Here is a 57,671-nt window from a genome sequence, read left to right as displayed (position 1 = left end):
CGGTGCCCCGGGGCAATCCGAAGGGCGTGACCGGCCTGGCCGCCCTGACCAGCCCGGGTGTGAAGGTGGCGCTCTGCGCGCGTCAGGTGCCGTGCGGCGCGGCGGCCCGTAGCGCTCTGGACGCGGCCGGGATCGCGCTCACGCCGGTCACCCTGGAGCAGGACGTCAAGGGCGCGCTCGCCAAGGTGAAGCTCGGCGAGGTGGACGCGGCGCTGGTCTACCGCACGGATGTGCGGGCGGCGAGCGCCGAGCTGACCGGCGTGGAGTTTCCCGAGTCGGCGCGGGCGGTCAACGACTACCCGATCGTCGCGCTGAAGGACGCGCCGAATCCGGCCGGCGCACGGGCCTTCGTCGCGTACGTCCGTTCGGCGCCCGCGCAGGCGATCCTGGCCGAGGCGGGGTTCCAGGCTCCGTGAGCCAGGTCCGCGACGACAACGCGTCCCGCGCGCAGCCGGCCACGCCCCGACGGCGGGGGCGGGTGCCGGCGGCGCTGCTGATCCCCGCCGGGCTGGGGCTGTTGTTCCTCGTCCTACCGTTGGCCGGGCTGGTGATCCGGGCACCGTGGGCGACCCTGCCGGGCCGGCTCACCGAACCGGGCGCGCTGACCGCTCTGCGGCTGTCGGTGCAGACCGCCACCCTGGCCACCGTGCTCTGCCTGCTGCTCGGGGTGCCGCTCGCCTGGGTGCTCGCCCGGGTCGAGTTCCCCGGCCGTCGGCTGGTACGCGCACTGGTCACCGTGCCGTTGGTGCTTCCGCCGGTGGTCGGTGGGGTGGCGTTGTTGCTGGTCTTCGGACGGCGTGGGCTGCTCGGCGGCTGGCTCGACGCCACGTTCGGCATCACCCTGCCGTTCACCACCGCGGGTGTCGTGCTGGCCGAATCGTTCGTCGCCATGCCGTTCCTGGTCATCGCGGTGGAGGGCGCGTTGCGCGCCGCCGACCACCGTTACGAGGAGGCCGCCGCGACGCTGGGCGCCAGCCGGTGGGTCACCTTCACCCACGTCACGTTGCCGCTGGTGGCGCCGGGCCTGGCCGCCGGGGCGGTGCTCTGCTGGGCGCGGGCGCTCGGCGAGTTCGGCGCCACCATCACGTTCGCCGGCAACTACCCCGGCCGGACGCAGACCATGCCGCTCGCCGTCTACCTGGCGTTGGAGACCGACCTGGAGTCCGCGATCGTGCTGAGCCTGGTGCTGCTCGTCGTGTCGGTGGGCATCCTGGTCGCGCTGCGGGACCGCTGGATGACCGGCGCATGAGCGGTCGGCTCCTGGACGCCCGGCTCGTCGTCGACCGGGGCGCCTTCCGGCTCGACGTGCCGCTGCGGGTCACGCCGGGCGAGGTGGTCGCGCTGCTCGGCCCGAACGGTGCCGGCAAGACCACCGCGTTACGCGCGCTGGCCGGGTTGCAGCCCCTCACCGACGGGCATGTCACCCTCGACGGTGTCGAGCTGGACCGCCCGGCCACCGGGGGCTGGGTGCCCACCGAACGCCGTCCTATCGGGGTGGTCTTCCAGGACTACCTGCTCTTTCCGCATCTCAGCGCGTTGGACAACGTGGCCTTCGGGCCGCGCCGGCACGGCGTCGACCGGCGGGCCGCCCGTGCCACCGCCCGGGACTGGCTCGCCCGCGTGGGGCTCGACGCGCAGGCGCAGCGTCGCCCCCGGCAGCTCTCCGGGGGGCAGGCGCAGCGGGTGGCGCTGGCCCGCGCGCTGGCCGTGGCGCCGTCCCTGCTGCTGCTGGACGAGCCACTCGCCGCGCTGGACGCCCGCACCCGGCTGGACACCCGCGCGGAGCTGCACCGGCACCTGTCCGCCCACCCGGGAGCGACGGTGCTGGTCACCCACGACCCGCTGGACGCGCTGGCCCTGGCCGACCGGCTGGTCATCGTCGAGGGCGGCCGGGTGGTCCAGGAGGGCGACGGGCCGAGCGTCACCGCCCGCCCGCGCACCGACTACGTGGCCCGGCTGGTCGGGTTGAACCTCTACCGGGGACGCGCCGACGGCCACGGGGTGCGGGTCGCGCCGGAGCTGACCCTGACCGTCGCCGACCGGTTGGACGGCGAGGCGTTCGTGGCGTTCCGCCCGGCCGCGGTGGCTCTGCACCCCAACCGGCCGGAGGGCAGCCCACGCAACACCTGGGCGGGCACCGTTGCTGGCGTCCAGCGCCACGGCGACAACGTGCGGGTGCAGGTCGACGGCCCGGTCGGGGTGGCCGCCGACGTCACGCCGGCCGCCGCCGCGCAACTGCGGCTGATCCCCGGCCAGCGGGTCTGGGTGGCGGTCAAGGCGACCGAGACGCACGGCTATCCGGCCACCGGCTGATCCCGGCCCGCTGGCCCGCGCGCGCCCGGCCTGCTGGCCCGCGCGCGCCCGGCCCGCTCCGGCGCGGACGGGAGTCAGCCGGCGAGCAGGTCCGCGTGTGCGGCGCGCAGCCGGGCCAGCGCCGGGTCGCTGCCGGGGACGACCCGGCGATCCAGCTCGGCCCAGACCTCGGCCAAGGCCGCGCGGACCGCGCCCAGCTCGGCGGCGTGCCGCTGACCGCTGCGCCGGTGTTGCTCGTCGAGGCGACGGGCCCAGCCGGCGGTGACCGTGGCGAGTCGGTCGGCGTCGGCGCGGGCCTGCGCGCCGCTGCGGGCGGCCGCGGCGGGGACGATCGCGGCAATCGGGCGGGGATCGCCGTCGCGGGTGACGACGGTGACCGCGTCGGTCAGCTCGGCCAGCGCGACGAGCTGGCTGAACCGGGTGCGCGCCTCACGCAGCGGCACGGAACGCGGCGGGTCGGAATGCGGGGTGAGCGCAGGGACGGCCATGGATGCATGGTGCCGCCCGGGTACGACACTATCCGCCGTCGTCAGTGGACGGTGAGTGGCGTGGCGAGCCACTCGTCGGCCAGCACCGACCAGACCTCCAGGTCGATCCGACCGTGCGGACCGGGGCTGACCTGGCGCAGCGTGCCGTCGAGGCGCAGGCCGAGACGGCTGGCGAGGGCCTTGCTGCGGGTGTTGTCGGCGCTGGTACGCCACTCCACCCGCTGGATGCCGCGCTCGCGCACCGCCCAGTCGACGATCCGGCGGACCGCCGGCGCGACCATGCCTCTGCCCTGCGCCGCCGGCTCCACCCAGCAACCAACCTCGCAGCCGCCCCGAATCACGTCGAACGACACGAACATGACCCCACCGACGAGCGTGCCCCGCCACCACAGCCCCCAGATGCCGCCGCTGTCGCCGGCCCAACGATCGGCGTACCGCTGCAGCACCGCCCGCGCCGAGGGCAGGTCGGTGGCGACGAAGGACGGCGACACCCAGGGCTGGATGTGCTCGCGGGCCCGATCGAGGTGGGCGAGGAACTCCTCGGCGCGCCACGGCTCCAGCGGGCGCAGCTCGACGTCTTCGGTCAGCGGCAGGGCGAACACCGGGCCTCCACGAAAGGTGCGCTTCCAACGACGGGTAGCAGGCTCGCACAGGTGCGGTGCCGGGGGTCGCGCCGGGGCACGACCGGATCAAATGATCATGTGGGTCCAGTAGCTGAGCCAGAGCACGAACAACACGCCCTGCACCACGGCGAGTGTCGCGGTCAACCACACGTCGACGCTGGCACGGCGGGTCCAGCGGGCCAGCACCAGCGCCACCGGGAAGGCGGCGAGCAGATAGCGCAGCAGGCTCTTGTACACCGGCGGCCCCATCGACAGCGGCACCAGCACCATGAGTACGCCGTACACCAGGTAGGCCACCTCCCGGCGACGGAATCCGGCGACCAGCACGGCCAGGACGGCCACGGCGAACCACACCCGGGCGGCGTCACGCGGCTCCCCGGCCAACCCGTTGAGCAGCACCGGGATCGGGTTCTGCACCCTGATCCCCCATCCGGTCTGCTGGGCGTGCTGGTAGGCGAACCAGTCCCCGCCGCGCCACCGGCAGTACGCCATGAAGGTGAACCACCCGGCGGGCAACAGCAGCAACGGCCACCCGATCCGTAGGTAGCCGAGCAGGGCGCGCGGGCCGAGCCGCCAGTCGTGCTGGCGGAGCAGCACCAGGGCCAACGGCAGCGCCACAAGCAGGCCGACGGAACGGCTCATCGCCAGGAAGTAGCCGAACACGCCGACGAGCAGCCACTGGCGCCGTTCGGCGTGGTAGAAGGCGGCCAGCGCGAGGCAGACGAAGAGCGACTCGGTCAGCGCGGCCTGGAACAGGAACGCGGTCGGCAGCAGCACCAGGTACCGGGTGAACCGGCGGGCCGCGTCCACGTCGCCGAGCAGCAGCTCCGCCAGCCGGTAGCCGTACCAGAGCGCCAGCAGGAACGCGACGTTGCTGATCAGCAACAGGGCGAGAGCGGTGTCGCCGCCGAGCAGCACGCCGACCGGCCGGGCCAGAAAGGGGTACAGCAGGGGAAAGCCGAAATCCCCCCACGGCCCGGTCAGGGGCAGGGTGCTCAGCCGCAGATAGAGCAGCGAGTCCCAGGCGAACCAGAACGAGATCCACCGGTGCCCGGTGATGTCCCGCTGTTGCGCCCACATCAACGCCTCGTCCGGCGGCGGCGCCCCGGGGACGCCGTCCCAGGCGTGCAGGACCAGGAGGCCGAGCAGCGTGAGCAGCAGCTTCGCGCCGACGAACAGGCCGATGACGTACGGCCAGGGCGCCGGCACGTGACGGGCCAGGCGCGCCGCGCCGCGCCCGGCCACGACCGCACGGGCGGCCAGCGCCGCCGGGCCGCTCCGCCACCGCCGCATCCGCTCCGCTTCCCCTGCTCCCCGGCCGCGCGGGGTGCCGCTCTTGTCGTGGTACGCCTCCGCGCGCCCCCGTCGAAGCGAGGACCGCCAACCACCAAGTGTGACATTCTGCGCAGAACGGGTAGACGCCGCACCTCGACCATGGCGGTGAGCAGGAAGCGGAGCGGCAGCATGAGTGAGCAGCACGGCACGGTGATCATCGGTGCGGGGCCGGCGGGGCTCACGGCGGCGTACGAGCTGCTCCGGCACGGGCGGTCGGTCCAGGTGTTCGAGGCCGACGAGGTGGTCGGCGGGATCAGTCGGACCGTGGAACGCGACGGGTGGCGGTTCGACATCGGAGGGCACCGGTTCTTCACGAAGGTGCCCCGGGTGGAGGCGTTCTGGCACGAGATCCTGCCGGACGAGGACTTCCTGACCCGACCCCGGATGAGCCGGATCTTCTACCGGGGCGCCCTGTTCAACTACCCGCTCAGCGCGGTGAACGCGCTGCGTAACCTGGGGCTGGCGGAGGCCGCCCGCTGCCTCGGCTCGTACGCCCGCGCCCGGTTGCGGCCACCCCGGGACCAGTCGCACTTCGAGGGCTGGGTGTCGGCCCGCTTCGGCTGGCGGCTGTACTCGATCTTCTTCAAGACGTACACCGAGAAGGTCTGGGGTATGCCCGCGGACCGGTTGCAGGCCGACTGGGCGGCGCAGCGGATCAAGAACCTGTCGCTGGCCAAGGCGATCCGCAACGCGCTGCTGCCCCGGCGTCGACGCACCGACGTGACCAGCCTGATCGAACAGTTCCAGTACCCGAAGTACGGGCCGGGGATGATGTGGGAGCGCTGCGCCGAGCAGGTCCGCGAGCGCGGCGGGCAGCTGTCCACCGGCAGCTGGGTCACCGCCGTGCACCGCGACCCGACCCGTCGGCGGGCGATCAGCGTGACGGTCAACGGCGCGGGCGGGCAGCGTACCGAGGCGGCCGACCACGTGATCTCGTCCATGCCGATCTCCGAGCTGGTGGCCGCACTGCACCCGCCGGCACCGCCGGAGGTGCTGGCCTGCGCGGCCGACCTGCGCTATCGCGACTTCCTGACGGTCGCCCTGGTGGTGCCGGCGGAGTTCTCGTTCCCGGACAACTGGATCTACGTGCACGATCCGGGGGTGCGGGTGGGCCGGATCCAGAACTTCGGCTCCTGGTCGCCGTACCTCGTCAAGGACGGCCGCACCTGCCTCGGCCTGGAGTACTTCGTGTTCGAGGACGACGAGATGTGGCGTACCCCGGATGCCGACCTGGTGGCCCTCGCCACCGCGGAGCTGGAGCGGTTGGGGTTGGTCCGACCGGGCGTGGTGGAGGCCGGCTACGTCGTGCGCATGCCCAAGGCCTACCCGGTGTACGACGAGCGCTACCAGCACAACGTGGACGTGATCCGGGCCTGGCTGACCGAGGCGGTGCCGAACGTGCACCCGGTGGGTCGAAACGGCATGCACCGCTACAACAACCAGGACCACTCGATGCTGACCGCGATGCTCACCGCCGAGAACATCGCCACCGGCAGTACGCATGACGTCTGGTCGGTCAACGTGGAGCGGGACTACCACGAGGAATCATCGGGCGGCGACGGCGGGCGGGGCACGGGCCGGGACGCGCCGGTGCTGCCCAGCCGGATCATCGCGGCGCCGGTCACCGTGCCGGGCGACCGAGCCGCTGTCGCAGTTCCCCCGTCTCACGCATGAAACCGAGCACGATCTCGCGGAACGAGTCGACGGACAGGTCGACGGCGGACTGGAACTTGGCGTAGGCCAGGTCGATGTCGGATCGCTCGCGATCCTTGTCCCAACCGATCGGGTTCGGCGTCTGGGACTGCTGGCACGCGGCGAGCAGGGCTCGGCCCTGCTGGAAGTTCACCGACGGCACGTTCCAGACGGTCCCGGCCATGATCCGCACCCCGTCCAACAGGACGAGCGCGGCCCGGAGCCGGTCGAGATCCTCGCTCGGCGCCAGCGTGTGCGAGCGGACGAACATCGCGCCGAGTGCGACGAGCAGGCCCACGTCAGTGAAGTCGTGCAGGAACCTGTCGACCAGCGGCGCGGTCTCCGGGCCGACGGCGGTCGCGATCTCGGCGCGGATGGTGCGCATGTCGGTCGCCAGCCGCGAGAAGCTGCCGACCCGGGCGATCGTGTGGGCCAGGCTGCCGTAGCCCTCGGACAGGGTGCCGTGCAGCTCCAGACGGGCCAGGGCGCAGACGATCGACGCGGAGAAGTCCGTAGACTCGTGGATCTCCGCCCGGGCCGCCGCCGCCACGAGTTCCTCCCGGTCGCACTCCCCCACCGCGTATGCCTGCGACAACGACTCGCACGCGCCCACGGCGGCCCGCAGGCGCAACAGCGGATCGCCCAGCGCGACACCGAAGGCGTCGGAGTAGGCCGCCGCCGCCGTGATGAAGTGCCGTCGGTGCCGGTGGTGGGCCGCCAGCAGGTGTGCCATGCGCGGGTCGGCCGGGAAGGTCTGCCGCCCGCGGGCCAGGATGCCGTCGACGGTACGGAAGTCGATGGGAGTACGCGCCACGATGGCGAGGGCCGTCTGGAGCTGCAGCTCGTTGTGCGCCTCCCGCTCGACCGCCTCCACCGAGTCGCCGCATCGTCTGGCCAGCGCGCCGAGTCTCTTCCGGCGCGTCTCACCGAGCTGTTCGAGCACGGCCAGCTTGTGCGGCACCGGGCGGTTCAACCAGCGCTCGTCAGCCATCCGCGCCTGCCTCAGCAGTGAGCCCGCGATCGACCACTCCGTACGGACCAACTGGTACTCGATCTCCACTATCAGCGGCGTGACCTGCGGGTGATCTCTCCGCCACCTGCGGTAGGCGCGTTTGATCGGTGCGAGCTGACTCTCGGCGGAACGGTGCGCGGGCAGGTCGGAGTCGACGGCGTTGTCGCCCTCCCGGGTCACCTTGAGCGTCGGGTCGGCGACGAGCAGGCTCAGGAACGCCTCGGCGGTCGGCGCGTTCTCCACGGTCCAGGTCAGCAGGTCCCGGGCGAGCTGCAGTCGGCCGGGTTCTCCGGTGCGCCGGGCCCGCTCCAGCCGGTGCAGCCGCCGCTGCTGCCGCGCGATGGACAGCAGCGGGCGGCTGTCGCCCACCAGCGCGAGCGACTTGAGTAGCTCCACGTGCAGCGTCAGCGCACGCAGCGCCCTCGTGAGGAAGACCTCGGTGAGCGACGGGTCGCCACTGAAGTCGCTGGCGCGGCCGATCAACGAGACGTACATCGTCCAGCTGCCCGGATCGGCCAGGAACGACCGGTCGTCCTCCAGGTGGGACAGGCACCACTCTCCGACCGCGCGGAGGCCGTCCGGGGAGGGCAGCGGTCGAACGGTGATCGCGCGGAGCGCGTCGTGCAGCACGATCCGCACATCGGCCCGGCCGGACAGCTGCTCGTCGACGACGACGGCGCTCATCCATGCGCCGACCGCGACGCCGAGGGCGTCATCCGTGCCGGCCCCCAGCCACCACGCCAGCACGAGCACCTGGGCGTCCTGCACCTGCTCCAGGTGGCTGCCCGTGTCGACGATGCGCTCGACCGTGCGCACCCCGCCGATCTCGGTGAACGTGCGGCCGGCGGCGGCCACGTCGCCCCCGTGGATCTGGCTGCGCCACAGCCGCAGGCGAACCCGCACCGACGGTCCGCGTTCGTTCCCCCGGCCTTCGAGTTCGACGATCTGCCGATAGAGCGACTCCACCCACTCGGGTCGTCTCGCCCGGCCGGACACGCGATGCGCGATGTCCTGCACCGCGAGGCCCTGTTCGGCGCTCAGCGCGTTCACCTCGAAGGCGAACGGGGCGGTGCCCGGCCATTCGTCGAGTCGGATCGCGTCGCCGCTGAACGCGCCGGCAGCCAGATCCCGGCGCGTCGCCGCAGGCGCGCGGATGCCGAGTGGGTCGTCGGCGGAGGTCAGGACCTGCTGTTCGAGGTCCTGGCCGGAGTCGGCGGTGGTCACGGTCGGCTCGTCCGGGGGCGCCGGGCCCGGGTCGAGGATCGGCAGATCGAATCGTTCGGACAGGGCGATGACGACGTCAACCGCATCGTCGCCGTCGCCCTGTCGGCAGGCCGCCAGGATCTCCCCGGGGAGAAGGCACCCCGGGTCGACGAGTTCCAACGCGTTCTCGGCCTCGTCCCGTGCCACTCGGCCGAGGGTGGCGCGGGTGATCAGCGCCGCCGCGTCCGCACGACCGATCGGCCCCACCTGGATCGAGGTGGCGAGTCCGACACAGGAGAGTTCACCGCCGAGATCGCGTCCGACGAGGACGACGGCGGCGTTCATCTGTTCGGCGGCGTTCATCAGCGCCGCGAGATCCGCGTCGGCGGCGGCGTCGACGACCTGGTGCTGGAGGTCGATGACGAGCCGGCCCCCGCGCAGGTCACGCATGATCGTCCAGCAGGCCAACGCCAGCGTCTCCGCGTCGGAGCGGCTCCCGAACGGGTCCTGTGGGATGTGCACGCCGAGCACCGGGAGGACGATTCCCACCACGGGGTGCTGCGCGGGGACCGGTGGGGCCAACGCCGCGTCGACGTACGCCGTGTCGCCGGCGGGGATGTGCGCCAGGCGCACCCAGACGCCGGTCAGCGCCGACTTGCCGGCCAGCGCGTCTCCGACGACGAGCCGGTGGCGGGGTCCGTCGCGCGAATCCAGCGCGGCGATCTCCTCCTCCCGGCCGATGAGTTCGACCAGGTCCGAGGGCGCGTCGCCGCGGATCAGACTGCGCGGCGGCCAGGTGCGTCCACTGGCGGCGTGCCTGATCTGCATCCGGCGGTCGTCGGTGTCCAGGCCCAGCGCGGAGCGGAGCGCAACGATCTCCGTACCCAGCAGGGCGTGCCCGCCCAGATCCGTCTGCCGCCCGCGCGTGACGCGGACCATGCCGACGAGCCGGCCGCCCTCGCGGTCGAGCACCGGTGCGCCGCTGTATCCCCGCTGGATCTGCCCCGACCGGAGCTTGAGCCAGGCGACCCCGTCGTCCTCGACGAGCCCCTCGTTGACGACCAGCGTCGTCTCCGCGCGCCGGTCGACGCAGCTGACGACCACATACTCCGCGCCGAGAGCGGGGCGCCGGGGCTCCGGGACGAACCAGAACTCGTCCGCGTCCTCGACGGTCAGGAGGCAGAGGTCACGCTGCTTGTCCCAGACGAGGACGGTCGCCGGTTCCTCCACGGCGTCGGCGGAGCGGCCAATGCGGCGGATCTTCACCGGCCCGGTCCGGTCCAGTCCGTGGGTGGCCGTGGCGATCGCCCGCGGTCCGATCATGAATCCGGTCTGTGTCACGGATCCTTGGCGAACGCCGACCAGCCCCGCCCACAGATGCCGGCCGGCCTCGACGTCAGCCATCTCAGCCGGCGAGGTCCTTCCAGGCCAACTTCAACTCCACCGCTCCCTCGGCCTTTCCATCGACGAGGAGCGCCACCGCCTTGCCGTTGGTGATCGAGAAGCCGACCCGCATGGTGACCTCGATGTCCGTCGGGGCGGCCTTGCGGGCGTGCTCGACCAGTTCCTCGGCCACCTTCGCCACCTGTTGCGCCACGTCGCTGAGCTTGATTCTGAGCGACTGAAAGGAGACCTCCTCCTCGGCATCGATCTCCATCGCCAGCGCGGCGAAGGTCGACTTGTCCTTCAACTCAAGCGCTATCAGGTCGCTCTGCATGAGGCCGTTCTCCCGGGTGAGGTGCCGATCGTCCACTTCGCGGTGATCGTGCCATCGGTGCAGTGTGGACACCCTGGGCCGGTCGGCCCCTTCGGTCTCACACTCCTGGGGGGTTTCCGAACCCTAGCGCTGCTCAGCCATCGGATTGCCGGCCGACCTAGGTCACTATCGGATCATCGACACTCAGCGGACGCCGCCACCGGACTGAGCCTCGGCCTGCCGAACACGAGCGATCACCTGCGCCGGCCCGCCGACACGAAGCAGCTCCAGAACGCCCGGCCAATCGGTCTGGCCGTACGGGCTGACGATGCGGCCGACGCCGTTACTGAGCAGCGCGACGGCGCTCAGGCCGGCGAGAGGGCGGCTGCCGGTCAGCGCCTGCCGCGCCGCGCGTGGGTCATCCTTGGCGATCCAGTAGCCGCCCGGCTGGTTGCGGCGGGCACGGAGCACGCTGACACACGAAGCCCGCACCCGCTCGTACTCCGGCGTCCCCGGAGCAACGCCGTCCCGCGGCACCGAGCATTCGCGCCGGGCGGTCACCTCGGGCTCCGTCGAGCAGTACGACTGCGCCGGGAACCGCACCGACGAAATCCTCATTCGGTCGGGCGGCTCCACCGGCGCTCGTCGCCAGGGTGACGTGCACTCGTGGGCTCCTTGCCTCTGGACTCTCGTCGGCTTCTGGGACTCTTGTCGCCGTTTCATGGGTGGAGCCGCTCCCGGTCCAACGGCGGAGAGCGGTATGCCTCAGAGGTATATCTATGACTCAGAGGTATATCGGACTCAGAGGTATATCGCTCGACGACTCACCTCGGGTCGGCAAGCCGCCGGCCATTAACTTCGCAGAGAAGTGGGTCACGTTCGGGGTCGGCTGGTGATGCCGTCCAGGACGGTGGCCAGGTTGTGGTTGAAGGTCTCCTCGGCGTCGAGGTGGGCGCCGTCGATGACGAGCCGGGCCACGGTGGGGTACCTGCCGGTTTTCAACATGCGCGTGAGGTAGGGGCCGAGGCTGGCCTGCCAGGCGGCCTCATCGGTGCCGGTGGAACGGGCGGTGCGTCGCTCGGTCACCTCTCGCCGGACCGCCCCGATGATGAAGGCGTTGAGAGCACCCACGGCTCGCTGTAGATCGTCGATGTCACGCACGCCGGGGGCCGCGCTGAGCGCCGCCGCGGTCGCTTCGCCCACGGCGAGCGCGTGCGGCCCCAGGTGTGGCCGTCCGCCGAGCACGTCGGAGAACCACTCGTGGTCGAGGGCGGCCGCACGGGTCGCGTGGGCGATGGCCAGCACCGTGGCGCGCCATTCGGAACGCTGGCCCACCTCGGCGATCCGGGCATAGACGACGTCGACCATCAGGTCGAGTAGTTCGGACTTGTTGATCACGTAGTCGTAGAGCCGCATCGGACCGACACCGAGCTCTTTGGCGATCTTGCGCAAGGACAGCCCGTCGAGCCCGTGCGCGTCGGCAAGTCGGATGGCCGTAGCGGCGATCTTGTCGCGGCTCAACGGCACCGGCACTGCCCTCGGCTGAGGTTCGGGTCGTTCCCACACGGGGAGTGACTCACTACCGTACGGCGTATTCACAAATACAGTGTACGGTAGCGCCGTGACAACGCGAATTGCGATCGCCGGTGGCGGCCTCGGCGGGCTGACGCTGGCACGGATCCTGCACCGGCACGGCATCGACGCGGTGGTGTACGACCGGGAGGCAAACCGGTCCGCGCGCCTGCAGGGCGGCTCGCTCGATCTGCACCCGGAATCCGGGCAACGAGCCCTGGACGAGGCGGGTCTCGGCGGCCGGTTCCGATCGGCGGCCCGGCCCGAGGGCGAGGAGCATCGCATCCTCGACCCGACCGGACGCACCCTGGTGCACCACGTGCCGCGACCTGGCTCATTCTCCGGACGTCCCGAGATCGACCGGGGCGCACTACGTGATCTCCTGCTCGACTCCCTTCCCGGCGACACGGTCGTCTGGCGGCACCGGCTTGTCGCGGCGGAACGGCGACTCGACGCCGGTTGGGAGCTGACGTTCCACGACGGCCAGCGAGCCGGCTGTGACATCCTCATCGGCGCGGACGGCGCGCGGTCGGTGGTCCGGTCGCTGCTGACCGACGTCGAGATGTCCTATGTGTCGACGGTCGTGGAGTTGAACGTCGAAGACGTCGACCGGCGTCATCCCGATCTCGCCGAATTGGTCGGCCCCGGGAACCTGTGGTGTGTCGGCGTGAACCAGATCCTGTCGGCGCAACGTCTGGGCGACGGCAGCCTCCGGGTCGGGATCTCGCTGCGCGCCGAGGGCCAGCCCCTCGACACGTACCGCAGCAAGCCAGCCCTGCTGGACATCTTCGCTGGCTGGGCTCCCCGTGTCACCGCACTCATCGAAGCCGCCGACAGCCCGCCGACGCCGCGCCTGATCGAGGCGATGCCCACCGGTACGCGCTGGGCCAGCCGGCCGGGCGTCACCCTCATCGGCGACGCCGCGCACCTCATGCCACCGGTCGGCGAGGGCGCCAACCAGGCCATGCTCGACGCCGCCGAACTCGCCGGCCACCTCGCCGCCAACCCCACCGACGCGAACACGGCGATCCGGGCGTACGAGGAGTCGATGTTCGCCAGGATCCACCCGATCGCCGACATGTCCGCACGAGTCCAGGCGATGATGCTGTCCCCCACCGCGGCGGAAGACATCGTTCGCTTCTTCACCAGGGCAGAGGACCCGGCACGCGAAGACTGACATCCGGCGCGGGCAGTGCCTGGTTCAGGGCTTGCCCGTGCCGGAACGATCCCCGGCCCGCACCACCGGTCAGGGCTTGCGGGCCACCGCGCCGTAGATGGAGGCGTCGGCCAGGGGCGGACGCCGCTCGGGCGGCAGCTGCGGCCGCCACTCGGTGACCGGCACGATGCCCGGTTGCGCCAACTCCAGGCCGCTGAAGAAGCGGGCGAATTCGGCCCGGTCGCGGGCTACGGCGTCCTGCTTCATCCGGCCGGAGGCGAACTCGGCCTCCATCCGGGTGACGATCTCGGCGGGGATGTGGTCGGTGGTGAAGTGGGTCAGCGCCAGCCAACTGCCCGACGGCAGCGCGTCGAGCAGGCGGGTGACCTGCTCGTGCGGGCGGTCGTCGTCGGTGAGGAAGTGCGTCACGGCGATCAGCACCAGCGCCACCGGCTGGGACAGGTCCAGTGTGGTGTGCAACTGGGGGTCGGCGAGGATCTTCTCCGGGTCGCGGAGGTCGGCGTCCAGGTAGGCGGTGGCCCCGGCCGGGTCGCTGGTCAGCAGCGCTCGGGCGTGGACCAGCACCATCGGGTCGTTGTCGACGTAGACGACCCGGGATTCGGGGGCGACGGACTGGGCCACCTCGTGGGTGTTGTCGGCGCTCGGGATGCCGGTGCCGATGTCGAGGAACTGCCGGACGCCGGCCTCCTCGGCGAGGAACCGGACGGCCCGGCCGAGGAAGGCCCGGTTCTCCCGGGCGAGCGTGCGCACCCCCGGGTAGACGGCGGCGATCTGGTCGCCGGACTCCCGGTCGACGGCGAAGTTGTCCTTGCCGCCGAGCCAGTAGTTGTAACGGCGAGCCGGATGCACGGTGGTGGTGTCGATCCGGTCGGCACCCCGGCCCTCGGGCAATTCCGACGTGGACGGCACCGTCACGAGACCTCCCCAGGTCGACGGGACACGGCGCATCCGCAGCGTCACGGGACGTGTCCAGGAGACATCCTAAGCCGTACCCGTGAGCCCGTGGGGGCCGGCGACGCGCGGACGCCGCAGGGGCGGGAAACCGCTTACCAGCGGGCTATTGACGCTCGTCACTGGCTGTCAGTACCGTGGTGCGGGCAGCGAGAAAGCGCTTTCCGCCCCTCACCGTCCGACAGGGAGCGCCCCCATGCCCCGACATCTCCGCGTGTTCTGCCTGATCCTGCTCGCCATCGCCACCGTGGTGAGCACCACCACCGCCCTGCCCGCCGAGGCCGCCCCGCGCTTCCGGGTGCTGGTCTTCTCGAAGATCACCAACTTCTACCACGACTCGATCCCGGCCGGCATCGCCGCGATCCAGCAGCTCGGCGCCGCCCACAACTTCGAGGTCGTCGCCACCACCGACGCGGCGGCGTTCACCGAAGCCAACCTCGCCACCTTCGACGTCCTGGTCTTCAACAACACCAACTCGCTGCCGACCTCGGGCGATCTGCTCAACGCCAGCCAACGGGCGGCGTTGCAGACGTTCATCCGCAACGGCGGCGGTTGGGCCGGCCTGCACGCCGCCTCCGCCAGCGAGCGCGACTGGCCGTGGTACGAGGGCCTGGTCGGCACGATCTTCGACTACCATCCCGACTTCTCGTCCACCGGCGGCACCTTCCCCGGCCGGGTCAAGGTGCTCGACCGGGCGCACCCCTCCACCCGTAACCTGCCGGAGCTGTGGGAGCAGAGCGAGGAGTGGTACAACTGGCGGACCAACCCGACCGGCAACGTGCACACCCTCGCGCAGATCAAGGTTCGCGACGGCATCAACGGGCTGGACGAGGGCGTCGACCACGCGTACTCCTGGTGTCAGCGCTACGACGGCGGCCGGTCCTGGTTCACCGCCGGTGGGCACGCCAGCGCCCAGTTCAGCACGCCGACGTTCCTCGAGCACCTGCGCTACGGCATCGAGTGGGCGGCCGGCGCGGTCGCCGGCGACTGCTCGGCCACCGAGACCAGCAACTTCGAACGGGTGGGGCTGGTCACCGAGAACCTGGCCGACCCGTTCGAGCTGGCCGTCGCCCCGGACCGGAAGGTCTACTACATCCAGCGCACCGGCGCGCTGAAGGTGGTCAACTCCGACACCCTCCAGGTCACCACCCTGCTGGACTTCGCGTACACCCCGGCGATGACCGACCAGTCCGACGGGCTGCTCGGGATGACCCTGGACCGCAACTTCGCCAGCAACGGCTGGATCTACCTGCTCTGGTCGGACAAGACCCTCAAACAACTCAACCTGTCCCGGTTCACGGTCGCCAACAACAGCGTCGCGCTCTCCTCGGAGAAACGCCTACTGGCCATTCCCACCTACCGGGGTGAGGGCAGGGCCAACTCGCACATGGGTGGGTCCCTCGCGATGGACGCGGCCGGGCGGCTGTACGCGGCGATCGGTGACAACACCGACCCGTTCGCCTCCAGCGGCTACACCCCGGTCGACGAGCGCGCCGGCCGCGCCGCCTGGGACGCCCAGGGCACCGCCGGCAACACCAACGACCTGCGCGGAAAGATCCTGCGGATCACCCCACAATCCGACGGTACGTACACCGTGCCGAGCGGCAACCTCTTCCCCGCCGGCACCGCGAAGACCCGGCCGGAGATCTACGCGATGGGCATGCGCAACCCGTTCCGGATCACCATCGAGCCGCAGACCAACGCGGTGCTGGTGGCCGACTACGGCCCCGACGCCCGCGCCGCCGATCCCAACCGGGGTCCGGAGGGGACCGTCGAGTTCAACCGGATCACCGCGCCCGGCAACTTCGGCTGGCCGTACTGCGTGGGCAACAACATCCCGTTCAACGACTACAACTTCGCCACCAACACCTCCGGGGCGAAGTTCAACTGCGCCGCACCGGTCAACAACTCGCCGAACAACACCGGCCTGACCACGCTGCCGGCGGCGAAGTCGGCGCTGGTCTGGTACGCCTACTCCGCCTCCACGCAGTTCCCGGAGCTGGGCACCGGTGGCGGCGGGCCGATGAGCGGTCCGGTCTACGACTACGACCCGGCCAACACCCGCACGACGAAGTTCCCGGAGTACTTCGAGGGCAAGTGGATCACCTACGAGTTGACCCGCAGGTGGTTCAAGACGCTCTCGATCCACAAGACGGCGCAGACCTTCAGTAACGCGCGCTTCGGCCCGACCGCCGTCGGTGACCTCCAGTCGATCAACGGGATCTTCGACAACATGAGCTGGATCCAACCCTTCGAGGCGGAGTTCGGCCCGGACGGCTCGCTCTACGTCATCGACTTCGGCGAGGGCACCGGCAGCGGTCGCGGCGGCAGCAACGCCGGCGCCGGCATCTACCGGATCGACTACGTGGCCAACGGTCGGCCACCGACCGCGAAGATGACCGCCACCCCGGACAGCGGACGCACACCGCTCACGGTGACGTTCTCCTCGGCGGGATCGACCACCGGTGACGGGTCGGCGCTCAGCTACGCCTGGGACTTCACCAACGACGGCAGCACCGACTCCACCGCCGCCAACCCGAGCTTCACCTACTCGGCGGCCGGCAAGCACACCGCCCGGCTGACCGTACGCAACAGCGGCAACGGGCTGACCGCCAGCGCGGTCACCGACGTGGTGGTCGGCAACACCCGACCCACGGTGACCATCACCGTGCCCGACGGCGGGTTCTTCGACTTCGGCGACAAGATCCCGTACACGGTGACGGTCACCGACCCGGAGGACGCCACCATCGACTGCGCCAAGGTGACGGTGCAGACGCAGCTCGGCCACGACCAGCACGCCCACCCGTTGGACGTCTACACCGGCTGCTCGGGGCTGCTCGCTACCGAGGCGGACGCCGGTGACGGCCACGGACCGGGGCAGAACCTCTACACCCTGATCACCGCGCAGTACACCGACGGCGGCGCGGCCGGCGGCGTACCGGCTCTGACCGGTTCGACCCGCGTGCAGTTGCAGCCCAAGAGCAAGGAGGCCGAGCACTTCAGCGCCCAGTCCGGCGTCACGGTCAACGACCGGGCCACCGCCCGCGCCGGCAAGCGGCTCGGCGAGGTCGACCACAACGACTGGGTGGCGTTCGGACCGGCGGACCTGCGCAACGTCGGCTCGGTGACGCTCGGGGTGACCAACGGCGGCCTCGGCGGCACCATCGAGCTGCGGACCGGCTCGCCCACCGGCACGCTGATCGGCACGGCCACCATCGGTTCGACCGGCGGGTGGGACAACCTGGTCTCGCCCACCGTCACGCTGACCAACAAGCCGACCGGCACCACCACCCTGTACGCGAAGTTCGTCAACCCCGCCCAGGTCGGAGGCACCCCGGACCTGCTCGCACTGGACTGGCTGCGGTTCAACGGCGCAGGGGTCAAGCAGGAGCCGGGCGGAACGCTGTCCCTGGCCGCCAACCCGACCGGCGGCGCCGCGCCACTGACCACCACGCTCACCGCCACGGCGACGGCGCCGTCCGGGCAGAGCATCACCGACTACGCGTGGGACTTCGGCGACAACAGCGCCGTCACGCACGGGGCGACACTGCGGTCGACCGCCCACAGCTACTCCCGCAAGGGGACCTTCACCGCCCGGGTGACGGTCACCTACACCGGCGGGGAGACCCGCTCGCTCAACCTGACCATCACGGTCACCTGACCGTCGGCGCGGTGGCGGGTGGGTTTTCGCCCGCCCGTCACCGCCCGGCCGCCCGAGGCGTCAGTGGCCCGGGGGCGTGGGGCGGTGCACGTCGGCACCGCCCCACGCCCGGCTGAACGGTTACTGCCAGGAACTCTGTTGGGTGTAGACGAGGTTGCCGGGGATGACCGAGCCGTTGGTGCTCAACTCGGTGTAGGCCCAGAAGTCGCCGTCGGGCAGCGGCTTGTCCGGCTTCAGCGTGAAGCCGACCGTCGAGCCGCGCTGCACCGTACCGGGAAGCGTCAGCGTCGCATCCGCGTACGTGGCGTTGCGACCGATGATCGCGTGGCCCAGTTCGAAGTCGACGACCGGGCCGCCGGGGAACTGCGCGAACACGTACGCGGTGTAGCGCCCCGGCTCGGGCAGGAACTTGTACGCCTGCTCGGCGCTGGTCCAGAACCTGTCACTGCTGTAGATGAGGGTGTCGCCCTTGTACAGGTACAGATCGAGGTTCGTATTCGGATCGGCGGTGCTGGTCTCGACCACGATGCCGGCGGTGTTCGCCGGCACGGTGAAGTCGACCTTCTTCACGCCGGTGGCGCTCGGGTCGAACACACCGCCGTAGACGCCGGCCGGCATCGAGTACGACGTACGCCGCATCGGGGTGTAGCCGGTGCTGCGGGCGGCGAGCGGCCCGGTGAAGCCCGGCTGGACCGAGCCGAAGGCACCGTTCGCCATCCGGCCGAACTCCTCGCCGTCGTCACCGTACGGTCGGGGCGTGATGCCCCACGGACGGGCGGCGACCGGGATCCGGGCGCTGTGGACCTTGCCGCGCCAGGTGATCGACCCGGTCACGAACCGGTCCCAGGGCGCGCTGCCCCGACGCAGCGTGATGGTCACCGTGGCGGACGCGCCGGGTGCCAGCGTCACCGAGGCGGGCGACACGTTGACCTTCATGCCGGCCAGGCCGGACAGCGACGACCGGTAGGTTTCCCGGGCCTTGCCCACGTTGGTCAGGGTGCGGGTGAGGGTCACCGGGCGCGTTCCGTCGTACTCGCGCAACGAGATCGCCGGCAGGTTGAGGGCCTTGCCGTCGGGCTCGGCCGTCTCGCTGAACTCGATCAGGTCCGCCGCCGTCGGCGCGATGACCAGCCCCGGATCCTTGGCACCGGCCAGGTTGACGAAGCCGCTGCCCTGGTCCAGCGGGCTGGTGGTGCCGACGGTGTCGGTGGCCGTGGTCCGCAGCGCCGAGGCGACCGTGCCCGGTGACCACTGCGGGTGCGTGGCGCGCAGGACCGCCGCCGCTCCGGCCACGTAGGGCGAGGCCATCGAGGTGCCCGAGTAGGCGTCGTACTGTCGCCCGAAGTTGCCCGCCGGCGAGACCGCGGCGATGATGTCCGAACCCGGCGCCACCAGGTCCGGCTTGAGGATGCCGGTGGCCACCTTGTCCGGCCCGGTGGAGGAGAAGTCCGCCACGCTCGGCACGCCCGGGACGCTGGAGCCGTCACCGCCGGTACGCAACGACACGGTCGCGTCGGTGGGGTGGCGCATCAGGTAGTTGAACAACGTCCCGGCCTGCTTCTCGGTCGGCAGGTAGACCACCGGGAAGTTGGAGATGGAGTTGATCCGGTAGTTGCCGACCGGGTCGAAAACCACCATGCCAGCCCCGCCCTTGGCCTTGATCTCGTTGGCGGAGCCGAACAGGTCGGACAGCGCGCAGGCCACCACCCTGCCCTTGATCTTGGCCGGGTCGAGGCTGCCCGGTTCGCAGTAGACCGCGCCCAGGTCGGCCGAGCCAGCCTGGTCGCCGAAGACCATCGGCCGTGCGGCGCCACCGGGCAGCGCGTCCAGCGAGCCGCCGACCAGCTTCGTGCCGTCGCCCAGCTTGACGGTCGCCTCGTCGAGGTTCGTCACCGCCGCACCGACCGTGGTCACCCAGGGCGCCGCGTTGCTGATCGCCCCGCTCACGATGCCGGTGTTGCCCGCCGAGGCCGCCACGAACACCCCGGCCAGCGTGGCGTTGAGGAAGGCGACGCCGATGGGCGTGTTCGCCTCCCAGTCGCCGAGATCGGACCCGATCGAGAAGTTCAGGACCTGCACGCCGTCGGCGACGGCCGCGTCGATGCCGGCGATGATGTCGGCGTCGAAGCCCATGCCGCCCCAGAGCACCTTGTAGACGGCGATCTGGGCGTCCGGCGCCACCCCGGAGACGGGACCGAAGCGCCGACCGTCGATGGTGACGTCCGAGATCGGCAGGCCGGCGGCCGTGGACGCGGTGTGCGTGCCGTGCCCGGCCATGTCGCGGGGGGACAGGACCTCACCCTCGGGCACCGAGCCACCGCCGGCGAGCCAGGTGTCGGCGAAGTACCGGGCACCGACGATCTTGCCGTTGCAGTGCTCGGCCGCGAAGGCCACCCCGGTCTGGCAGGTACCGTGCCAGCTCGCGGGGGCGGGCATCGTCTTGGCGAACGACGCGCTCTCCGGCCAGATGCCGGTGTCCAGGACGCCGATCACCATGCCCGCGCCGGTAGCGGGGCCGGGCGTGACCGGCCGGCCGGCGGGGCCGGTCGCCGTCGACGGGTCCACCCCGGTCGGGGTGGCGGGCGTCGGGGTCGCTGCGGTCGTCGTGGTCGCGGGGGGCGGCGTCGAGGGGGTGCCGAGCGCCCGGGACGCGGTGACGGCACGCACGCGCTTGTCCGCCCGCAGCGTGGTCGCCTGTTGGGCGGTCAGCTTCGCCGAGAACCCGTTGAAGGCGGTCGTGTAGGCCGCGTTGACCTTGACCCCGGCCGCGGCGGCCACGGCGGCCCGCTGCGCGTCGAGGTGTCTGCGGTACGCCTGCGACGGCGTCGACGACGCGTCCAGCCGGTTGCCCGCCGCCGGCCGGGTCCGGGCCAGACCGGCCACCCCACCGGCGTACGTGGTCAACGGCTCCTCGGCCAACTCGACGACGTACGTGCCGGAGCCGGTCTCGTCCACGGCCCTGGGGGTGGCCGCCCGCTTGCCGCCGGGCCGGCGGTCGGCGCCGTCGGTCAGGGTGACCTTCCGGTCGGACCCGGCGGTGAAGTAGCCGGCGCTCGCACCGGTGCCGGCTGGACCCGCGGGTGCCGCCGACGCCGTTCCCGCCACACCGGTGGTACCGGTGACCAGGGCGACGACCAGCGTCGGTATCGCTAGTCTTCGCAGCCTGTTTCCACTCGTGCCTGTAGCCACGAGGCTCCTCTCGGTTGCTCCTTTGTGGAGCTGTTCGATGATCGCGACCCACCAGTGGGAGCGCTCCCCAACCCAAGTCCACGATGGTTAATCGAGGATTTGCACGGTGTTACGGAACGCGGGTACTGGCAAGATCACCGTACGCGTGCCAGGTGGCGTGTCGTCAATACCATGATCGATAACAGCGACCCGATCGGCCGGGGCGTCCGACCTAGTCCGACAGCCCGTCCGGCACGGGCACCCGCAGGTGCCTCAGGAGCGCGGCGACCTCGCGGCCGAGGTCACGGCCCACCTCGAGGATCGCGTCCACCCCGAACGAACCGAAGGGGCGACTGGGCTGCTCGATGACGAACCGCGCTCCACCGTGGGGTCCTTCGCAGATCACCGTGCGCAACGGCGCGTACAACATGACGGCGGGATCGTGCCGGAACATGCGTTCGGCGGTGGTGTGGTTGCCCATCAGGTACTCCACACAGTGCCAGGAATCGCCGGCGAGCGTCATCATCGGTCGCAGGTCACCGCTGCTCCAGTAGATGAGGAAGTCGTGGGGTGCCCGCTCGCGCATCAGGGCGAGCACGTCTTCCCACGGGGCGTCGCGGGCCACCAGAGCGTTGAACGCCTCGGCGTCGTAGGGCGGGACGGCCTGCTCGTACTGCCGCCGGAACTCCTCGAACGGGCGATCGATGCTGATGTCCAGGCACCGGGCCTGGTAGGCGCGTTCGGCGTACCCCTGACCCATTCCGCACCCCTGTCCTCACCCGTCGAGCTACTTTTTCCAACCTAACAGCACCAGTCCGAAATGCGCGTTTAGTATCGAATCGATACTAATTTTGGCAATGAGGTGATGTGCGTGAACGGCGCTGAGGCACTGCTGCGAACACTTGCCGACGGCGGGGTGGAGGTGCTCTTCACCAACCCCGGCACCACCGAACTGCACCTGGTCGGGGCGCTGGAGTCGGTTCCGGAACTGCGCGGTGTGCTCGCGCTCTTCGAGGGCGTGGTCACCGGCGCGGCCGACGGTTACGCCCGCATCGCGGGCAAACCCGCCGCGACGCTGCTGCACCTGGGGCCCGGGTTCGCGTACGGCCTGACCAACCTGCACAACAGTCGACGCGCCAACTCGCCGGTGGTGAACATCATCGGAGACCACGCCACCTTCCACACCGCCTTCGACCCCCCGTTGAACTCGGACATCGCCGCCCTGGGCGGCTGGCTGCGTGGCCCGGTCCGCCGTCCCGAGGACCCGGCCGGCGCCGGCCCCGACGGCGCTGCCACCCTCGCCGCCGCGCTGGAACCCCCCGGGCAGATCGCCACCGTGATCATGCCGGCCGACGTGTCCTGGTCGGACGCGGCCGCCGTGGTCGGCGCGCCCGCCCAACCCCGTTCGGCCCCGGCCGTGCCCGCGCAGGTGAGCACACAGATCGCGGACGTTCTTCGCGGAGGTGAGGCGACCGCTCTGCTCATCGGCGGCACGGCTCTCTGCGAGACGGGCCTCCTGGCGGCAGGACGCATCGCCGCCGCGACCGGCGCCCGGGTGTTCCAGGAGCTCTACTCCAACCGGGTCGAACACGGCGCGGGCCTGCCCTCCTTTCCCCGACTCGGCTTCTACCCGGACCAGGTGCTCAAACAACTCCACGGGGTACGGCACCTCGTCGTCGCGGGCACCAAGGCGCCCGTCTCCTTCTTCGCCTACTCCAACCAGCCGAGCCTGCTCGTGCCCGAGGGCGCGCAGACACACATCCTGGCCGAGGTCGGCCAGGACGCGGTCGCCGCGCTCGACCGACTCGCCGACCTGGTGGCACCGGACACGTCCGCTCCGGTCACCGAACCGCACCGTCCAGCCCTGCCCAGCGGCCCGCTCACCCTGCAGAACTGGGCCGACGTCGTCGCGGCCCTGCTACCCGAGCGGGCCATCGTCATCGACGAGAGCGTCAGCTCCGGCACCACTCTGGCGACCGCCACCGCGGGATCCGCACGGCACGACGTGCTCATGCAGACCGGTGGCGCGATGGGCGACGGCCTCCCCCTGGCCGTCGGCGCCGCCGTCGCCGCACCCGACCGGCCGGTGCTGGCGCTGGTGGCCGACGGCTGCGCCATGTACACGCTCACCGCGCTGTGGACCCAGGTCCGCGAGCAGCTGAACGTCACCAACGTGATCCTCAACAACCGCTCGTACGCGATCCTGCGGCAGGAGTGGAAATACTTCAGCAACCGCCCCAGCTCCGTCGATCCGGGCGGCAACCCGCTCTTCGACCTGGCCAACCCGCAGATCGACTTCGTCGGGCTGGCCAGCGCGTTCGGCATGCCGGCCAGCCGCGCCACCACCGCCGAGCAACTCGCGGAACAACTCACCCAGGCACTGCACCAGCCGGGCCCGCACCTCATCGACGCCGTCATCCCCGCCGCAGCCTAGGCGCCGCCCGGGCCGCATCTCCCCGGCGGCGCCAGAGCAGGGTGCACACCCCGGCGAGGGCCAGTCCGAGCAGTGGGGCGACGCCCACCCCGGCGAGCGCGCACGCCACCGCGAGCAGCGCCGGCGGCACCCAACACCAGGCGGGCACGGTACGCGGGGCGCGACCGCGCCGACGCGCCGCCGCCTCCACGGCCATCGGCACCACCAGCACCGGCAGCGCGGCGGCCAACAGGGTCAGCCAGGGCAGCACCAGACGGTCGAACCGCGCCACGGCGAGGATCCCGCCGAGCACCGCGACGGCGAGCATCGCCACCCGGGCCGGCACCCGCGGCGCAAGACCGCGGATCGCCAACGCTCCGGAGTACGTGGTGGTCAACGCCGCCGCGAACACCGCCACCGCGACGAACAGATTGGCGTACGCCGCCAGCCCCGACCCGGCGGCGAGCAACGCCACCACGTCGGCCGAGCCGGTCCGCAGCCACAGACCGGCACCGGCGAGCACCCCGAGCAACGCCGGCCCGATCAGCAGTCCCACACACCAGACCAGATCCCGCCGCCGGGCAAGACCCACACTGAAATCCGGCGCGCGCAACGCGAACACGGCCGCGTACCCGATCAACGCGGATGCGTCGGCGAGCCCGCCGGCGGCCAGGCGGACCGGCGCTCCAGGTGGCGGCAGGACGGTCAGGCACCAGCCGACCAACACCACGGCGCTGAGGGTGGTGAGCACCGCCACCCGATTGCCGAGCCGGGCCGGCGCCCACGAGACGGCGAGGACCGCCGCTTCCAGCAGCACCGGCCCGGCCCAGCCCGGCAGGCCGGTCAGCGCGGCAAGCGAGGCCCCACCCAGCCCGACGTTGAATCCGTTCCAGCCGACCATCGACCCGGCCAGCACCGCCGCCAGCAACAGCCGCGAGGTGTCCCCCAGATACGCGGGTAGCACCGCGGTCAATGTGCCGCCGTCGCCCAGCGGCCGGCGCAGACCGATCCGGCCCTGCCCCCAGAGCAGCGCCGCCATCAGCGCCCCACCAACCAGCAGCCCGCCCACCGGCACCGCGCCGTCGTGCCGGGCGGCCATCGCCGCGCCGAGCACCAGCGTCGCGGGCGCCGTGCCGATGCCCAGCCACGCGCCGACCGCCGCCGGCCACCGCCGCTCGGTGACCTCAGGCAACGTGACGTAGGTAGCCGGCGATCGCCGCGTCGAGCACCTCCGCGCCCGGACGCGCCCACACCTCGGCGGAGAAGACCTCCACCTCGATCGGACCGACGTAACCGGCGGCGTCGACCGCCTCGCGCAACCGGCGCAGCTCGATGCAGCCCTCGCCGGGCAACGCGCGGCCGAGCAGCACCCCCTCCGGCAGCGGGGTCACCCAATCGCAGACCTGGAACGCGGCGATCCGGTCGGCGGCCCGCGCGATCTGCGCGTACACGGTGTCGTCCCACCACACGTGGTACGCGTCCACGACCACACCGACCACCGTGGGGTCGAACCGCTCCGCGATGTCCAACGCCTGACCGAGGGTGGCGATCACACACCGGTCGGCGGCGAACATCGGGTGCAGCGGTTCGATGGCCAGCCGCACCCCGGCCGCCGCCGCGTGCGGGGCCAACTCACCGATCGCGTCGCCGACCCGACGCCGGGCACCGTCGATGTCCCGGCTGCCGGCCGGCAGCCCACCGGAGACCAGCACCAACTCCGGGGCCCCGAGGGCGGCCGCCTCGTCGATGGCCCGCAGGTTCTCCGCACGCCAGTCCGCGGCGGAGAAGAACCCGCCCCGGCACAACGACGTGACGGCGAGGCCGGCGTCGCGGACCAGCTTCGCCGAACGGGCCAACCCGTACTCGGCCACCGGCTCCCGCCACAACCCGATGCCCGGCACGCCGGCCGCCACGCACCCGGCCACCACCTCCGGCAACGGCCAGCCCTGGGCGGTGGCCTGGTTGAACGAAAACCGCGCGAGGCTCGCTGGCTCGGTCTTCGCTCGCGACTGCGGGGCTCGCAAACCCGGCTCACTCCTCGCGCTCACTGGGTTGCCTTTCGCTCGCGACTGCGGGGCTCGCAACCCCGGCTCACTCCTCGCGCTCACTGGGTTGCCTTTCGCTCGCGACTGCGGGGCTCGCAACCCCGGCTCACTCCTCGCGCTCACTGGGCCACTCCCGCCACCCTGAAGAACGCCCGGGCACGCGCGGCGGCCAGGTCCGCGTCGGGCAGCAGCCCGGCCTCGTCGGCCAGGGTGAGCAGGGTGGCCAGGTGCGCCGGAGACCGGCCGGACTGCGCGCCGCCGACCATCGTGAAATGGTCCTGGTGACCGGCCAGCCAGGCCAGGAACACGATCCCCGTCTTGTAATGCCAGGTCGGCGCCGCGAACAGGTGTCGGGCCAGCGGCACGGTGGGCGCGAAGACCTCGTCGTACGTCGTCAGGTCGCCCCGGTCCAGGGCGGCCAGCGCGGCGGCGGCGGCCGGCGCGATGGCCGCGAACACCCCGAGCAGCGCGTCGGAGTGACCCACCTCGTCACCCCGGATCAGCTCCGGGTAGTGGAAGTCGTCACCGGTGTAGAGGCGCACCCCGGCCGGCAGGCGACGGCGCAACGCGATCTCTCGGCCGGCGTCCAGCAGCGACACCTTGATGCCGTCCACCCGCGACTGGTGCGCCTTGATCAGCTCGATCACCGTGTCGGCGGCCAGGTCCAGGTCGACCGCACCCCAGTAGCCGCTCAACGCCGGGTCGAACATCGGACCCAGCCAGTGCAGCACCACCGGTTCGTCGGCGACGCCCAGCAACTCGTCGTACACCCGCAGGTAGTCCTCCGGGCCGCGCGCGGCGGCGGCCAGGTGCCGGCTGCACATCAGCACCGGCCGGGCCCCGGCCGCGCGGACGTCGTCGAGCTGCTCGGCGTACGCCGCGGTGACCGCCGCCAGGGTGGCCGGCCCGGCCGGCAGCTGGTCCGTGCCGACCCCGGCGACGATCCGCCCGCCCACCGCGCGGGCCTCGGCGGCGCTGCGCCGGATCAACTCCCGGGTGGCCGGGTAGTCCAACCCCATCCCCCGCTGGGCGGTGTCCATCGCCTCAGCGACCCCCAGCCCGTACGACCACAGGTGCCGCCGGAAGGCGAGGGTGGTGTCCCAGTCCACCGCCGCCGGGGCGCCCGGCACGTTCTCCCCGCTCGGGTCGGCGACCACGTGCGCGGCGGCGTACGCGATCCGGCTGGTCGCCGCCGCACCCGGCCGGGCGAAGCCGCTCCCCCCGGCCAGTCGGTACCGCCGTCCACCGGGCAGTGTCACCTCCGCCGTCACCGGGCCACCTTTCGTTCGCGACTGCGGGGCTCGCAAACCCGGCTCACTCCTCGCGCTCACCGGGCCCTCCTTTCGTTCGCGACTGCGGGGCTCGCAAACCCGGCTCACTCCTCGCGCTCACCGGTGAAGCTCCGGCACCTCGACACGACCGCCCTCGCGGGCCGAGCGCAGCCCCAGCTCGGCGAGCTGCACCCCGCGCGCTCCGGCCAGGAAGTCCCACCGGAACGGCTCACCGGCCACGACGTGCCGCAGATACGCCTCCCACTGCACCTTGAAGCCGTTGTCGAACTCCTCGTTGTCGGGCACCTCGGCCCACTGGGCGCGGAAGTCCTCGGTGGCCGGCAGGTCCGGGTTCCACACCGGCTTCGGGGTGACCGCCCGGTGCTGCACCCGGCAGTTGCGCAGGCCGGCGATCGCGCTGCCCTCGGTGCCGTCGACCTGGAACTCCACCAGCTCGTCGCGGTACACCCGCACGGTCCAGGACGAGTTGATCTGGGCGATGACCCCGCCGTCGAGTTCGAAGATGGCGTACGCGGCGTCGTCGGCGGTGGCCGGGTACGCCTGGCCGGTCTCGTCGACCCGCTCGGGCATGTGCGTGGCGATCAGGCAGGTGACCGCCGTGACCCGGCCGAACAGCTCCTCCAACACGTAGTGCCAGTGCGGGAACATGTCGACCACGATCCCACCGCCGTCCTCCACCCGGTAGTTCCACGACGGCCGCTGGGCGGGCTGCCAGTCACCCTCGAAGACCCAGTACCCGAACTCGCCGCGCACCGAGATGATCCGACCGAAGAAGCCGCCGTCGACGAGGCGCTTGAGCTTGCGCAGACCGGGCAGGAACAGCTTGTCCTGCACCACACCGGTGCGTACGCCGGCAGCCTCCGCCGCCCGGGCCAGGTCGAGCGCGGCCGCGGTGTCCTCGGCCAGGGGCTTCTCCGTGTAGATGTGCTTGCCGGCCTCGATGGCCTGCCTGATCGCCTTCTCCCGCTGCTGGGTGACCTGCGCGTCGAAGTAGACCTCGACGTCGTCGCGGGCCAACGCGGAGGTCAGGTCGGTGGTCCAGTCGGTCAGCCCGTGCCGCTCGGCGATCTCCCGGAGCTTCGTCTCGTTGCGGCCGACCAGGACCGGTTCCGGCCAGATGGTGGTGCCGTCGGCCAACGCCACGCCACCGGATTCGCGGATGGCCAGCAGCGAGCGGACGAGGTGCTGCCGGTAGCCCATCCGTCCGGTCACGCCGTTGACGATGATGCCGATCGACCTGCGGGTCATGGTGTTCCTTCCGTCGTGCTGGTCGTGCCGATCCGCGCTCAGTGGTTGGCGGCCGCGCTGCCGAGCAACCCACGCAGGTCGGTGGCGAGCCGGTCGAAACGGGAATCCGACATCACCTGGGCGTAGTCGCGGTGCGTCGGCAGCTCGACCGGGAAGGTGCGGATGATCCGGCCGGGCCGGGGACTCATCACGACGACCCGGGTGCCGAGGAAGACCGCCTCGGCGATGGAGTGGGTTACCAGCACCACCGTGGTGCCGGTCTCCCGCCAGATCCGGTGCAGCTCGGCGTTCATCTGCTCCCGGGTCAGCGCGTCCAGGGCGCCGAACGGTTCGTCCATGAGCAGCACCGGTGGGGAGTGCAGCAGTGCGCGGCAGAGCGCCACCCGCTGCTGCATGCCACCGGACAGCTCGTGCGGCAACGCCTTCTCGAAGCCGGTCAGCCCGGTCATCTCGATCAGCTCGTCGGCGCGCCGGGCGGCCTGGGCCCGATCCATGCCGCGCATCTCGGCCTGGAGCAGGATGTTGGCCCGCGCGCCGCGCCACTCCAGCAGCGCGGCCTTCTGGAAGACGAAACCGATCTCCTTCTGCGGCCCACGCACCGGGCGTTCCAGCAGCGACACCTCGCCGCTGGTCGGCTTGACCAACCCCGCCACGATCTTCAGCAGGGTGGACTTGCCGCAACCGGACGGGCCGACGATCGTGACGAACTCGCCGGGCTCGATGTCCAGCGACACGTCGTCCAGCGCGGTGGTCTGCGACCGCCGGGTGGTGAACCGGACGGTCAGCCCGGACATCCCGATGGCGGTGCCGGTGGCTGCCGGCGCGGCGGTCACCGGGTCACCCCTGCGCCGCGTACGAGGCGTCCCAGTACGCGTTGGGCGCGCCCGGGTCTTTCAGCTCCGCGTAGCGGGACATCAGGTCGATGGTCTCGGTCCACTGGGCCTCGGTGTTCACCCCGGGCGGGCCGTCCGCGCCGATCAGCGGCAGGTTGAGGGTGAGCTGCTTGGTGAGCACCTCGGGCGCCGGCTCGTTCTCGGCCAGGGCCGCCATCGCGCTCACCGCGCCGGCCGGGTCCCGGGCGGCGTCGGCCCAGGACTTCTGGGTGGCCCGGACGAACTTGCGGGCCAGCTCCGGGTCCTTCTGCAGGGTCTGGGTGTTGGCGATCAGGCCGGTGCCGAGCAGGTTCATCCCGTAGTCGGCGAAGAGCAGCACGTCGACCTTCTTGCCGGTCTTGCTCTCGATGGTGGGCGCCTGGTCGTGGAAGAAGCCCATGATGGCGTCGACCTTGCCCTCGGCCAGGGCGGCGATCTTGCCGGCGGCGTCGACGTTGACCACCTTGACGTCGTCCTTCTTCAGGCCGTTCTTCTCCAGCCAGGCCGGGAAGGTGGCGTAGAGGGCGTCACCGGGGGTGCCACCGACGGTCTTGCCCTTGAGGTCGGCCGGGGTCTTGATGTTCTTCTCGGTGAAGAACTCCACCGAGGAGGGGCCCTTCTCCAGGTACGCGCCGAGGCTGCGCACCGGCATTCCACTGGCCACCGACTTGAGCAGCACCGGGCTGTCCGCCCAGCCGAAGTCGGTCTGTTTCTGGGCGACCTGCTTGACGGTGTTGCCCGAGCCGTTGCCGGGCAGGATCTTCAGGTCGATGCCCTCGGCGGAGTAGTAGCCCTTCTGGAGGCCGTAGTAGAAGGGGGCGTGCTCGCCGTAGGGCACCCAGTTGAGGGTGAGGGTGACCTGCTTGCTGCCGTCGGCGTTGGTGCTGCCGGCGGGGTCGTCCCCACCGCAGCCGGTGGTGGCGAGGAGCAGGGCGGCGGTGGCCAGGATGGTGGCGGCGGTGCGTTTCATCGGTGCCTCCGTGATGGGGTCGGTCAGGAGGTGGTGAGGGACACGCCGGCCCGGCGGCTGGCGTGCCACGGGATGAGCAGTGCCTCGGCGATCTCCACCAGGACGAACAGGACGATGCCGATGGCGGACATCAGGATCAGGTCGGCGAACAGCAGTGGGGCGTCGAGGTTGCCGTTGGCCAGCAACAGGACGTAGCCGAGCCCTTCGCTGGCGCCGACGAACTCACCGACCACGGCGCCGACCACGGCGAGGGTGACGGCCACCTTCAGGCCGGCCATCAGGTGCGGCAACGCGTTCGGAAAGCGGATCTTGCGGAAGGTGCGCCACGGCCCGGCGCCCATGGTGGCGGCGAGGTCGAGCAGTTCCGGGTCGGTGGAGCGCAACCCGGCCACGCCGGAGATGACCACCGGGAAGAACGCGATGAGCACCGCCAGGATGATCTTCGGGGTGAGGCCGAGGCCGAACCAGACCACGAGCAGCGGCGCGATGGCGATCTTCGGGATGACCTGTGCGAACAGGACGATCGGGTAGAGCGCCTTGTCCAGGGTGCGGGAGTAGGCGATGGCGACCGCGGTGACCAGACCCAACGCGGCGGCCAGCACGAAGCCGAGCACCGTCTCGTAGAGGGTGACCAGGGTGTGCCGGGCCAGCTCGGACCACTGGCCGGTCATCGTCTCCCAGACCTGGCCGGGTGTGGGCACCAGGTAGTTCGGGACGTACTCCCGGGCCGCGACGAACCACCAGGCGACGAAGAAGACCCCCAGCACCAGCGCCGGACGCCAGAGCGAGTCGGCGAAGGCCGTCGCCCGACGACCGAGCGTCGGTCGGGGTGGACGACCACCGCCGCCGGCCGACCGTCCCGCCACCGTGGACGCGGCGGGACCCGGCGCGGGCGCGGAGACGGTCGGCCGCTCACCGCCTGGCGCCTCGGCGGCGGCCTGCCGGCCCGCCGTGTCCAAAGAGTTCTCGGTCACGCGGAACCTCCTCGGGGTCCGGTACGGCAGACGTTGACCGGACCGGTCGGCGGATCAGGCAAACGCTTTCCTGGAGCGTAGGCGGCACCTCGATGCCGGGCAAGGCCTTTCCTCGATCTATTCCGGCGATTGCCGGACCCAGCGGGTGCCGGTCGCTCCGAAGTCGACTCGGCTTCCTGAAAACCGGGCTGTCGGCGGCCTGCGGACACCCCGATCTCAGTGAAACCGAGTGGGTCACCCACCGGTCCGACCTGGATCCGACGACGCCGGCGCGGACCGTCATCCGGCCGCCGGGTAGGTGTCGAGCAGGCCACACATGCCCAGCCGGCCCCGCTCGACCGGTTCGTCCACCGCGTACACCCCGGCCTCACCCAGGTGCGCGGGGTCCCCCCGTTCCAGGGCGTCGAGCTGCCCGGCGGTGTCGGCGGCGGCCCGACCCGCACCGGCCTCCCAGCGCTGCCGCCACCGTGCCAGCATCGGCTGGCGCAGGGCGATCGCGGCGGCGTGGAACGCCGCCAGCGCCGTCGGCCCGCCGGACCGCAACGCCTGGAAGCCGCGCACCGCCAGATCCCGCCGGCGGTACGCGGCGTGCACGTCCGCGCCCGGCGCTCCCCCGTCGGGCAGCGCCGCCGCGGCGGCGTACGCGGCCGGGTCGGCCAGCACCTCGGGCGGAAACGTCAGCACCGCGTCGCCCGCCTCGGGCAGGCCGCTGTTCTGCATGAGCACCACAATGCTCAACCCGCCGCCGTTGACCAGGCGGTGCACGGTCCCCGGCTCGAACCAGAGCACCACCCCCGGGCGCAGCGGCGTCTCCCGGAAGCCGGCCGTGGTGAGGGTCTGCACCGCGCCCTCGCCGTCGGTCACCACGTACCCCTCGGTGCAGCACAGGTGTACGTGCGGGGTGCCGCCGACCAGGCCGTCCGAGGCCACCGTGTCGTAGACGCGCAGCCGGGACACCCCGATCCCGCCGGGCAGCGGTGCCGGCCGATCAGGCATCGAGGTACTCGTCGGTGTCGTCGGCGGCCGGCTGGGACACCAGCAGCGCGGCGCGGTCGCCGATGGCCCGGTGCCGGCAGCCCGGCTCGATCAGGAACGCGGACAGGTCGTCGAGTTGACGTACCGCGAAGCGTTCGGACACGGCCGGGCCTCCCTGCGGGAAAGGGCTTTCTCTGCGGTACGGTGACGCTAGCCGGCACGACGAAACGCCGTCAACAGATCGAGGGGGCGGGCCATGGCGACCCTGTCCGATGTGGCCCGCCGGGCTGGCGTCTCACCCGCCACCGCCTCCCGCGTCATCAACGGCAGCAGCAAGCCGGTCACCGACGAGCTGCGCGAGCGGGTGCTCGCCGCCGTCGCCGAGTTGCAGTACGTGCCGAACGCGCACGCCCAACTGCTGGCCCGCTCGCACCGCAGCGCGGTCGGCGTGATCGTGCACGACGTCTCCGACCCGTACTTCGCCGAGATCACCCGTGGCCTGCAACGGGTCGCCACCGATCAGGGCCGGCTGCTGATGATCTGCAACAGCTACCGGGACCCGGACCGCGAGTTGGAGTACGTGGAGTTGCTGCGCGGGCACCAGGTGGCGGCGCTGATCCTGGCCGGCTCCGGCTACCACGACGAGGCGTTCACCCGTCAGCTCAACGAGAAGCTCGCCGCGTACGAGGCCACCGGTGGGCGGGTGGCGGTGATCGGCCGGCACGAGCACTCGGGCGACGCGGTGATGCCGGACAACCGGGCCGGCGGCTACCTCGCCGGGCGCGAGCTGTGCGGTCTGGGGCACCGGGCGATCGGCGTGGTCGCCGGCCCGCGCATCCTGACCACCACCACGGACCGGTTGGCCGGCCTCCGGCAGGCCCTCACCGAGCAGGGCCGCGAGCTGCCGGAACGGCGCATCCGGTACGCGGAGTTCGACCGGGACGGCGGCGCCGAGGCGACGGCCCGGCTCCTCGACGCCGACCCGGAGCTGACCGCGATCGTGGCGCTCAACGACTCGATGGCCATCGGCGCGCTCGCCACCCTGCGCACACGTGGGCTGGCCGTGCCGCAGCAGGTCTCGGTGGTGGGTTTCGACGACATGCCGATCGCCCGGGACGTGACCCCGGCGCTGACCACCGTGCGCCTGCCGCTTGTCGACATGGGAGTGCGGGCGATGTCCCTGGTGCTCGGCGCCGGGGCGCCGGCGCCCCGGGTCGAGGTGCTCGGCGCCGAGCTGGTCCGCCGCGACACCGCCGGGCCCGTCCCCCGGCCCGGCCGGGCCACCGCGCCCCGCGCTCGGCGCGGTGACACCGCGTCGTGACCGGCGTCAGCCCGACCCAGCGGCTGCTCACCGGCGCCGAGGTGGCGTACCTGGTCACGGCGTCCTTCGGGCCGGACGTCCGGGTCCGGGAGACCGGTCCGCTGACCGGCGGCGGGTACGCCACGGTCTGGTGGGCGCTGCTCGACGACGACCGACGGGTGGTGCTGAAGTTGGCCCCACCGGCCGGGACACCGCTGCTGCGCTACGAGCGCGGGCTCTGCGCCGCGGAGGCGCGATACTTCCGGCTCGTCGCGCGGCGGGCGCCGCAGGTGCCCGTCCCCCCGGTGCTGCGCCATGGCACCGACCCGGCGTACGGCGAGTGGTTGGTCACCGCGATGCTGCCCGGCCGGTCGCTGTCCGACCTGGCCACGGACGCCGTCGCGATCGACGACGGCCCGGCCCGGTACGACCTCGGGGTGGCCCTCGCCGCGTTGCACCGGGTGACCGGCGACCGGTTCGGGTACGACGACGACCGGGCCGGCGGGCCGAACTGGCGGGCGGCGTTCACGGCGATGCTCGACGCGCTCCTCGCCGACGCGGCCGAGTGGGGCGTGGCCCTGCCGGTGACCCCGGACCGTCTGCGCGCGCTGGTCCGGCGACACGCCGACGTGCTGGACGAGGTGCGCCGGCCCGCGCTGCTGCACTTCGACTGCTGGGACGGCAACGTGCTGGCGGCGCCCGACCCGGACGGCCGGCTGCGGTTGTGCGGTCTGGTGGACGGCGAACGGTTCCTCTACGGCGACCCGCTGCTGGACCTGGTCTCGCCGCTGCTCTTCCGGCGGGTCGAGGACGAGCCGGAGCACCCGCTGCTGCGCGGCTACCGGGCCGCCGGCGGGCCGCTGGTCCTGGACGCTTCGGCACGCCGCCGGCTCGGTCTGTACCGGTTGCACCTGTACCTGCTGATGACGGTGGAGATGCCCAGTCGCGGCATGACCGCACGGAGCCACCCCGGGCGGCACGCCCGGCTGGCGGCCCTGCTCGACGAGGAGATCGCCGCCCTCGGCACCGCCTGAGACCGAATCTCCGTTGCCGGTGTGGTCCACCGCTCGTAGGGTGCGCTGCGTGCTGATTCGGGAGTTCGTCGACGAGGACTGGTCGCAGGTGTGGCCGATCGTCGAGGAGGTGATCCGGGCCCAGGAGACCTTCCCCTACGACCCGACGATGACCGCCGAGCAGTCGTACGGCATGTGGGTCGAGGCGGCGCCGGGGCGAACCGTCGTGGCGGTCGACGGCGACCGGGTGCTCGGCACCGCGAAGATGGGCACCAACCGACCCGGGCCGGGCGCGCACGTGTCCACCGCGAGCTTCATGGTCGCCGCCGACGCCCGGGGCCGGGGCGTGGGCACCGCGTTGTGTCGCGACGCGCTGACCTGGGCCCGCCGGCAGGGGTACGCCGGCATGCAGTTCAACGCCGTGGTGGAGAGCAACCGGTCGGCGGTGCGGCTGTACCGGCGGGAGGGCTTCGCGGTGGTCGGCACGGTGCCCGGCGCCTTCCGGCACCCGACCCTCGGCCGGGTCGGCCTGCACGTCCTGTACCAGGAGTTCTGACCGGACGAGTCTCGCGGATGCTCATCCGCGACGGGCGGATGCGATGTGTCGCGCGATGCCTGTCGAGCTGCCCCGTCCGCGGGGCAGGCCGCCAGGCTCAGGCCGTTGACGGCTGGTCCGCCGGTGCCTGACCAACCCGACCCGGCACGGTGGTGGCAGACGGACCGTGCGGCTCCGCGCCGGCGCGGCGGATCGGCGTGAACAGACCACCGACCGCGACCAGCAGGCAGCCCGCGCCCGCCATCAGCAGCACCGCCGCCGCGCCGTACCGGCCGGCGGCCCAGGTCAGCACGACGGCGCCGGCCGGGCCGAGGGCGTAGTGCGTGCTCCAGAACGCCGACGTGACCCGGCCCAGCAGGTGATCGGGGGTGATCTCCTGGCGCAGCGACATCGAACAGATCCCACCGACACTGAGGCAGCACAGGTAGACGGCGGTCAGCAGGGTGAGCGACGGCACGCTCGTCGCCAGCCCGACGCCGGCCACCGCGAAACCGCAGATGGCGTGCGCGCCGATCCAGGTGGCGCCGAAACCCCGACGGCGACGCAGCGGGGCCACCAGCAACGCCCCGGCGACCGTGCCCAACGCCGCCAGGCCGAGAACGGTGCCGACGGTGCCCTCCGAGCCACCGAGGTCGTGCGTGACGTGGTAGATCAGCACGTCGGTGAAGCCGTAGGTGAGGAAGATGAAGACCGACAACAGGACGGTCAGCGCGCGCAGCACGGGCTGCCGCCACAGGAACCGCGCTCCGGCCAGAAACTCGGCGAGCGGGCGCTGCCGGGTCGCCGCAGCGGCCTCGTCGACCTGGACGGGGCGCAGTCGGATCAGCCACAGGCCGCCCGCGGAGAGCACGAAGCTCGCCGCGTTGACGGCGATGGCGGTCGCCGGGCCGAAGCGGGCCGCCACCACACCGGCGAGCAGTGGGCCGAGGACGCCCGCCGCCGCGTACGTCGCCTGCAACCGGCCGTTGGCCTCGGTGATCCGGTCCGGGTCGACGAGGTTGCGTACCGCGGTCACGGCGGCGACCTGGAACAGCATGCCGGCCGCCTCGCAGATCGGCAGCACGACGAACAGCAACCAGACCTGCGGACCGGCGAGCCACGCCAGCGGCACCAGGGCGTAGAGCACCAGCCGGGTCAGGTCCGCCACGATCATCAGCGTCCGACGGTCGTACCTGTCGACCAGCACCCCGCCGAAGATCCCGGCGACGACGGACGCCGCGCCCGCGACGGCGGTGAGCAGCCCCATCTGCGCCACCGACCCGGTCGCCTGGAGCACCAGCAGCGGCACCGCCAGGTAGGCGAAGGAGTCGCCGGCCGCCGACAGCGACTGCGCGATCCAGTAGGTGCCGAAGGTCCGGTCCCGCCAGAGGGGGGCTCGACCAGCGGTGGCAGATCGGCTCATCGCGTCAAGGGTAGTGAGCGCGACCGTCCGACGCTGGCCGTGTCGGGCGTCACGTCGAGCGGATGTCACGAACCGACGAGCGGCACGCATCTCGTGGTCGTCGATCCGAGCAGAGAGGCGAAACAATGAGCACATCGCATCGAGATGTCCCGGCGGGCCCGCACCGCGTTCTGATCCTGGGCGCGGGCTACGCGGGCATGGCCGCGGCGATCCAGCTCGCGGCGCGGACCAGGCGCTCCGACGTGCAGGTGACCGTCGTCAACGCGCGGGAGCGGTTCACCGAGCGCCTTCGGCTGCACATGGCGGCGACGGGGCAGCAGCTCGCCGAGATGAACATTCCCCGGCTGCTGGCGGAGACGGGCGCGCGGTTCGAGCGTGGTTGGGTGACGGCGATCGACGCCCACACGCGGACGGTCCGCATCGACGACAGTCGGGTGCTGCGCTACGACACCCTGGTCTACGGCTTGGGCAGCGTGACCGACACGGCTGCGGTCCCGGGCGTCGAGGAGCACGCGTACGCCCTGGACAGTCTGGGCGGCGCGGGCACGCTGGCGGACCGGCTGGCACGGCTCGGCACCGGCACGGTTGTCGTCGTCGGCAGCGGGTTGACCGGTGTCGAGGCGGCTGCGGAGATCGCGGAACGACACCCGGAGTGCCTCGTCACACTCGTGGGCCAGCAGGATCCCGGCGCGAACATGAACCCGAAGGCCCGGGCGTACCTGCGGGCCGCGCTGACCCGCCTCGGCGTCCGGGTCGTCACCGGAACAGCGGTCACGAGGGTGCGACCCGGCGGGGTCGAGCTGGCCGGCGCGGCGACCCTGGCGGCGGACGTCGTCCTCTGGACCGGAGGTACCCGGGTGACGCCGCTGGCCACCGCCGCCGGGCTGACCGTCGACGACCGCGGTCGTGTCGTCACCGACCCCACCCTGCGGTCGGTGTCGCACCCCGAGGTGTACGCGATCGGCGACGCGGCCGCGATCCGACAGGGCTACGGGGTTATGCACGGCACGTGCCAGAGCGGGATGCCGACCGGTGTGCACGCGGCGGTGTCGATCGCCCGCACGCTGCGGGGCAGGCGACCCAGGCCGTTCCGGTTCGGTTACTACCACACGCCGGTCAGCCTGGGCCGCAACGATGCGGTCGTGCAGTTCACCCGCCCCGACGACAGCCCTCGCCGAGGGTTTCTGACCGGGCGCACCGCGGTCTGGTACAAGGAGACCGTGAGCGCTTCGCCCTGGCCGACCTACCGCCGCATGTCGCGGCTGCCCTCCTCCGGTGCGTTCTGGCCGCGCGGCGGGCGCTTCAGCCGCCTGCGGGACGCCCGGTGACGCACCCGCCGGACACCGACGAGCAGGTGTTCCTCCGCCATCGCAACCTGCTGTTCTCGGTGGCCTACCGGATCCTCGGCAGCGCGGCCGATGCTGAGGACGCGGTGCAGGACGCCTGGATCAGCTGGTCCTCGGCCGACCGCTCCCAGGTCGCCGACCCCAGGGCGTACCTCGCCCGGATCGTGTCGAACCTCGCCCTGCAGCGCCTGCGCTCGGCCCGGCGGCAACGCGAGACCTATGTGGGGCCGTGGTTGCCCGAGCCCATCCTCACCGACGGGGACGCCGCCGACGTCATCGCCGACGCCGAGTCCGTGTCGATGGCGATGCTGGTGGTACTGGAGACGCTCAGCCCGCTCGAACGTGCCGTGTTCGTCCTGCGGGAGGTGTTCGAGTTCAGCCACGCGGAGATCGCGGTGGCGGTGGAACGCTCCGAGGCCGCGGTCCGTCAGACCGCCCGTCGTGCCCGCGAACATGTGCGGGGCCAACGTCCGCGCTTCACCGCGGACCGGTCGCAACAGCGTGGGGTCACCGAGCGGTTCCTCGCCGCATCGACCGGCGGGGACATCAACACCCTGCTGGAACTGCTCTCCCCCGACGTGACACTGTGGACCGACGGTGGCGGTAAGGTCCGCCAGGCCCTGCGACCCATCAGGGGCGCGGAGACGGTTGCCGCCTGGTTCGCGACCATCGGCACGGTCACCTACCAGGGCGTCGCGCCGCACGACATGCACGCCGCGCTGGTCGAGATCAACGGCGGGCCGGGCCTGGTGTTCAGCGGTGCGGGCCGGGTGGTCGCCACCGTCTCCTTCGATCTCGACGCCGGCGGCCGGATCACCACCATTCACAACGTCGCCAACCCGGACAAGCTGCGCGCCGTCGCCGACGGCACCGTCCGGGCGGCCTGAACGCCCGGAAACGGCCACGGGATCCCCCGTGGCCGTTTCCGGAGAACGCGGAGCCTCAGCCCTTGCGCAGCGGCGCGAGCGCGGTGCTCCAGGCGACGACCTGGTCGAGCGTGGCGGTCAGCGAGTCCTGGTGGAACTGGTTGGGCTTGAAGACGCTGAAGTTCTCGAAGTCGGTGAAGAGCGACAGCGCGACCTGCGAGCGCACGTCGGCCATCTGCAACTCACCGGAGATCAGCCGCAGGTGCTCCACGGCGCGCGTCCCGCCGACCGAGCCGTAGCTGACGAAGCCGACGGCCTTGTTGTTCCACTCGGCGTAGAGGAAGTCGATGGCGTTCTTCAGTGCGCCCGAGGTCGAGTGGTTGTACTCGGGGGTGACCATCACGAACCCGTCGAACGACGCGATGGTCTCGGCCCACCGCTTGGTGTGCGGCTGGGTGTACTGGCCCATCGAGGGCGGGTACGCCTCGTCGAGGTGCGGCAGCTGGTAGTCGAGCAGGTCGATCAGCTCGTACTCCGCGTCGGAGCGCTGCTTGGCGATCTCGAGCACCCAGCGGGCGACGGCCTCGCCGTTACGCCCCGGGCGGGTGCTGCCGAGGATGATCCCGATCCTGGTCATGTGTGGCGCCTTTCGGAGGTCCTTGCCTGACGTCGGGAACGCTATCCACTGCTTGATTGGTCAAGCAAATATCCGTTCTATGGGCGTGGTCACACTGAGGGTAACCACTTGCTCAGTCAAACAAGTATGATATGAGGATGTCGGACCCCTCCGCGGCGACTCCGCAACCTCTCACCCCGGACGAGGAGGCCCTGGTCCGCGCCCTGGGCCAGGTGATGCACGTCCTGCCCCGCGCGATCGACGCCGACATGGTCGGTGACCGTCAGCTGCCGCTCACCGAGTACACGGCGCTGATGAACCTCTCCGAGACACCGACCCGGCGGATGCGCATGAACGAGCTCGCCGCGCTCTGCCACCTCTCGCTGAGCGGAATGACCCGCACGATCATCCGGCTGGAGACGCAGGGCCTGGTCCGGCGGGAACGGTGCGCGGAGGACGCGCGCGGCTGGAACGCCGTCCTCACCGACGCCGGCTTCGCCCGCCTGGAGGAGTCCTGGCCCAGCCACCTGGCTGCCGTCCGCCGCCGGTTCCTCCAGCACTTCGAGGGCTTCGACCTCGCCGAGCTGGCCCGCGCGGTCCAGCGGGCCGGCACCGCGGAGCCGACCGACTGAGCCGACGCCGGCCCGGCCGGTCACCCACCGGCTCACTCAGCCGGTGCTCAGAACCACCCTCCGCCGGTCGCACCCGCTGGCGTGGGCGCTGACCGGGCGCGACCACCTCAGCCCGCCGGGGCGTGGGCGGCCAGCGGGTTGGCGAGGGTGCCGACGAACTGGAGCGCCGCCGACGGGTCGGCCAGGTCGATCATCTGCTGGTTGTCGCGCAGCTGCAACCGGTTGAGGCAGGACAGCGTGAACTCCGGGGCGAACAGGTCGTACTGGCGAACCCGCTCGGCCAGGTGCGGCACCCGGGCGAAGTAGTCGGCGGCGCAGGCCGCGACCGTCCGCCAGAAGTCGTCCTCGGCGAGCACACCGGCCTCGACCAGGACCGCGTTGAGGTGCCGCAGGAAACAGTCCACCACGTCGGTGAAGATGGTCAGCAGCTTGGTGTCGTCGGGCACCGCGACGCGGATCCGCTCCACCGCCGCCGGCAGCTCGACCTCGTCGCTCATCACCGCGATCTCCTCGGCGATGTCCTTGAAGATCACCCGCTGGACCGTGTCGTGTTCGTCGAGAACCAGGATGACGTTCTCACCGTGCGGCATGAAGGCCAGGTCGTGGGCGTAGAAGCTGTGCAGCAGCGGGGTCAGGTAGGCGTCCAGGTAGCGCCGCAGCCACGCCTCGGGCGCCAGGCCCGACCGGGCGATCAGCGCCGCCGCCAGTGAGCCGCCCTGGTCGTCGACGTGCAGCAACGCCGCCATGGTGGACAGCCGCTCCCCCGGCGCCAGGTCGGGCACCGGGCTCTCCCGCCACAGGGCGGCCAACATCTTGCGGTACGGGGAGGTGCGGTCGGTCGCCGCCTCGTACTGCCGGTGCCGGTAACCCACCGCGGCCCGCTCCCGGATGACGGTCAGGCCGGTGCCGGTCAGCACCTCGTCACCGGCGATCAGGTCGGCCAACCAGTCGTTGATCGCCGGGGTGGCCGCCATGTACGCGGCCGACAACCCCCGCATGAAGCCCATGTTCAGCACCGACAACGCGGTCTTGACGTAGTGCCGCCCCGGCTGGCTGACGTTGAAGAAGGTACGGATGGACTGCTGGGCGAGGTACACGTCCGGCCCCGGACCGAGGTGCACCAGCCGCCGCTCGGCCAGCTCCCCGGCGAAGGTGACCGCCAGCTTGTTCCACCACTGCCACGGGTGCGCCGGGATCAGGTGGTAGTCGGCGAGGTCCAGCCCGAGACCGGTCATCGTCGTCGCGAACCGGGCCCGGGTCTCGGCGTCCAGCTCACTCTCGATGAGCGTGTCGTAGTCCAGGTCGGCGGCGCTGCTGAACGTCGAGTGGTCCCGGTGCGCGGCCAGCCACTCCAGCCGCACCGGCGCGGCGGCCTCCGGGGCGTACCGGTGGTACTCGTCGACACCGAAGCCGAGCCGGCCGTTGTTGGCCACGAAGCAGGGGTGCCCCTCGGTCATCGAGGTCTCGATGGTCTGGAAGTCCGCCTCGGCCAGCTCGGCGGCGCTCGGCGCGGCCTGGGCCAGCTTGTACGCCGTACCCGCCAGCGTCGAGGTGATCTCCTCCAGGTAGACCGGGAGCACCCGCGCGGAGAGCCCGAGGGTGTCGCGCAGTTCGAGGACGAGGTCCACCGCGTCCGGTGCCAGCGAGGCGCCGTCGCGGTGTCGGGTGATGCTGTCCGCGTCGATCTGCCAGTGCGCCAGGGCGAACACCCGCGCCGCGAACCGGTAGGTGACCGTGCCGTCGTCGCTGCGGACCTCGTACCACTGCCGGTCGTCGGGGCCGGACACGGCCTCCGGGTTGAGCAGCCGCTCGTGGGTGAACTCGGCGAGCGCCTTGCGGACCAGCAGCCGGTTGGCCCGGGCCCAGCGCTGCGGGGTGAGATGCCCGACCGGGTCGCCGGAGGCGGGGTACGCGGCGGCGACGGGCGGGTGGGCGGGGACGGCGGTGGTGGTCACGCCGGGGCTCCTTCGATTCGGGTGGCGGCAGCGCGGTCGGCGTCGGCGCGCTCGGCGGCCTGGAACTGGGCTCGGGTGCAGACGCTGAGCAGCGCGTCCTTCTCCGGCTTGGCGATCGGGCCGACGACCTCGAACCCGACGGCGGCGTTCAACGCGTGCACGGCGGTGTTGCGCACGTCCGGCTCGACCACCACCCGGCGGGTCGTCGGGTCGTCGAAGAGCCACGCCATGACGGTGCCGATCACCGCCCGGGTGAAACCGTGCACGGGCGTGTCGACTGGCGCGCAGAGGAAGTGCATGCCCACGTCACCGGACTGGTGGTCGTACCGGCCGACCAGCTCGACGTGGGCCGGGTCGTAGCGTTCGGCCAGGAAGGCGGGCCGTCCCCGCCACAGCCCGAGGTACGCGTCGTGGTGCGGGTGCTCGGCGATCCGCCGGTACTCCTCGGCCACCTGGGTCTCGTCGGCGTCCTGCATCAGCCAGAACGCCGCCTTCGGGTGGGTCACCCAGGCGTGCAGCAGCGCGGCGTCGACGTCCGGATCGAGGGTCCGCAGCGCGAACTCGCCGAGCCGGTCGTCCACCCGGGCGAAGACGGTGGTCACGACGACACCCCGAACTCCTGGAAGGTGATGCTCTTCTCGACCGGGTAGTGTTCCCGGCCGAGCAGCTCCCGGATGATCCAGGAGTTGCGGTAGGCGCCCATGCCGAGGTCCGGTGAGGTGATGCTGTGCGTGTGGGTGCCGGCGTTCTGTAGGAAGATGCCCCGCCCGCTGTGGTCGATGCTGTAGTTGCGGGCCACGTCGAAGCGGCCGTGCGCGTCCCAGCGGATCCGGTCGCGCACCGGCGCGAGGAACTCCGGCACCCGGTAGTGGTAGCCGGTGGCCAGGACGAGACCCTCGGTACGCAGGGCGAAGTCGCGCTCCTGCTCCACCTGCCGCAACCCCAGCGTGTACTCCCCGTCCCGGTGGTCGGCGCTGACCAGTTCGGTGTTGGTGAGCAGCCGGGTGTTCACCGGTCCGTCGACGCTGTGCGCGTAGAGCAGGTCGAAGATGTCGTTGATCAGGTCCGCGTTGATGCCCTTGAACAGCCCCTTCTGCGCGGACTCCAGCCGGTAGCGGGTCGCCTCCGGCAGCGCGTGGAAGTAGTCCACGTAGTCCGGTGAGGTCATCTCCAGCGTCAGCTTGGTGTATTCGAGCGGGAAGAACCGCGGTGACCGGGTCACCCAGTTGAGCTGGTAGCCGTACCGGTCGATGTCACCGAGCAGGTCGTGGTAGATCTCCGCGGCGCTCTGCCCGCTGCCCACCACGGTGATGCTCCGCTTGGTGCGCAGCGCCGTCCGGTGCTCCAGGTAGTGGGAGTTGTGCACGGCGTCGCCGGGCAGCCCGGCGACGGCGTCCGGCAGGTGCGGTGGGGTGCCGGTGCCGAGCACCAGGTGTCGGGCCCGGTACTCGACCCGCTCCCCCGCGCCCGTGCCGGCCCGCACCACGTACCGCTCGTCGGTGGGGTCGAACTCCACGGTGGTCACGGTCTGACCGAAGCGCAGGTTCGGCAGCTTCGCCGCCGCCCACCGGCAGTACGCGTCGTACTCGCTGCGCAGCGGGTAGAAGCTCTCCCGGATGTAGAACGGGTAGAGCCGGCCGATCTCCTTGAGGTAGTTGAGGAAGGAGTACGGCGACGTCGGGTCGGCGAGGGTGACCAGGTCCGCGATGAACGGGGTCTGCAACCGGGCCGACTCCAGCAGCATGCCGGGGTGCCAGGCCAGGCTGGGCCGGGCCTCCAGGAACACCCCGTCCAGCTCGTCGATGGGCGCGGTGAGGCAGGCCAGACCCAGGTTGTACGGGCCCAACCCGATGGCGATGAAGTCGTGGGTGGACATCGGGGTCTCCAGGCGCGGGTTCGTGCTCATCGGCGTCAGCCGACGGGGCAGGTTCATCGGCGTCAGCCGACGGGGCAGGTCAGGTCGGCGGTCACGTGGTCGTGCACGTACCGGCCGGCGTGGGTGGCGATCAGGTCGAGCACGTGGCCGACGTCGTCGACGGTGGTGGCCGGGTTGAGCAGGGTGAACTTCAGGAAGTGCCGGCCGTCGACCCGGGTCCCGGCGACCACGGCGAGACCGGACGCCGCGAGGGCCTCCCGGGCGTGCAGGTTGGCGGCGTCGGCCAACTCCCGGCCGGGGCCGGTGGGCAGGTAGCGGAACACCACGGTGCTCAGCTCGGAGCGCGTCACCACCTCGAAGCGCGGGTCCTCGCTGACCAGTCGCCAGGCGTCGGCGGCCCGGTCGACGACCTCGTCGAAGAGCCCGCCGAGCGCGTCCGGGCCCATCACCCGCAGGGTGAGCCAGAGCTTCAACGCGTCGAAGCGGCGGGTGGTCTGCAGGCTCTTGTCGACCTGGTTGGGGATGCGCTGCTCGACCATCCGGGCCGGGTTGAGGTAGTCGGCGTGGTAGGTGACGTGCCGCAGCGTCCGCCGGTCGCGGACCACCAGCGCGCTGGAGCTGACCGGCTGGAAGAACGACTTGTGGAAGTCGACGGTCACCGAGTGGGCCCGCTCGATGCCGTCGAGCAGGTGCCGGCGCGTCGGTGAGACGAGCAGACCGCAGCCGTACGCGGCGTCCACGTGCAGCCAGACGCCGGCCGACGCGCAGATCCCGGCCAGCTCGGTGAGCGGGTCGATCGAGCCGAAGTCGGTGGTGCCGGCGGTGCCGACGACGGCCATCACCACCAGCCCGGCCTGGCGGCACCGGGCAATCTCCTCACGGACGGCCGCCGGGCGAATCCGCCGGCGGGCGTCGGTGGGCACCGTGATCACCGCGTCCGGGGCGAGGCCGAGCAGCTTGGCCGACTTCTGCACGCTGAAGTGGCCGGCGGCGGAGGTGAGCACGCGCAGCCGGGGAAGCAGGTCGGCGCGGGCCGCCGGGCCGATCGCGTCGGCGCACGCCTCCTCCCGGGCCAGCAGCAGCGCCTGGAGGTTGGACTGGCTGCCGCCGCTGGTGAAGATGCCGTCCGCGTCCGGGCCGAGGCCGATCCGTTCGGCGGTCCAGTCGATCAGCCGCCGCTCGATGAGGGTGGCCCCGGCGCTCTGGTCCCAGGTGTCCAGCGACGAGTTCACGGCGGTGAGCACCGCCTCGCCGAGCAGCGCCGGGATGGCCACCGGGCAGTTGAGGTGGGCGAGGTAGCGGGGGTGGTGGAACCAGACGGCGTCGCGCAGGTAGACGTTCTCCAGCTCGTCCAGGGCGGCGCCGGTGTCGCCCAGCGGCCGGTCCAGGTCGACCCGGTCGACCAGGGGCGCGAGTTCGGCAGGTGTGATCCCGGTGCCGGGACGGTCCACGGCGGCCACCCGGCGGGCCACCCGGTCGACGCCGTCGGCGATCGTCCGGCGGTACTGCTCGACCGAACCGCCGTGCAGCAGCTGGGCCCGCGCGGCGGTGGACGCCGGTGGCGGAGCGATGGTCTCGACGGGGTACGTCGGCACGGTCATGATGTCAGCTGACCTTCTTCGCGTTCCGGATGGCGGTGGCGAGGTTTTCCAGCAGCGGCGCGGAGCCGGCGTACGAGAAGCGGGGTACCGCGTCCCACGGGCTCACCTGGTTGGCCCTGACCGCCGGCAGTTGCTGCCAGGTCGGCTTGGCGGCGAGGTCCTTGGCTTGCAGCGCGGTGCTGCGGTTGTCCAGCAGGAGCAGGTCGGCCGGGAACTTGCCGGCGCTCTCCCAGCTCAGCGCCTCGAAGTAGTCGCCGGCTTCGAGCTTGGTGGGGACCACGATGTCGACGCCCAGCTCGGCGAAGTACATCAGGTCGGTGCTGACCTTCGGATTGGAGACGTAGAAGAGGTCGGGGCTGCCGGAGCAGGCCATCACCTTGATGCCGGGGTTGGCCCTGACGGCCTGACGGACCGCCTCGGAGGCGGCGTCGAAGCGGGCCTTCGCGTCGGTCACCCTCTTCGCGGACAGGTCCGCGCCGAGCGACTCGGCCAGCGCGGCGTACCGCTCGATGGGCTTGGTCATCGGCACCCGGGCGGTGGTGATCGCCACGCTGGGCGCGAGCGGGAGGATCTTGGCCTTGCTCTCGTCCGGGAGGTACCAGAGCGCGTCCGGGTCGTACATGTGGGTGACCAGCAGTTCGGGGCGCAGGGCCGCGTACTTCTCCAGGCTGAACTCGCCCCACACGTTGCCGAGGATCTCGACGCCCTCGACGTTCAGGTCACCGGCCTGCGGGTCGGCCGTGCCGTCCGCGCGCTTGGTCTCCCCGAACACGCCCACCAACTGCTTGTCGAGACCGGAATCGATCAGGGCTGCCGCCACGCCGGTGAAGGCCACCACGCGGGTCGGGCGGGCCCCCGCCTCGACCTTCGTGCCACGGTCGTCGGTGAACGACCAGGGGCCGCTTCCGTTGCCGGCGGCGGGTTTCGCGGCGTCGTCCTGGCCGCAGGCGGCGAGCAGGGTGGCCAGCGTGGCGGCGCCACCGGCGGCCAGCAGGCCACGGCGGGAGAGACGGCGGGCGGACAGGGCATCGGGCATGGCGTTGTCTTTCGATCAAGGGTTGGCCGGATTCGACCGGGGCAGCGGAGTTAGGTTAGCCTAACCTCGGTCATTGTCAACAGCGGTTCGCCGTGTCGCCACCACCCCGGAGCCCACACTGGACGCCACACCCACCGTCACCCGACCGACACCGCCCGTGCCGGCCAGGGACACGGCCGCACCCCCGCGCCGGCGTGGCCGCCGGGCGGCCCGCGCCGTCGGCCTGGTCGCCGCCGTCGTCCTGCTCGCGGTGATCGTGGTGCTCAGCATCGCGGTCGGCGCGAAGGCGATGCCGCTCGCCGACGTCTGGTCCGGGCTGCTGCACCGCGACGCCACCGAGTACGCCGTGGTGCACCGGATGCGCCTACCCCGCACCCTGCTCGGTCTGCTCGCCGGCGCCGCACTCGGTGTCGCCGGCGCGGTCATGCAGGCCCTCACCCGCAACCCGCTCGCCGACCCCGGACTGCTCGGCATCAACGCCGGCGCCTCCGCGGCCGTCGCCACCGCCGCCGCGTTCCTGGGCGTCACCGCCGTCGGCGGGTACGTCTGGTTCGCGCTGCTCGGCGCGGCGGTGGTGACCGCGCTCGTCTACGCCGTCGGCGGCGGACGGGGCGCCACCCCGGCCCGACTCGCGCTGGCCGGCGCGGCGCTCAACGCCACCCTCTACTCGTACGTGAGCGCGGTGATGCTGCTGGACACCGCCTCGCTGGAGCGGCTGCGGTTCTGGACGGTCGGCTCACTGGCCAGCGCGGACTCCGCGACCGTGAGCCGGGTGGTGCCGTTCATCCTCATCGGGCTGCTGGTCGCTCTCGGCGCCGCCCGCCCACTGAACGCGCTCGCGCTCGGCGACGACGCGGCCCGGGCCCTCGGCGCTCGCCCCGCGCTGATCCGTGCCGCCGTGATCGTCGCGGTCACCCTGCTCTGCGGCGCGGCGACCGCCGCGTGCGGCCCGATCGTCTTCGTCGGGCTGCTGGTGCCGCACCTGGTCCGCGCCCTGACCGGCCCGGACCTGCGCTGGCTGCTGCCCTACTGCGCGGTGCTCGCGCCCGCCCTGCTGCTCGGCGCCGACGTGCTCGGCCGGGTGCTGGGGCGACCCGGGGAACTCCAGGTCGGCATGGTGACCGCCGTGCTGGGCGGCCCGCTCTTCCTGTGGTTGGTCAGCCGCCGACGGGTGGCCCAGCCATGAGCGTCATCCGTACTCCTGGGGGGTTGTCGGTGCGGTTCCGCCCCCGCGCGTTGGCCGTCGGGGCCGGCGCGGCACTGCTCGCGGTCGGGTTGGGCCTGGTGGCCCTGGGCAGCGGTGACTACCCGATGGGGCCGGCCGACGTGCTGCGCACACTGGCCGGCGGCGGCACCGCGGCGGAGCAGTTCATCGTGCACGAGCTACGACTGCCCCGGCTGGTCACCGCCCTGCTGGTCGGCGCCGCGCTGGCCCTCGCCGGCACAGTGTTCCAGTCGCTGGTCCGCAATCCGCTGGGCAGCCCGGACATCCTCGGTTTCACCCAGGGCGCGTCGACCGGCGCGCTGGTGGTGGTGGTCCTCGGCGGTGGCAGCCTGGCCCTCGCGGGCGCGGCGGTCGTCGGTGGGCTCGGCACCGGCCTGGTGATCTACGCGCTCGCCTGGCGACGCGGCGTGCACGGCTACCGGCTCATCCTGGTCGGCATCGGCGTGGCCGCGATCCTGACCGGCGTCAACGGCTACCTGCTGACCCGGGCGCCACTGATGGACGCCGCCCGCGCGGTGCTCTGGCTCACCGGCAGTCTGGACGGGCGGGGCTGGGCCAACGCCGGGCCGCTGCTCGTCGTCCTGCTCGTGGTGGCGCCGCTGGTACTGGTCGTCTGCGCCCCGGCGCTGCGTACGATGGAGCTGGGCGACGACGCGGCCAGCGCCCTGGGCGTGCCGGTGCGCCGGCTGCGCCTGGTGCTGCTCGCCGCCGCCGTGCTGCTGGTCTCGTTCGCGGCGGCCGCCGCCGGGCCGGTGTCCTTCGTGGCGCTGGTCGCCCCGCACCTGGCGAAACGGCTGACCCGGGCGCCGGGGCCGAACCTGCTGCCGTCGATGACCGTCGGCGCGGCGCTGCTGGTCGGCGCCGACCTGTTGGCCCAACGCGCGTTCGCCGGGCACCAGCTTCCGGTCGGCGTGGTGACCGGCGTGATCGGCGGCGGCTATCTCGTCTGGCTGCTGGCCATGGAACGCCGGGCGGGCCGGCTGTGAACACCCTCGAAGGAGCATTCATGCGACCCGGCGATTCCCGGCTCGGCGGCACCGCGCTGACCCTCGCCTACGATCAACGCACCATCGCCGAGAACCTGACGGTGGCGGTGCCGGACAACTCGTTCACCGTGATCATCGGCCCGAACGCGTGCGGCAAGTCGACGCTGCTGCGGGCGTTGTCGCGGATGCTGCGCCCCAGCGTCGGCGCGGTGCTGCTGGACGGACGGGACATTCACGACCAGCCGGCCCGCAAGGTGGCCCGCACGCTCGGCCTGCTGCCGCAGACGTCGATCGCACCGGACGGCATCAGCGTCGCCGAGCTGGTCGCCCGGGGCCGCTATCCCCACCAGGGGCTGCTGCGGCAGTGGTCGCGCGAGGACGAGCGGGTGGTCGAGGAGTCGATGGCCGCCACCGGCGTCGACGACCTTGCCGACCGGCCGGTGGACGAACTGTCCGGCGGGCAGCGGCAGCGGGTCTGGATCGCCATGGCTCTGGCCCAGCAGACGCCGCTGCTGCTGCTCGACGAGCCGACCACGTACCTCGACATCGCCCATCAGATCGAGATCCTGGACCTGTGCGCGCGGCTGCACGAGGAGCAGGGGCGTACGCTGGTCGCGGTGCTGCACGACCTGAACCACGCCGCCCGCTACGCCACCCACCTGATCGCCATGCGCGACGGACGGGTGGTGGCCGCCGGGGAGCCGGCGTCGGTGGTCACCGCCGATCTGGTGGCGGAGGTGTTCGGGCTGCCCTGCCGGGTGATCGACGACCCGGAGACCGGCACCCCGCTGGTCGTCCCCGCGGCCCGCCGACGCGCCACCACCCTGGCCCCGGAGCCGGCGTGAGCGAGCGCGGCGGACGAAACAGTGCGCACGGCGCCGCGCACCGTTTCCGGGACCCGTGGGGCGTACCGCACCTGCGCGCCGACGACCCGCTCGCGTTGGCGGCGGCGCAGGGCCGGGTGACCGCGTACGACCGGGCCTGGCAGATCGAGGTGGAACGGCACCGCGCCCGAGGCACCAGCGCGGCGTTCCTCGGCCCCGACGCGCTCGACTGGGACCGGTTCGCCCGGCAGGCCCGGCTCGACGACACCGCACGCCGCTGTCACGCGGCGCTCGACCCGGCGACCGCCGAATGGGTGGGCGCGTACGTGGACGGCGTCAACGCCGGTCTCGCCGCCGGGGCGGCCCGGTCACCGGAGTTCGCCGCCACCGGGCTGCGCCCGGGTCGGTGGGAGCCGTGGACGCCGCTGGCGGTCTGGCTGGGCCACCACATCCTGTTCGCCGGCTTCCCCAGCAAGCTCTGGCGCGAGCACGTGGCGCAGCGGCTCGGCCCGGACGCGGTCGACCTGTTCGCCACCGACGGTCCGGCCGTCGCCGGCAGCAACGGGTGGCTGCTCGCCGCCGAACGCACCGGCACCGGGGCCGCGCTGCTCGCCGGCGACCCGCACCGGATCATCGAGGATCCGGGCGTCTACCAGCAGATCCGGTTGGCCTGCCCGGAGTACGACGTGGTCGGCCTGGCGGTGCCGGGCGTACCGGGCGTCGCGCACTTCGGGCACACCGGCACGGTCGCCTGGGCGATCACCAACGCGATGGCCGACTACCAGGACGTGTACGCCGAGCGGCTGCGCCGCGACGGCCCCCGGGTACAGGCGCTTGGCCCGGACGGTTGGCGACCGGCGCACCGGCACGTCGAGACGATCGAGGTGGCCGGGGCCGACCCGGTCGAGGTCGAGGTGGTGGAGACCGAGCGCGGCCCGGTGATCGCCGGTGGGCCGGACGACGACACGGCGCTCAGCCTGCGCTACCCGCCCCGGGTCCGTGGCGACCTCGGCTTCGCGACGCTGCCGGAACTGCTGCGCGCCCGTGCCGTGGCCGACGTGGACCACGCGCTGCGGCACTGGGTGGAACCGGTGAACGTGGTGCAGGCCGCGGACACCGCCGGAGGGCTGCTGCACCGGGTCGCCGGGGTGGTGCCGGTGCGGCACCCGGCCAACGGCCGGCGGGTGGTTCCCGGGTGGGACGCCGCGCACACCTGGCGGGGCTGGTACGCGCCGATGCCCCGCGCCGAGGTGGTCGGTCGGGCGGTGATGGCGAACGAACGCGGGCTCGCGGCGCCGCTCGGGGTGGAGTTCGCTTCGCCGCACCGGGCGCACCGCATCGCCGAGCTGCTCGACGCCGGTTCGGCCTGGACGGCCGACGAGATGGCCACCGTGCACACCGACACGTACCTGGGCGCGGCGGGGCCGCTGCTGGCGGTGCTGGCCGAGTCGACGGGGCTCGGCCCGGCCGCCGCCGCGCTGCGGGATCGGCTGCTGCGCTGGGATCGCCGGATGGCCGCCGACAGCACGGACGCGGCGGCCTACGCCACCCTGCGGGCCGCCGTCGTACGCCGGATCGCCGCCCACCCGGCGCTGGGCGCGCTGGCCGAGCCGCCCGCGTACCCCGAGGTGTTCGCGCCCTGGCTGGCCCTGACGCCGCGCGTGGGTTACGCGCTGGAGCACCTGCTCGGCGCTGCCGCGCTGCCCGGTGTGGACATCGCCGCGCTAATCGGCGCGGCGGCCGAGGAGGTCGCCGACGCCGGGCAGGTGCCCTGGGGGGACCTGCACCGGCTGGCGCCGTGGCGGGCCCTGCCCGACCCGGACGCCGGGCCCGGCCCCCGGCTCGACGGTGACCACGACTGCGTGTTGGCGACCTCCAGCGTCCCCGGGGTCACCCACCGGTGCTTCCGGGGGCCGGCGGCGCGTTTCGTCTGGGATCTGGCGCGCCGGGAGAACAGCCGCTGGGTGGTCCCGCTGGGCGCCTGCGGGGTGCCCGGCGATCCGCACCACGACGACCAGCGCCCCGCCTGGCTGGCCGGTGACCTGCTCCCGGTGATCACGGACTGGGCGCAGCTGACCGAGGAACGGGACTGACGCGAACCGGCCGCCGCCGGGGTGCGCGAGCACCCCGGACGGCGGCCGGCCACGGCGGCGTCAGCGCAGGCCGAACGCCCGGGTGATGCTCTGGCTCACGGTGTTGCCGGCGCTGTCCCGCGCGGTCGCGCGCAGGCTCACGAAGCCGGCCTTCCCCGGTGCCGCCAACGAGGTACGCCAGCCGTCGCCGTGCCGGGTCAGCCGCTGCTTCTGCCAGGTCGTGCCGTCGTCGTAGGACACCTCGACGGTCACCGCGCCGACCGTCGGCGTGACACCGGGCAGCTGGGAGGCGACCACGGTCAGCGGTGCCCGCCGCGACGCCCGGCCGGCGGAGTCGATGTCCAACTGGTAGTCCAGCTGGATCATCGGCAGCACCTCCGACGACTCCTCGCCGGTGGCCGCCGAGCTGAAGCCCCACTCGGTGCGGGTTCGCCGGGAGTACGGGTTGGTCCAGGCGGCCCGGTCGTTCTCCACCACCAGCCGGTACGGCAGTCGCTGCTGGGCCAGGCCGGAGACCTGGAGGTACTCGGCGTTGCCCCAGTTCAGTTCCCGGTCACCCTGGTAGAGGGTGGTCCGGTTGACCATGTCGAAGTTGGCGTACGCCTCCCCGATGTGGCCGCCCCCGTCGCCCCAGCCGGGCGCGGGCAGGTAGACGGTGTCCAGGTACCGGACCGGCACGTAACTCCCGCCCATCCGGGGTCGCTGGATCGGCCCGAACCAGGTGACGGCGCTCGACTTGCCGGCCGGATACGTCGTCACCGCCATCAGGTGCTGGCCGGTCTCACCGGCGATGAACGCGTCGTCGACCCACCGCTGGTCGGCGCTCACCCAGTCGGTGCGCCGGCCCTGCGCCGGGGCCGGCTCCTGGTTGCTCGACGCCCAGCCGCGCCAGACATCCGTGCGGAACTCCAGCGCCTTGCCCTGCCGGTAGTTGCGGAACTCCACGTCGACCCGGGCCAACTGCCGGTTCGTCGGCCGGTAGGTGGGGTCGGCCGGCACCGTGCCGGTCCAGTGGTGCGCCACGTCGTACAGGTAGCTGGTCTCCGGGTGCGACTCGACACTGAGCCGCACCGGGCCGCGCTCCAACGCGGCGACGAGCTGACCGCCCTCGTCGGCACCGAGGGTCGCCACGGTCACCGGTGCCGGGCTCTCCGGGCTCCACGGGGCCTCGTCCCAGGGCTGGAGCCGGCCCACGCCGTCGTTGACCACCAGCAGCAGCGTCGCCCCGGCCGCGGCGGCGGCCTGCGCCTGGGTGGCGATGTCCACACTGTCACTGCGCCGCACCACCACGGCCCGGTCCCGGACCGGCCGCTTGGCCAGCCCCGCCGCCGACGCGTCGGCGACGTAGACCGCGTCCAGCTGACGACGCCCGGCCGGCAGCGCCGGGGTCCCCCGCTTCACCAACAGATCGTCGTACGAGTGGCCGCCCGCCGAGACGGTCAGCGCCGGCTGCTCCAGCCGCCACCGGGCGCCGAACTCGAACTCGCCGTCGGTGACCGGACGGCTCGTCGGCAACGCCCACATGCTGTCGTACGAGTCGTCGGGCAGCACCTGACTCTCGGTGAGACCGTTCTTCGTGGACCGGTGGATGTCCATCCGCAGGGCGCTGGCGGTCGCCTCCTGCGGCACCCGGGCCTGCACCTGTCGGGCGGCGCGCGCGTCCAGGGTGACGGTGCGGTCCCGGTCCAGGTTGACGTCGGTGAAGCTGAGCATCGCCATGCCCTTGGAGTGCGGCCCGTGCGCACCGCGTACGTCCGCGGAGATCCAACCGTTCCAGCTCGCCACCGGCAGCCGCAGCGTGGCGGTGCCGCTCTCGGGCAGGTCCACGGCGGTGAACAGGGTGTCGGTGGTAAGGATGACCTTGCCGACGAGCGGCTTGCCGTCCCGGTCCTTGGCGACCAGCGTCAGGTTCTGCCGCTGGCCCTCCTTGCCGGCCCCGATCAGAGTCCGGCCACGCACCACACCGGCGTCGTCGGTGGCGACGATCATGCCGCTGACCTGGTTCTCCACCGGCAACTTGTCGTACGCGGCGGTCACCGTCACGGTGGCGGTGCCGCCCGCCGGCACGGTGACCCGGTCGGCCGAGAGCGCGAACAGGCCGGCCGGCGCGGTGGCCGCGTCGAGGGCCAGCTTCAGGGTCACCGGCGCGTTGCCGACATTGGTGTAGGTGACCGTCCGATCGACGGTCATGCCCGGCTGCTGCGGCCACGCCTGGAAACCGGAGTAGGCGCTCGGGGTGGCGAAGACGGTGGCGTGCGCGGCGGCGACCGCGTCGACCCGACCGGCACCCGCCTGGTACGGGGTGTACTCGGGGGTGGCCTTGACCGTGCTGACCAGCGCCTCCTTGATCCGCTGACCGGTCCAGTCCGGGTGCGCGGCGGCGACCAGCGCGGCCGTGCCCGCCACGTGCGGGGTGGCCATCGAGGTGCCGCTCATCAGCGTGTAGTCCCCGGAGCCGCCCCGCACCAGGTGGGAGCGGGCGGCCAGGATGTCCACGCCGGGGGCGGTGATCTCGGGCTTGAGCCCGCCGTCGCCGGCGCGTGGGCCCTGGCTGGAGAAGTCGGCCAGGTGGTCGGTGGCGTCGACCGCGCCCACGGTCAGCGCGGAGTTGGCGGCACCCGGGCTACCGATGCTGGCCGGGCCGCTGTTGCCGGCGGCGATCACGAAGAGGGCACCGGTCTCGGCGCTGAGCCGGTCGACCGCCTGGCTCATCGGGTCACTGCCGTCGGTGGACTCGCCACCCAGGCTCATGCTGACCACCCGGGCCTTCTGCTCCCGGGCCGCCCACTCCATGCCGGCGATGATCCAGGAATCCTGCCCGCTGCCCTCGCTGTTGAGCACCTTGCCGATGTGCAGCCGGGCGCCGGGGGCGACACCCCGCTCGGCACCACCGGACGCGGCGCCGGTGCCGGCGATCGTCGAGGCGACGTGCGTGCCGTGCCCCTTGTAGTCGAGGATGTCAGGCTCTTGGGGCACGAAGCTGCTGGACCCGGCGATCTGACCGGCGAGGTCCGGGTGTTCGGCGTCCGCCCCCGAGTCGAGGACCGCGACGTCGACCCCGGCGGCGGTGTTGCCTTGGGCCCACAGCTCGGGCGCGCCGATCTGCGCGGTGGACTCGGCCAGGTCGGCGTGCACCCGACCGTCCAACCAGACCTTCGCGATGCCGTTGGCCAGGGTCGGGGCGGCCCCCGTACGGCGGCTCGACCCGGCGGTCAACGCGTTCCAGAACCGCTCGGCGGTGGCGCGCTGGCGGGTCAGCGCCGCGCCCTGCACGCTGTCCAACGGTCGGACCAGCTGGGCGCCGTCCACGGCCGGGCGGGTGCGGTTGCGGGCCGCCGCGTCGGTCATCGTGACGATCAACGGAAGCGCGTCGGTGTGCGCGTCGTCGTAGCCGTCGGCGATGAGGTCGGTGACGTTGAACAGCTGCCGGTCCAGCAGACCACCCGTGACATAGGACAGTGCCGCGTCCGGGTAGACGTAGGTGTCGCCGTCGCGCACGGTCCGGTGGAAGCTCGGGGTGCTGCCGTCCGGCCGGTGCACGGTCGACACCGTGCTGCCGTCGGCCGCGGTGGTGACCGTGACCGTGTCACCGGTGATCAGGGTGACGGTGGACGCGCGTCCGGCGGCGGCCGGGGGTTGGCCCGCCGGGCGGTCGGGGCTGTTCGGCGGGGCGGCGGCCGCGCCCGCGCCGGGTGGGGTGAACCCGGCCGCCAGGGTGAGGGCGGCGCCGAGGGCGATCAGCCCGGTTCGGCGACGCCGATGAGACAGAGCCACGGTGACCTCTTTGTGTCGAGAAGTGGTACGCAGCACAGCATCGACGTAACACCCACCCGCACCATGCACCGCAGCCCGACGCAAATACGCCATGGCACAAACCCGCCACCCCCGTCTCCCCACCCCCTGCCCACACCCCACCCCTCACCGCCGTCGATCTTGCACTTTCTGTCCGGGCCAATGTCGCGAATCAGGACGCATCGGCGACAGTAAGTGCAAGATCGGCGGGGAGGGGGAGGGAGGGAGGGAGGGAGGGGCAGGGGGAGGGGCGGTTAGGGGGTGGTGCGGGTTAGGTTGGCCAGGGCGTCCAACTGCTTCGGGTCTGCCAGGGCGGAGCCGACGGCCACCACGCGTACGCCTGCTTGCAGGAACGCGCCGGCGTTGCCCGCGTCGAGGCCGCCGGTCGCGACGAAGCGCAACTGCGGGAGCGGGCCCGCCACGGCCTTGAACCAGGCCGGCCCGAGGGAGATCGCGGGGAACGCCTTGAGCCAGGTGAGGCCGTGCCGCAGCGCCTGCTGGGCCTCGGTGGGGGTGGCCACACCGGGCAGGTGCGGTAGGCCACGTGCGGCGGCGGCGTCGGCGACCGCGAGGTCCAGGCCGGGCGCGACGGTGAACCGGGCGCCCGCGTCGGCCGCCGCGGCGACCTGTTCGACGTCGAGCACGGTGCCGGCGCCGACGATCCGGTCGCGTTCGGCCCCGGCCTCGACGGCGGCCCGCAGCGCCGGCACGGCGTCGGCGGTGGCCACCGGAACCTCCACCACGTCGATGCCGAGGTCCCAGGCCCGCCCGGCGAGCCGAACGGTCTCGGCGACCGGCAGGCCGCGCAGGATCGCCATCACCCGGGCGCCGCCGAAGATGTGGTCGAAGTCCGGTGTGGTCATGGTGCACTCCATCCGAGGTCGCGGTGAAACTGTTGCTGCTGACCGGGTCGCCACCCGACGGCCCGAGTCAGCTCGTCGCCCCCGGGCCGGTCAGGTCGAGCGGTGACCAGGCGGCGGCGGGGGCGTCGACGAGTTTCTCGAACCAGGCCCACGGCGGGACCGGGGCGTTGTCGCCGCTGCTGGTCAACGCCTGCGCGGCGACGAGGTGGCCGAGGCGCAACCGTCGCACGGGGTCGAGGCCCCGTAGCAGCCCGGACAGGTAGCCGGCGGCGAACGCGTCTCCGGCGCCGACCGGCTCCACCACCGTCACCCGAGGGGCAGGTACGAAGACCGGTTCGCTGCCGCGGACCAGTGCGGTGGCTCCCACCGCGCCGTCCTTGACCACCACCGTCTCCGGATCGGGCAACAGCTGGCGTACGGCCGCCGGGTCGGTGCTGCCCCAGAGGGTTTCCGCCTCGTCCTGCCCGACGAAGACGAGGTCGCAGCGGTTGGCGAGGTCACGCAGCACCGGCGCGGCCTGCTCGGCGTTCCACAGCCGGGCCCGGTGGTTGACGTCGAAGCTGACCAACGACCCCGCCAGCGGTCGGTCGGTCACCGCGTGCTCGACCAGCGCCCGGCAGGAGGCGGAGAGCGCCGGGGTGATCCCGGACAGGTGCAGCACCCGGGCACCCGCCAGCGCCGGGTCAGCCAGTGTGGCGGGGTCCATCCGGGCCGCAGCGGAACCGGCCCGGTAGTAGTGCACGGCCGTCCCCTCCGGGCCCGGGTCCTTGACGTACAGGCCGGTGGGGGCGGTCGGGTCCACGCACACCTGGTCGACGCCGACGCCGGCGGCCGCGACGTGCCGGACGACGGCCCGGCCGAAGGGGTCGTCGCCCACCCGGCTCACCCAACTGGTCCGGTGTCCCAGACGGGCCAGGTAGCCGGCCACGTTGGACTCGGCGCCACCGACCGACACGGCGACCCGCTCGGCGTGCTCCAGCGGCTCACCCGGTGCCGGGCAGAGCACCACCATCGTCTCCCCCAACGCGGCCACCTCGACGGACGGAACGCCGGCCGGGACACTCGCCTGGCCAGGTCGGGGATCGGTCGGCATCGGGCACACGTCCTCGCGGCGGGGGTGCTGGGCGTCGCCGAGCCTAGGTGTCCCACGCGGGGTGGGCAACCCGGTGTCCCACCGGTCAGGGCAGCGTCAGCCCGTACGCGGCCAGCACCTCCGCGATCGGCTGGTAGTAGGTGGTGCCGCCGGCGGTGCAGTTGCCGGTGCCGCCGGAGAGGATGCCGAGAATGGTGCCGGTGGAGGCCACGTAGAGCGGTCCGCCGCTGTCTCCCGGCTCGGCGCAGATGTTGGTGCGGATCAGGCCGTAGATCACGCCGGTGGAGTAGTTGACGGTCTGGTTGAGGCCGGTGACGGTGCCGCAACGCACCCCGGTGGTGCTACCGCTGCGGCACACCGCCTGACCGATGTACGCGTTGCCGGGGCCGTTGATGGTGACTAGGCCGGGGTAGGTGTAGACCGCGCTCGGGTGGGCGAGCCGACCGGTGTAGCGGATCAGCCCGTAGTCGTTGGTGGGGTAGCTGGTGGCGGTGCGGGTGCCGAGCACGGTGGTCTGGGCGCTGTCGGCGTACCAGGTGGCGGCGGCGGTGGTGCAGTGCCCGGCGGTGATCACGTAGTAGGTGCTGCCGCTGCGCGCGTTCGCACCGAGCGAGCAGCGGGTGCCACTGCCGTAGATGGCCTGCCCGCCGGCGATCAGCGGGCGCAGCGTTCCGGGTTCGCGGCGCAGCAGCACACCGGCCCGGTCGGCCACCGCCCGCAGGGCGGCCAGTTCGGTGCGGGCCACGGTGTCGTCGACGGTGAGGGTCATCCGGCCGGTGGCGGGGTCGAAACCCCAGGCGGTGCCCGCGGTGCGTACCCCGGCCAGCACGGCCGTCGGATCGGCGGCGGGCCCGGCGGCCCGGTCGGGGACGGCGGCCTGCGCCGCGCCGGGCGCGACGAGCAGCAGGATGGTCAG

At 72.3% G+C, this 57,671-nt stretch carries 47 protein-coding genes (2 of these 47 only partly in view); 17 read left to right on the top strand and 30 right to left on the bottom strand.

Annotated elements, in window-relative coordinates; translation table 11 throughout:
- The 3 genes in view from modA to AB0J33_RS14410 are tightly spaced (each overlapping or abutting the next) and all read left to right on the top strand, a layout consistent with a single transcriptional unit that may run on beyond the window.
- On the top strand, positions 1-416 hold the 3' portion of the coding sequence (gene modA, locus AB0J33_RS14420; protein WP_363613504.1) for a molybdate ABC transporter substrate-binding protein. The gene continues 376 nt to the left of window position 1, outside the view; 416 of the gene's 792 nt are visible here — the last part of the coding sequence; its start codon lies beyond the left edge, outside the window; it ends in the stop codon at positions 414-416.
- Positions 413-1,249 carry an ABC transporter permease gene (locus AB0J33_RS14415; protein ID WP_363613502.1) on the top strand — a complete coding sequence of 279 codons (837 nt, stop codon included), beginning with the start codon at positions 413-415 and terminating at the stop codon, positions 1,247-1,249. The genes modA and AB0J33_RS14415 overlap by 4 nt, the downstream gene beginning before the upstream one ends.
- Positions 1,246-2,313: an ABC transporter ATP-binding protein gene (locus AB0J33_RS14410; protein WP_363613500.1), complete on the top strand. Its 1,068-nt coding sequence runs from the start codon at positions 1,246-1,248 to the stop codon at positions 2,311-2,313. The genes AB0J33_RS14415 and AB0J33_RS14410 overlap by 4 nt, the downstream gene beginning before the upstream one ends.
- Positions 2,314-2,387: 74 nt before the next feature.
- Here AB0J33_RS14410 and AB0J33_RS14405 read toward each other — a convergent pair whose 3' ends face one another.
- From AB0J33_RS14405 to AB0J33_RS14395, 3 genes are all read right to left on the bottom strand, one after another.
- Complete coding sequence (locus AB0J33_RS14405) at positions 2,388-2,801, bottom strand: type II toxin-antitoxin system Phd/YefM family antitoxin (RefSeq protein WP_363613498.1); 414 nt, start codon at positions 2,799-2,801, stop codon at positions 2,388-2,390.
- A gap of 41 nt (positions 2,802-2,842) precedes the next feature.
- Entirely contained in the window at positions 2,843-3,403 is a 561-nt protein-coding gene (locus AB0J33_RS14400; protein WP_363613496.1) for a GNAT family protein, read from the bottom strand.
- Positions 3,404-3,490: 87 nt separating this feature from the next.
- Positions 3,491-4,717, bottom strand: coding sequence for a hypothetical protein (locus AB0J33_RS14395; RefSeq protein ID WP_363613494.1), 1,227 nt, complete (start codon positions 4,715-4,717; stop codon positions 3,491-3,493).
- Positions 4,718-4,888: 171 nt separating this feature from the next.
- Between AB0J33_RS14395 and AB0J33_RS14390 the strand changes: the two genes are divergently transcribed.
- Positions 4,889-6,433 (top strand): NAD(P)/FAD-dependent oxidoreductase, encoded by a 1,545-nt coding sequence (locus tag AB0J33_RS14390; RefSeq protein ID WP_363613492.1) that lies wholly within the window; start codon positions 4,889-4,891, stop codon positions 6,431-6,433.
- On the opposite strand, the gene AB0J33_RS14385 is transcribed toward AB0J33_RS14390, so the two are convergent.
- From AB0J33_RS14385 to AB0J33_RS14370, 4 genes are all read right to left on the bottom strand, one after another.
- Complete coding sequence (locus AB0J33_RS14385; RefSeq protein WP_363613490.1) at positions 6,381-10,007, bottom strand: serine protease; 3,627 nt, start codon at positions 10,005-10,007, stop codon at positions 6,381-6,383. The two genes, AB0J33_RS14390 and AB0J33_RS14385, sit on opposite strands and share 53 nt — an antisense overlap.
- Before the next feature lie 64 nt (positions 10,008-10,071).
- Positions 10,072-10,419 (bottom strand): CU044_2847 family protein, encoded by a 348-nt coding sequence (locus AB0J33_RS14380; RefSeq protein WP_363613488.1) that lies wholly within the window; start codon positions 10,417-10,419, stop codon positions 10,072-10,074.
- A 147-nt stretch (positions 10,420-10,566) separates the two neighbouring features.
- Positions 10,567-10,998, bottom strand: a complete 432-nt coding sequence (locus tag AB0J33_RS14375) for a hypothetical protein (protein WP_363613486.1) — start codon at positions 10,996-10,998, stop codon at positions 10,567-10,569.
- Positions 10,999-11,235: 237 nt separating this feature from the next.
- The gene (locus AB0J33_RS14370) at positions 11,236-11,889 is read right to left on the bottom strand and encodes a TetR/AcrR family transcriptional regulator (protein ID WP_363613484.1); all 654 of its coding nucleotides are present in this window, start codon (positions 11,887-11,889) and stop codon (positions 11,236-11,238) included.
- Positions 11,890-11,983: 94 nt separating this feature from the next.
- Here AB0J33_RS14370 and AB0J33_RS14365 point away from each other — a divergent pair, with 94 nt between their 5' ends.
- Positions 11,984-13,111, top strand: coding sequence for an NAD(P)/FAD-dependent oxidoreductase (locus AB0J33_RS14365; protein WP_363613482.1), 1,128 nt, complete (start codon positions 11,984-11,986; stop codon positions 13,109-13,111).
- A 69-nt stretch (positions 13,112-13,180) separates the two neighbouring features.
- Here AB0J33_RS14365 and AB0J33_RS14360 read toward each other — a convergent pair whose 3' ends face one another.
- Positions 13,181-14,026, bottom strand: coding sequence for an SAM-dependent methyltransferase (locus AB0J33_RS14360; RefSeq protein WP_363613480.1), 846 nt, complete (start codon positions 14,024-14,026; stop codon positions 13,181-13,183).
- A gap of 232 nt (positions 14,027-14,258) precedes the next feature.
- Between AB0J33_RS14360 and AB0J33_RS14355 the strand changes: the two genes are divergently transcribed.
- A complete protein-coding gene (locus AB0J33_RS14355; RefSeq protein WP_363613478.1) occupies positions 14,259-17,723 on the top strand; it encodes a ThuA domain-containing protein in 3,465 nt (1,154 codons plus the stop codon).
- A gap of 120 nt (positions 17,724-17,843) precedes the next feature.
- Here the strand turns inward: AB0J33_RS14355 and AB0J33_RS14350 are convergent, their stop codons facing one another.
- Together AB0J33_RS14350 and AB0J33_RS14345 are read right to left on the bottom strand one after the other, a co-directional pair.
- A complete protein-coding gene (locus AB0J33_RS14350) occupies positions 17,844-20,912 on the bottom strand; it encodes a S8 family serine peptidase (RefSeq protein WP_363613476.1) in 3,069 nt (1,022 codons plus the stop codon).
- 211 nt (positions 20,913-21,123) lie between these two features.
- Positions 21,124-21,651, bottom strand: a complete 528-nt coding sequence (locus AB0J33_RS14345) for a hypothetical protein (RefSeq protein WP_363613474.1) — start codon at positions 21,649-21,651, stop codon at positions 21,124-21,126.
- A 105-nt stretch (positions 21,652-21,756) separates the two neighbouring features.
- On the opposite strand from AB0J33_RS14345, the gene AB0J33_RS14340 reads away from it, so the two are divergent.
- On the top strand, positions 21,757-23,325 hold the full coding sequence (locus AB0J33_RS14340) for an acetolactate synthase large subunit (RefSeq protein WP_363613472.1): 1,569 nt from the start codon (positions 21,757-21,759) through the stop codon (positions 23,323-23,325).
- Here AB0J33_RS14340 and AB0J33_RS14335 read toward each other — a convergent pair.
- The 9 genes from AB0J33_RS14335 to AB0J33_RS14295 form a co-directional block, all read right to left on the bottom strand.
- Complete coding sequence (locus tag AB0J33_RS14335; protein WP_363613470.1) at positions 23,306-24,496, bottom strand: hypothetical protein; 1,191 nt, start codon at positions 24,494-24,496, stop codon at positions 23,306-23,308. The two genes, AB0J33_RS14340 and AB0J33_RS14335, sit on opposite strands and share 20 nt — an antisense overlap.
- On the bottom strand, positions 24,489-25,328 hold the full coding sequence (locus AB0J33_RS14330; protein WP_363613468.1) for a sugar phosphate isomerase/epimerase family protein: 840 nt from the start codon (positions 25,326-25,328) through the stop codon (positions 24,489-24,491). Before AB0J33_RS14330 ends, AB0J33_RS14335 begins: the two co-directional genes overlap by 8 nt.
- Positions 25,329-25,468: 140 nt before the next feature.
- On the bottom strand, positions 25,469-26,620 hold the full coding sequence (locus AB0J33_RS14325; RefSeq protein ID WP_363613466.1) for a dihydrodipicolinate synthase family protein: 1,152 nt from the start codon (positions 26,618-26,620) through the stop codon (positions 25,469-25,471).
- Positions 26,621-26,737: 117 nt separating this feature from the next.
- Positions 26,738-27,889 carry a Gfo/Idh/MocA family oxidoreductase gene (locus AB0J33_RS14320; protein ID WP_363613464.1) on the bottom strand — a complete coding sequence of 384 codons (1,152 nt, stop codon included), beginning with the start codon at positions 27,887-27,889 and terminating at the stop codon, positions 26,738-26,740.
- A 38-nt stretch (positions 27,890-27,927) separates the two neighbouring features.
- Entirely contained in the window at positions 27,928-28,722 is a 795-nt protein-coding gene (locus tag AB0J33_RS14315) for an ABC transporter ATP-binding protein (RefSeq protein WP_363613462.1), read from the bottom strand.
- 4 nt (positions 28,723-28,726) lie between these two features.
- On the bottom strand, positions 28,727-29,731 hold the full coding sequence (locus tag AB0J33_RS14310; RefSeq protein WP_363613460.1) for an ABC transporter substrate-binding protein: 1,005 nt from the start codon (positions 29,729-29,731) through the stop codon (positions 28,727-28,729).
- Between the two features lie 23 nt (positions 29,732-29,754).
- Positions 29,755-30,705, bottom strand: coding sequence for an ABC transporter permease (locus tag AB0J33_RS14305; RefSeq protein ID WP_363613458.1), 951 nt, complete (start codon positions 30,703-30,705; stop codon positions 29,755-29,757).
- 279 nt (positions 30,706-30,984) lie between these two features.
- Positions 30,985-31,701 carry a cupin gene (locus AB0J33_RS14300; protein WP_363613456.1) on the bottom strand — a complete coding sequence of 239 codons (717 nt, stop codon included), beginning with the start codon at positions 31,699-31,701 and terminating at the stop codon, positions 30,985-30,987.
- On the bottom strand, positions 31,694-31,843 hold the full coding sequence (locus AB0J33_RS14295) for a hypothetical protein (protein ID WP_363613454.1): 150 nt from the start codon (positions 31,841-31,843) through the stop codon (positions 31,694-31,696). The genes AB0J33_RS14300 and AB0J33_RS14295 overlap by 8 nt, the downstream gene beginning before the upstream one ends.
- Positions 31,844-31,936: 93 nt before the next feature.
- Between AB0J33_RS14295 and AB0J33_RS14290 the strand changes: the two genes are divergently transcribed.
- From AB0J33_RS14290 to AB0J33_RS14280, 3 genes are read left to right on the top strand one after another with little or no spacing between them, the layout of a single operon-like run.
- A complete protein-coding gene (locus AB0J33_RS14290; RefSeq protein WP_363613452.1) occupies positions 31,937-33,001 on the top strand; it encodes a LacI family DNA-binding transcriptional regulator in 1,065 nt (354 codons plus the stop codon).
- On the top strand, positions 32,998-34,014 hold the full coding sequence (locus AB0J33_RS14285) for an aminoglycoside phosphotransferase family protein (RefSeq protein ID WP_363613450.1): 1,017 nt from the start codon (positions 32,998-33,000) through the stop codon (positions 34,012-34,014). Before AB0J33_RS14290 ends, AB0J33_RS14285 begins: the two co-directional genes overlap by 4 nt.
- Before the next feature lie 49 nt (positions 34,015-34,063).
- A complete protein-coding gene (locus AB0J33_RS14280) occupies positions 34,064-34,549 on the top strand; it encodes a GNAT family N-acetyltransferase (protein ID WP_363613448.1) in 486 nt (161 codons plus the stop codon).
- 97 nt (positions 34,550-34,646) lie between these two features.
- On the opposite strand, the gene AB0J33_RS14275 is transcribed toward AB0J33_RS14280, so the two are convergent.
- Positions 34,647-35,951, bottom strand: a complete 1,305-nt coding sequence (locus AB0J33_RS14275; protein ID WP_363613446.1) for an MFS transporter — start codon at positions 35,949-35,951, stop codon at positions 34,647-34,649.
- A 125-nt stretch (positions 35,952-36,076) separates the two neighbouring features.
- Between AB0J33_RS14275 and AB0J33_RS14270 the strand changes: the two genes are divergently transcribed.
- Positions 36,077-37,279, top strand: a complete 1,203-nt coding sequence (locus tag AB0J33_RS14270; protein ID WP_363613444.1) for an FAD-dependent oxidoreductase — start codon at positions 36,077-36,079, stop codon at positions 37,277-37,279.
- The gene (locus AB0J33_RS14265; protein WP_363613442.1) at positions 37,276-38,184 is read left to right on the top strand and encodes an RNA polymerase sigma-70 factor; all 909 of its coding nucleotides are present in this window, start codon (positions 37,276-37,278) and stop codon (positions 38,182-38,184) included. Before AB0J33_RS14270 ends, AB0J33_RS14265 begins: the two co-directional genes overlap by 4 nt.
- A 55-nt stretch (positions 38,185-38,239) precedes the next feature.
- On the opposite strand, the gene AB0J33_RS14260 is transcribed toward AB0J33_RS14265, so the two are convergent.
- A complete protein-coding gene (locus tag AB0J33_RS14260) occupies positions 38,240-38,800 on the bottom strand; it encodes an NAD(P)H-dependent oxidoreductase (RefSeq protein WP_238681303.1) in 561 nt (186 codons plus the stop codon).
- 137 nt (positions 38,801-38,937) lie between these two features.
- Here AB0J33_RS14260 and AB0J33_RS14255 point away from each other — a divergent pair, with 137 nt between their 5' ends.
- Positions 38,938-39,411 (top strand): MarR family winged helix-turn-helix transcriptional regulator, encoded by a 474-nt coding sequence (locus tag AB0J33_RS14255; RefSeq protein WP_363613440.1) that lies wholly within the window; start codon positions 38,938-38,940, stop codon positions 39,409-39,411.
- A 107-nt stretch (positions 39,412-39,518) separates the two neighbouring features.
- Here the strand turns inward: AB0J33_RS14255 and AB0J33_RS14250 are convergent, their stop codons facing one another.
- The 5 genes from AB0J33_RS14250 to AB0J33_RS14230 form a co-directional block, all read right to left on the bottom strand.
- Complete coding sequence (locus AB0J33_RS14250; protein WP_363613438.1) at positions 39,519-41,366, bottom strand: IucA/IucC family siderophore biosynthesis protein; 1,848 nt, start codon at positions 41,364-41,366, stop codon at positions 39,519-39,521.
- Complete coding sequence (locus AB0J33_RS14245; protein ID WP_363613436.1) at positions 41,363-41,968, bottom strand: GNAT family N-acetyltransferase; 606 nt, start codon at positions 41,966-41,968, stop codon at positions 41,363-41,365. Before AB0J33_RS14245 ends, AB0J33_RS14250 begins: the two co-directional genes overlap by 4 nt.
- Positions 41,965-43,242 (bottom strand): SidA/IucD/PvdA family monooxygenase, encoded by a 1,278-nt coding sequence (locus AB0J33_RS14240; protein WP_363613919.1) that lies wholly within the window; start codon positions 43,240-43,242, stop codon positions 41,965-41,967. The genes AB0J33_RS14245 and AB0J33_RS14240 overlap by 4 nt, the downstream gene beginning before the upstream one ends.
- Before the next feature lie 62 nt (positions 43,243-43,304).
- Entirely contained in the window at positions 43,305-44,843 is a 1,539-nt protein-coding gene (locus AB0J33_RS14235) for an aspartate aminotransferase family protein (RefSeq protein ID WP_363613434.1), read from the bottom strand.
- Between the two features lie 4 nt (positions 44,844-44,847).
- A complete protein-coding gene (locus AB0J33_RS14230; RefSeq protein WP_363613432.1) occupies positions 44,848-45,879 on the bottom strand; it encodes an ABC transporter substrate-binding protein in 1,032 nt (343 codons plus the stop codon).
- Positions 45,880-46,036: 157 nt separating this feature from the next.
- Between AB0J33_RS14230 and AB0J33_RS14225 the strand changes: the two genes are divergently transcribed.
- The 4 genes from AB0J33_RS14225 to AB0J33_RS14210 are packed head-to-tail and all read left to right on the top strand — an operon-like array spanning position 46,037 to position 51,007.
- Complete coding sequence (locus AB0J33_RS14225) at positions 46,037-47,065, top strand: iron chelate uptake ABC transporter family permease subunit (protein WP_363613917.1); 1,029 nt, start codon at positions 46,037-46,039, stop codon at positions 47,063-47,065.
- On the top strand, positions 47,062-48,090 hold the full coding sequence (locus AB0J33_RS14220) for an iron chelate uptake ABC transporter family permease subunit (RefSeq protein WP_363613430.1): 1,029 nt from the start codon (positions 47,062-47,064) through the stop codon (positions 48,088-48,090). The genes AB0J33_RS14225 and AB0J33_RS14220 overlap by 4 nt, the downstream gene beginning before the upstream one ends.
- 20 nt (positions 48,091-48,110) lie before the next feature.
- The gene (locus tag AB0J33_RS14215) at positions 48,111-48,935 is read left to right on the top strand and encodes an ABC transporter ATP-binding protein (RefSeq protein ID WP_363613428.1); all 825 of its coding nucleotides are present in this window, start codon (positions 48,111-48,113) and stop codon (positions 48,933-48,935) included.
- On the top strand, positions 48,932-51,007 hold the full coding sequence (locus AB0J33_RS14210) for a penicillin acylase family protein (protein ID WP_363613426.1): 2,076 nt from the start codon (positions 48,932-48,934) through the stop codon (positions 51,005-51,007). The genes AB0J33_RS14215 and AB0J33_RS14210 overlap by 4 nt, the downstream gene beginning before the upstream one ends.
- A 60-nt stretch (positions 51,008-51,067) precedes the next feature.
- On the opposite strand, the gene AB0J33_RS14205 is transcribed toward AB0J33_RS14210, so the two are convergent.
- From AB0J33_RS14205 to AB0J33_RS14190, 4 genes are all read right to left on the bottom strand, one after another.
- Entirely contained in the window at positions 51,068-54,781 is a 3,714-nt protein-coding gene (locus tag AB0J33_RS14205) for a S8 family serine peptidase (protein WP_363613424.1), read from the bottom strand.
- A 272-nt stretch (positions 54,782-55,053) separates the two neighbouring features.
- Positions 55,054-55,662 carry a bifunctional 4-hydroxy-2-oxoglutarate aldolase/2-dehydro-3-deoxy-phosphogluconate aldolase gene (locus tag AB0J33_RS14200; protein ID WP_363613422.1) on the bottom strand — a complete coding sequence of 203 codons (609 nt, stop codon included), beginning with the start codon at positions 55,660-55,662 and terminating at the stop codon, positions 55,054-55,056.
- Between the two features lie 67 nt (positions 55,663-55,729).
- A complete protein-coding gene (locus tag AB0J33_RS14195; RefSeq protein WP_363613420.1) occupies positions 55,730-56,755 on the bottom strand; it encodes a sugar kinase in 1,026 nt (341 codons plus the stop codon).
- 85 nt (positions 56,756-56,840) lie between these two features.
- Positions 56,841-57,671 carry the 3' portion of a S1 family peptidase gene (locus AB0J33_RS14190; RefSeq protein ID WP_363613418.1) on the bottom strand. It continues 30 nt past the right edge of the window, so 831 of the gene's 861 nt are visible here — the last part of the coding sequence; the start codon falls outside the window, past its right edge; its stop codon occupies positions 56,841-56,843.

The organism is Micromonospora sp. NPDC049645 (genome assembly GCF_040675155.1).
Taxonomy (GTDB): domain Bacteria; phylum Actinomycetota; class Actinomycetes; order Mycobacteriales; family Micromonosporaceae; genus Micromonospora.
The sequence above is the reverse complement of the archived record's forward strand: the minus strand, read 5'-3'. Positions and strand labels throughout refer to the sequence as shown.

Bases quoted from the DNA above. Each gene is read 5' to 3' on its own strand.
- AB0J33_RS14410 (WP_363613500.1), top strand. From the start codon at position 1,246: ATGAGCGGTCGGCTCCTGGACGCCCGGCTCGTCGTCGACCGGGGCGCC.
- AB0J33_RS14405 (WP_363613498.1), bottom strand. From the start codon at position 2,801: ATGGCCGTCCCTGCGCTCACCCCGCATTCCGACCCGCCGCGTTCCGTG.
- AB0J33_RS14395 (WP_363613494.1), bottom strand. From the start codon at position 4,717: ATGCGGCGGTGGCGGAGCGGCCCGGCGGCGCTGGCCGCCCGTGCGGTC.
- AB0J33_RS14390 (WP_363613492.1), top strand. From the start codon at position 4,889: ATGAGTGAGCAGCACGGCACGGTGATCATCGGTGCGGGGCCGGCGGGG.
- AB0J33_RS14355 (WP_363613478.1), top strand. From the start codon at position 14,259: ATGCCCCGACATCTCCGCGTGTTCTGCCTGATCCTGCTCGCCATCGCC.
- AB0J33_RS14345 (WP_363613474.1), bottom strand. From the start codon at position 21,651: ATGGGTCAGGGGTACGCCGAACGCGCCTACCAGGCCCGGTGCCTGGAC.
- AB0J33_RS14340 (WP_363613472.1), top strand. From the start codon at position 21,757: ATGTGCGTGAACGGCGCTGAGGCACTGCTGCGAACACTTGCCGACGGC.
- AB0J33_RS14320 (WP_363613464.1), bottom strand. From the start codon at position 27,889: ATGACCCGCAGGTCGATCGGCATCATCGTCAACGGCGTGACCGGACGG.
- AB0J33_RS14310 (WP_363613460.1), bottom strand. From the start codon at position 29,731: ATGAAACGCACCGCCGCCACCATCCTGGCCACCGCCGCCCTGCTCCTC.
- AB0J33_RS14300 (WP_363613456.1), bottom strand. From the start codon at position 31,701: ATGCCTGATCGGCCGGCACCGCTGCCCGGCGGGATCGGGGTGTCCCGG.
- AB0J33_RS14290 (WP_363613452.1), top strand. From the start codon at position 31,937: ATGGCGACCCTGTCCGATGTGGCCCGCCGGGCTGGCGTCTCACCCGCC.
- AB0J33_RS14275 (WP_363613446.1), bottom strand. From the start codon at position 35,951: ATGAGCCGATCTGCCACCGCTGGTCGAGCCCCCCTCTGGCGGGACCGG.
- AB0J33_RS14270 (WP_363613444.1), top strand. From the start codon at position 36,077: ATGAGCACATCGCATCGAGATGTCCCGGCGGGCCCGCACCGCGTTCTG.
- AB0J33_RS14260 (WP_238681303.1), bottom strand. From the start codon at position 38,800: ATGACCAGGATCGGGATCATCCTCGGCAGCACCCGCCCGGGGCGTAAC.
- AB0J33_RS14255 (WP_363613440.1), top strand. From the start codon at position 38,938: ATGTCGGACCCCTCCGCGGCGACTCCGCAACCTCTCACCCCGGACGAG.
- AB0J33_RS14240 (WP_363613919.1), bottom strand. From the start codon at position 43,242: ATGTCCACCCACGACTTCATCGCCATCGGGTTGGGCCCGTACAACCTG.
- AB0J33_RS14235 (WP_363613434.1), bottom strand. From the start codon at position 44,843: ATGACCGTGCCGACGTACCCCGTCGAGACCATCGCTCCGCCACCGGCG.
- AB0J33_RS14230 (WP_363613432.1), bottom strand. From the start codon at position 45,879: ATGCCCGATGCCCTGTCCGCCCGCCGTCTCTCCCGCCGTGGCCTGCTG.
- AB0J33_RS14220 (WP_363613430.1), top strand. From the start codon at position 47,062: ATGAGCGTCATCCGTACTCCTGGGGGGTTGTCGGTGCGGTTCCGCCCC.
- AB0J33_RS14215 (WP_363613428.1), top strand. From the start codon at position 48,111: ATGCGACCCGGCGATTCCCGGCTCGGCGGCACCGCGCTGACCCTCGCC.
- AB0J33_RS14200 (WP_363613422.1), bottom strand. From the start codon at position 55,662: ATGACCACACCGGACTTCGACCACATCTTCGGCGGCGCCCGGGTGATG.
- AB0J33_RS14195 (WP_363613420.1), bottom strand. From the start codon at position 56,755: ATGCCGACCGATCCCCGACCTGGCCAGGCGAGTGTCCCGGCCGGCGTT.